A 57,671-nucleotide genomic window follows, 5' to 3' on the forward strand; every position below is an offset into this window, starting at 1 on the left:
GGAGAATTTCCAGTCGGTCGAGACCTTGGAGCGGATGGTCGCGACCCAGCTGCAGCCGGCGACCGCGGCGTAATCTGCGCACCGATCTCTCTCCGGTGTCGTCCCTGCCTAGTGCGCAATTGCGCACGGGGCGCAGGGACCCATAACCCCAGGGAGAAGTTTGGCGAAGATTGGTCGTTCGGGATTGCGACCTGCTCCATCGATAGATTCCGCGGTATGGGTCCCTGCGCCCCGTGCGCAATTGCGCACTAGGCAGGGACGACACTGAGTGTGAGGCCGCGTCACCGCTCCTCACACGACCGCCATCACCCCTCCATCCCCGTTCCAAATCCGTCGCAAAACTGGCATAGCTTAACCAGGTCACATATGTCGGACAGGGTGGAGCAGGCATGACGCAGGCGGTATTGGGTATCATCGGCGGCTCGGGCATCTATGACCTGCCGGGCCTCGAGGGTGCGCGCGAAGAGGTGATCAAGAGCCCCTGGGGCGAGCCCTCTGCGCCCGTGCGGCGTGGCTCCATCGCCGGCCTGCCGATCGTGTTCCTGCCGCGGCATGACAAGGGGCACCGGCTGTCCCCCTCCGACATCAACTATCGCGCCAATATCGACGTGCTGAAGCGCGCCGGCGTCACCGACTTGATCTCGCTCTCGGCCTGCGGCTCCTTCAAAGAGGAACTGCCGCCCGGCACCTTCGTCCTCGTCGACCAGTTCGTCGACCGCACCCACAAGCGCGAGAGCTCGTTCTTCGGCCGCGGCTGCGTCGCGCATGTATCGATGGCGCACCCGGTCTCGCCGCGGCTGCGCATCCATCTTGCCGCGGCGGCTGAGGCCGAGGGCATCGCGATCGCGCGCGGCGGCACCTATGTCTGCATGGAAGGACCGCAATTCTCCACTTACGCGGAAAGCATGACCTACAAGACTCTTGGCTATTCCGTGATTGGCATGACCAACATGCCCGAGGCCAAGCTCGCGCGTGAGGCGGAGATTTGTTATGCTACCGTCGCGATGGTGACGGATTTCGATTGCTGGCATCCCGATCATGACGCCGTCACCGTTCAGGATATCATCCGCGTGCTGAACTCGAACGCCGACAAGGCGAAGGCGCTGGTGGCGCGGCTGGCCAAGGATTTCCCGCGCGAGCACGAGCCGTGCCCGATTGGCTCGGACCGTGCGCTCGACACCGCGCTGATCACGGCGCCCGAGGCCCGCGATCCCGAGCTTCTGAAGAAGCTCGATGCGGTGGCAGGACGCATCCTGCGGGCGTGAGACGAAAGGCAGAATGCCATGAAGGTCGACGGCAAGCATTTCCGTAGCATCTGGCGCGAGCGTGACGGCTGGTCGGTCGGCGCGATCGATCAGCGCCGGCTGCCGCACGAGTTCATCGTTGCGAAGCTGACGTCGTGTGAAGACGCGGCGGTCGCCATCCGTGACATGCTGGTGCGCGGTGCGCCGTTGATCGGCGCCACCGCCGCCTACGGCATGGCGCTCGCGATGCGCGAGGACGCGTCCGATGCCGGTCTGAAGCGCGCCTACGAGACGCTCGTCGTGGCGCGGCCGACCGCCATCAACCTGAAATGGGCCCTGGACGAGATGCGCGCGGCGCTCGCGCCGATCGATCCGCTGGAACGGGCCGAGGCCGCCTATGCGCGCGCCGACGAGATCGTCGAGCAGGACGTCGAGATCAACCGCGGCATTGCCGGCAACGGACTGAAGCTGATCGAGGCGATCGCGGCGAAGAAGCCGGGCGAAGTAGTCAACGTGCTGACCCATTGTAACGCCGGCTGGCTCGCCACCGTCGATTGGGGCACGGCGACCGCGCCGATCTACCTTGCACATGAGCGCGGCATCAAGGTCCATGTCTGGGTCGACGAGACGCGCCCGCGTAATCAGGGCGCCTCGCTCACGGCCTGGGAGCTCGGCCATCACGGTGTGCCGCACACGGTGATTCCCGACAATACCGGCGGACATCTGATGCAGCATGGCATGGTCGATCTCGCCATCGTCGGCACCGATCGCGTCGCCGCCAATGGCGACGTCTGCAACAAGATCGGCACGTATCTCAAGGCGCTCGCCGCGCATGACAACGGCGTACCGTTCTACGTCGCGCTGCCCTCGCCCACGATCGATTTCGCCGTTCATGACGGCATCAGGGATATCCCGATCGAGCAGCGCAGCGGCGTGGAGGTCACCGATATGACCGGCCGCACCGCGGACGGAAGGCTGGAGACGGTGCGGATCGTGCCGGAAGGCTCGCCGGTCGCGAACTATGCCTTCGACGTGACGCCGGCGCGTCTCGTCACCGGACTCATCACCGAACGCGGTGTGCTCAAGCCGGATCGCGCTTCGCTGGCGGGGGCGTTTCCGGAGCGGATTGCCGCTGCGGTGGGATAGGTTTGATTGGTCGATATCTCGCAATGACGGAGAATGACGCGCTAGCTCAGCCTCAGCCCCGTCGCCTTCTCGAGATCCGCGATCGCTTGCGTCCCACTCGTCACCTTGATCGTCGTCATGCCCATCTCGCGCGCTGGCTTCAAATTGACGCCGAGATCGTCGAGATACACGCAACTGTTCGGATCGACCTTCAGCGTCTCGACCATCATCCGGTAGATGCGCGGATCGGGCTTGCGCAGGCCGATCTTGGCGGATTCGATGACGTGATCGAACAGCACCATGACTTCGGCAATGTAAAGCGAGCGGCCGGTCATGCTGCCGATCGCGTTGGCCGGAAGGTTGTTGGTGATGCAGCCGGTCTTCAACTGCGCCTTGATGCGCTTCAGAGCCTCGACCATCTCTGGCCGCAGGTCGCCCTGGAGCAGCGGCAGCACGTCGCGTCCCCGCACCTCCGCGCCAAGCGCGAGCGATTCCGCGGCGAACAATTCGTCGAACGTCTCGATGTCGACCTCGGCCCGCTCGAACTTGGCCCAGGCGTTCTCCAGATGATTGGCGGCGTTGGTGCGCCGGATGATGTCGATGGGCAGGCCGCGCTCGGTCTCGAACCGCGCGAACGCCTCGAATGGTGAACTCGTCAGCACGCCGCCAAAATCAAAGATCACCGCCTCGATCGCCAATGTCCTGCCCTCGTCAATTCCTTTCCAAGAGGGCTAGCATGCGCTATCGGCAAGAGCCAGTCCGAAGCCGTCCCCTCCTTCACCGATGCTGACGCTAAAGCGTGTTCCCATGAAGAAGCTTGCCTCGTTCATCGCAGCAGCGCTGCTGCTCGCCACGCCCGCCCATGCCATCGTCGGTGGCGGCACGCCGCAGGCCGATGGTGTCGCGCGTGCCGTCGTCACCATCGTCGGCTCTCGCGGCAATTTCTGCACCGGCAGCCTGATTGCACCACGCGTGGTCCTGACGGTTGCGCACTGCGTGCAGCCCGGCGCCGACTACAAGATCGTCGATCGCGGTGCCGACGGCCAGCCGCAGTTGCTGAACGTCCGCACCGTCGCGATCCATCCGAATTTCAACATGCAGGCGATGCAGGCGCATCGCGCCACCGCCGACGTGGCGGTGCTGCAGCTGGAAATTCCACCGAAGGGAAAATCCACAGTGACTGTCGGCATGCCGAATATTCCAATTCAGGTCGGCAGCCGCTTCGTCATTGCCGGCATCGGCGTCACCGTTCGCGGCGAGGGCAAGAGCGGCGGCACGACGCGCGTTGCCGGCCTCGTAGCGACGGGACAGCCGGGCACGCTGCAGATCCGGCTGGTCGATCCCGTAACCAACGGTGTTCGTGATGGAATTGGCGCCTGCACCGGCGATTCCGGCGGCCCCGTGTTCGAGGACAAGCCGAATGGTCCCGTGCTCGTCGGTCTCATCAGCTGGTCGACAGGGCCGAGCGGCGCCGCCGGTTGCGGCGGATTGACCGGCGTGACGCCGCTGACGCTCTATCGCGACTGGATTTTGCAGACCGCGCGGAGCTGGGGTGCGGCACTGTGATTTGACCGCGACTTGATCTATGTCATTTTGAAGCGGAGGCGCGGCGGGTGATCATGCCCGTCGCGGAGGAAACGCGCCGTCCGGTCAAGGGCGGCCACAAAAACAAGCAAGGCATAGAAGCAACAATGAATGTCGCTGTTCGCAGTCACGCCACCACCAAGCAGGCCTCGGAACATTTCGACGTGCTGATCGTCGGCGCCGGCATCTCCGGCATCGGTAGCGCCTATCATATCGAAAAGCAGCTGCCGGGCACGAGCTACGTCATTCTCGAAACGCAGGCGACGTTTGGCGGCACCTGGAGCACCCATCGCTATCCCGGCATCCGATCGGACAGCGACCTCCACACCTTCGGCTACAGCTTCAAGCCCTGGGTCGGGCCGCCCATCGCGACCGCCGAGGAGATTCTCTCCTACATGAAAGAGGTGATCGACGACAACGATATCGCTCGCCACATTCGCTACAAGCACAAGATCAATTCCGCGAGCTGGTCGAGCGAACAGAATCTCTGGACCATCGAGGCGACGACCACCGATACGGGCGAGGCAAAGACCTTCACCGCAAATTTCCTCTGGATGTGCCAGGGCTATTACCGCCATTCGGAAGGCTACACGCCGGAATGGAAGGGCACGGACCGCTTCAAGGGCCGCATCGTCCATCCGCAGACCTGGCCGGATGATATCGATCTCACGAACAAGAAGGTCGTCGTGATCGGCTCGGGCGCGACCGCGGCAACGCTGGTGCCGAACATCGCGGACAGTTGCGTGCACGTCACCATGCTGCAGCGCTCGCCGACCTATTTCCGCCTCGGCCGCAACGCCATCGAGATCGCCGAGGAGCTGCGCCGACTCCAGGTCGACGAGGAATGGATCCACGAGATCGTCCGGCGCAAGATCCTGTTCGAGCAGGACGCGTTCACCAAGCTCTGCGTGGCCAAGCCCGAGCAGGTCAAGAAGGAGCTGATCGGCCAGATCAGCGCCGTGCTCGGCCCGGACTACGATGTCGAGAAACACTTCACGCCCAGCTATCGTCCATGGCGGCAGCGCATCGCCTTCGTGCCGGATGCCGACCTGTTCAAGGGCATCGCCAGCGGCAAGGCCTCCGTCGTCACCGACGAGATCGAATGCTTCGTCGAGAACGGAATCCAGCTCAAATCCGGCAAGTTGCTCGAGGCCGATGTCATCGTCACCGCGACCGGCTTCAATCTTGCCGCGCTCGGCGACATCGCCTTCGAGATCGACGGCAAGCCGCTCGCCTTTGGCGACACCGTCACCTATCGCGGCATGATGTTCACGGGCGTGCCGAACATGGTCTGGGTGTTCGGCTACTTCCGCGCCAGCTGGACGCTGCGCGTCGACCTCGTCGCCGATTTCGTCTGCAGGCTTCTCGGACACATGAAGGCCAAGGGCAAAAAGAAGGTCGAGGTGAGCTTGCGCCCCGAGGACCACAACATGCCGATCTTGCCCTGGATCGATCCGGAAAACTTCAACCCCGGCTACATGATGCGCAACATGAACCTGTTGCCCAAGCGCGGCGACAAGCCGGAATGGCAGCACAGCCAGGATTACTGGACCGAGAAGGACGAGATCCCGAAGACGGATCTGGACGACAAGGCGTTCGTGTACGGGTGAAGCGCATAGTAGCGTAAGGGGCGGTCGCGACCGCCACATACTCCGCTGTCGTCCCTGCGAAAGCAGGGACCCATAACCCTAGGGAGGAGTTTGGCCAAGATTCGTGGTTCGGTATTGCGACTGCCCAAGATCGAGAGAGCACGCGGTATGGGTCCCGGATCAGCGCTCCGCTTCGCTGCGCTTGTCCGGGACGACACCGTTTGTTGGCTGGGCGGTGTCCCGACTGACTCGCAATGCGGCTACGAATTCCGCCTCGTCGCATTCGCGGCAATCGCGGCCGCCGCGGTCCGGTTCTCCACACCGAGCTTGGCGTAGATCTGCTCCAGATGCTTGTCGACCGTGCGCGGGCTGAGGCCCAGAATTTGCGCGATGTCGCGGTTGGTCTTGCCCTTGCTGAGCCAGGCTAGCACCTCTCCCTCGCGGGTGGTGAGGCCGAGCTCGCTGGTGAATTCGGGAGGCAGCGCGGTGCCGGACTCCCTGGAGAGCCGCAGCAAAAACTCGTTCGGTGCGGTCTCGCCCATGTAAAAGAGCCGAAGTTGCGGATTGTCGGGCAAGAAAGCGCCTTGAGACTTCGCGCTGCCCTTGGCCCTGGCCTGCTCCAGCCATTGCAACAGTGCTGGCGGCAGGACGAAGTCGTCGGCCTGCGCGCCGTGATGATCGGACAGCAGCTTCTGTGCCTGCGGCGTCGCCCAGAGCAAATGGCCCTGCCGGTTGACCGCGAACAGGAAGCGGCCGGAGACGTCGAGCGCGGCGCGCGCGCTCTGGGTCAGCCGGGCATTGCCGAGATGGACGCGGATACGAGCCAGCATCTCCTCGATCACGATCGGCTTGGTCACGTAGTCGACGCCGCCGGCTTCCAGTCCACGCACGATGTGCTCGGTCTCGGCAAGGCCCGTCATGAAGATCACGGGGACGTTTGCGAGACCCGCATCGCGCTTGAGCCGGCGGCAGGTCTCGAAGCCGTCGATGCCGGGCATCACGGCATCGAGCAGAATGATGTCAGGCGTGAGCTGGTCGATGATGCGCATCGCCGCGGCGCCGTCGAGCGCCACCATGACCGTCATGCCGGCGCCGTCGAGCGCATCGGTGAGCAGCCGCAGCGTCTCCGGGGAATCATCGACAACAAGCGCGACGTCGCGCTTCTTTGGTTCAATGCTCATAAGCATGCAACGTCTTCAATGTGTCCATGTACTGGTCGAGATCGAAGCGATCGACCAGCGACCGCATCTGCGCGACGAAGTCGGCATGTTCAGGGTGCTCGCTGCCGATCTCGTCCAGCTTCAACTGGATGCCCTTGACGTAGCCGATCTGGCCGAGACCGATCAGCGCCTCGATGTGTCGCAGCGGCGGCTTTGATCCGGTCTCGGGGTGCCAGAGCGGGACCGCGACCTCGTCCGAACCGTATTGCCATTCGATCTTCAGGAGCTGGCGGATCGTCTCCAAGAGCCGCGGGATGTCGATCGGCTTCATCAGGTAGCCGTCGTGGAAGGGCTGCGCCAGCGGTGCGCCGTGGGCCTCGATCGCGCTTGCCGACACCATCAGGATGCGCGCTTGATGATGGCCGCTCGCGCGCAAGGCCTCGGCGACCGCCCAGCCGTCCATGGCAGGCATCGAGATATCGAGCAGGAACAGATCGGGCCGGCAATGCTGTGCCAGTGCAAGGCAGCCCGCGCCGTCGGGCGCGCTGAGCAGGATGAAGCCGAGCGGCGTCAGCACCTCGCGCAAGAGGTCGCGATGCACGGGATCATCGTCGGTGACGAGGATGGTCTTGCGCGCGCCGTGATAGCCGGAGACCGGCGCCTCCACCGGCGCGATGCGCTGGGGATTGGTGACCTCCGAGAGCAGGATCTTGACCTTGAACGTTGAGCCGGTGCCGACCATGCTCGTGACCTTGATGTCGCCACCCATGACGCCGGCGAGCAGGCGGCTGATCGTCAGCCCCAGGCCCGTTCCTGTCTGCGGCTGCGCGACACCGAGCGCGCCGCGTTCGAACGGCGCGAAGATGCGCTCGAGATCGTCGCCCTGGATGCCCGGGCCGGTGTCGATCACCTCGAACTCGGCGACGGGGCTGCGATAGTGCACGACGAACTGCACGCTGCCGGTCTGGGTGAATTTGATGGCGTTGGAGAGCAGGTTGATCAGCACCTGGCGCAGCCGCTTCTCGTCGGCATAGACGACGACCGGCAGATGCGCGGGTCGCCTGAACACGAAATCGATGCCCTTGGCCGCGGCCTGGAGGCGGAACATGCCGACGAGCTGGTCGAGGAATTCGCTTAAGCGCCCCTCGTCGCGCGACAGATACAGCCGCCCCGCCTCGATCTTGGAGATGTCCAGGATGCCGTCGATCAGGCCGGAGAGGTGGTCGGCGCTGCGGCGGACGACGCGGACCTGGTCGCGCGGCTTGGTGCTCAGCGTCGTATCCTGCTCGAGCAGCTGGGCATAGCCGCTGATCGCATTCAGCGGCGAGCGCAGCTCGTGGCTCAGGCCCACGACGTAGCGGCTCTTGGCGAGGTTGGCGGATTCGGCGACTTCCTTGGCACGTTGGAGCTCGGCATCGGTGCGCTTATGCGCGTCGATCTCCTGGATCAGCAGCGCCGTCTGACGCCGCGTCTCGGCCTCGGCGGCGCGGCGGCTCTGCTGCGCCAGCACGAACAGCCACGCCACCACGCCGATGATGATGCTGAGCGAGAAGAACACCTTCCAGAGCACGTTCGAGACCAGCATGTTCTCGCCGTGCACGCTGGCGGAGGTCTGGAGATAGATCAGTCCGAGCACCAGCGCGACGAGGCCGGCGGAGACCACGAAGACGCCGACATAATGGCCGAACTGCGAGTTGACCCGCGCGTAGATCGGCTGCGGCAGGATCTTGCCGAGCGCCTCGGCAAACTGCGCCTGCGCCCGCCCATGCGGCTTGCAGAGATCATGGCAGCGGGCGTCGAGCGAGCAGCACAGCGAGCAGATCGGACCGGCATAGGCCGGGCAGGAGGTGATATCCTCCGGCTCGAAGCTGTGCTCGCAGATACAACACTGGATCGCCTCGATATTGGCCCAGCTCCGCTTCGGTTTGCGTGCGATGTAGAATTTTCCGTCCGTCAGCCAGGCGATCACGGGCGCGGTGACGAAGGCGACCGTCAGTGCGACGAAGGCGGCCAGCGCCTTCATGGTCGGGCCGAACAGGCCGTAGAACGCCGCGATCGAGACGATGATCGCGAGCATCATGGCGCCGACACCGACTGGATTGATGTCGTAGAGGTGCGCTCGCTTGAACTCCATCTGCGGGGGACGCAGGCCGAGCGGCTTGTTGATCACGAGGTCGGACACCAGCGCGCCGACCCAGGCGATCGCGACGTTGGAGTAGAGCGCCAGCGTCTGCTCCAGCGCCTTGTAGACGCCGATCTCCATCAGCAGCAGCGCCACCATCACGTTGAACACCAGCCAGACCACGCGACCGGGATGGCTATGGGTCAGACGCGAGAAGAAATTCGACCAGGCGATCGAGCCGGCATAGGCGTTGGTGACGTTGATCTTGATCTGCGACAGGACCACGAAGATGCCGGTCAGGGCCAGCGCGAGGTCCGGCTCGGACAGCACGTATCGAAAGGCCACGAGATACATATGCGCGGGCTCGGCGGCCTCTTCGGGCGGCACGCCATGGCTCAGCGCAAAGAAGGCCAGGAACGAGCCGGCCAGGAGCTTCAGCGCGCCGAGCACGATCCAGCCCGGCCCCGCGCTCATCAGCGCGATCCACCACGATGCCTTGGAGGCGCGGCGGTCGCGCGGCAGAAACCTGAGGAAGTCGACCTGCTCGCCGATCTGCGCCACCAGCGAGAACACCACGGACGACGCCACGCCGAACAGCAGCAGATCGAATTGCCCGTTGAGATCACCGTGCTCACCGGAGAACTTGCGCCATTCCGTGAAGGAGTGCGGGCTGGCCCAGGCGATCGCGACAAAGGGCAGGATGTGCAGAATGATCCAGAGCGGTTGCGTCCAGAGCTGGAAGCGGCTGATCAGCGTGATGCCGTAGGTCACGAGCGGGATGATCGCCACCGCGCTGATGAGGTAGCCGATCGGGCGCGGAATGCCGAGGCACATCTCCAGCGCGGTCGCCAGGATGACCGCCTCGACCGCGAAAAAGATGAAGGTGAAGGAGGCGTAGATCAGCGAGGTGACGGTCGAGCCGATATAGCCGAAGCCGGCGCCGCGGGTGAGGAGGTCGATGTCGATGCCGCATTTGGCGGCATGATAGGCGATCGGCACGCCGCAGCAGAAGATGATGGTGGAGACGACGAGGATCGCGGCCGCGGCGTTGGTGACGCCGTAGTTCAGGGTGATGGTGCCGCCGATCGCCTCGAGCACCAGGAAGGAGATCGCGCCGATCGCGGTGTTGGCGACGCGGGCGGCGGACCACCGCCGCGCGCCCTTGGCGGTGAAGCGCAGCGCGTAGTCTTCCAGCGTCTGGTTGGCGACCCATTGGTTGTACTGGCGCCTGACGCGGTCTATTCGCTGCCGCCCTGCCACTCTTTACCCCACTCCCGATACGGACCCGGAGCCCTCGCAAATTCCGTACCAAAAGCCTACGTCGGCATTTTGCGGTGCAGTATACGCGATCTTGCGTATGCTTGGGCTGCATAAATTCGAGCCATCCTCACGGCACCAATCGCGTGTTCTCGAACAAAAGTGGGGTGCTCATGTCAGACGAAGCAAACAAGGGCCTGTTGTCGCCGCTCCGGCGCAAACTATTGATGGGAATGGCCGCCGTGCCGGCCATCACGATGCTGCCGCGGGCGTCCTTCGCGCAGGCCCCGGCGACCTCGGCGGTCAACACCACGGGCCTTGCGGTCACCGACACCGAGGTCACGGTCGGCATCCTGCATTCGGCGACCGGCACCATGGCGATCTCCGAGACCGGCTCGATCGAGGCCGAAAAGCTCGCCATCGAGCAGATCAACGCCATGGGCGGCGTGCTCGGCCGCAAGATCAAGTTCATCCAGGAGGACGGCGCCAGCGACTGGCCGACCTTCGCCGAGAAGGCCAAGAAGCTGCTGGTCAACGACAAGGTCGCGGCGATCATGGGCTGCTGGACCTCGGCCTCGCGCAAGGCGGTGCTGCCGGTCATGGAGCAGTATAACGGCATGCTCTATTACCCGACCTTCTACGAAGGCCTCGAGCAGTCCAAGAACGTCATCTACACCGGCCAGGAAGCAACCCAGCAGATCCTCGCCGGCCTGAACTGGATCGCCAAGGAGAAGGGCGCCAAGACCTTCTTCTTCATCGGCTCCGACTACATCTGGCCGCGCACCTCGAACAAGATCGCGCGCAAGCACGTCGAGAACGTGCTGAAGGGCAAGGTCGTCGGCGAGGAGTACTATGCGCTCGGCTCGACCCAGTTCAACTCGGTCATCAACAAGATCAAGCTGACCAAGCCCGACGTGATCTTCACCGACGTCGTCGGCGGCTCCAACGTCGCCTTCTACAAGCAGCTCAAGGCCGCCGGCATCGACCTCGCCAAGCAGCCGCTGCTCACCATCTCGGTGACCGAAGACGAGATCGACGGCATCGGCGGCGAGAACATCGCGGGCGCCTATGCCTGCATGAAGTATTTCCAGTCGCTCGACAATCCCAACAACAAGACCTTCGTGCCCGCGTTCAAGAAGATGTGGGGCGAGAAGACCGTGATCGGAGACGTCACCCAGGCTGCCTATCTCGGCCCGTGGCTGTGGAAGCTGACGGTCGAGAAGGCCGGCTCCTTCGACGTCGACAAGATCGCGGCGGCCTCGCCCGGCGTCGAGTTCAAGGGCGCGCCGGAAGGTTATGTGCGCATCCACGAAAACCATCACCTCTGGTCGAAGACCCGGGTGGGCCGCGCCAAGCTCGATGGCCAGTTCGAGCTGATCTACGAGACCGCTGATCTCGTCGAGCCGGATCCGTTCCCGAAAGGCTACCAGTAAGCCGCGGTATCCGTCGCGCTTCCCTCAAGTTCAAGGCTCTCCCTGGCGTGGATCGCAAGTCCATGCCCAAGACCCCCGCGTCGCGAATCTGCATCGCGACGCGGGACCTATTCCCCGACGGAGGACATCGATGTTCGGCGACTATTCGATTGGTGACCTTGGCTCCATCTTCGTCATGCAGGGGTTTGCCGGACTGATCCTGTTCTCCGTCTACGTCCTGATGGCGCTGGGGCTCGCGATCATCTTCGGCCAGATGGGTGTCATCAACATGGCCCATGGCGAGTTCATGATCCTCGGGGCCTACGTCACCTGGATGACGTCTAATCTCTTCCAGAGCTACTTGCCGAGCCTGTTTGGCGGCTACTTCTTCCTGGCGATGATCCTGGCCTTTGTCGCATCCGGCGCACTGGGCATGCTGGTGGAGTGGGTGTTGATACGACACCTCTACAAGCGTCCGCTCGATACGCTGCTTGCGACCTGGGGCCTTAGCCTGATGCTCCAGCAGGCCTATCGCTCCGTGTTCGGCGCGCGCGAGGTTGGCGTCGAGCTGCCGCAGTGGATGCTGGGCTCGCTGCACGTGACCGACAGCATTGAAGTTCCGATCAACGGCGTCTTCGTGATGGGTCTCACCGTTCTGATCACCATCGCCGTAGCTTACGTCATGTTCAAATCGCGCTGGGGCCGCCAGGTCCGCGCGGTCGTGCAGAACCGCATCATGGCCGGCGCCGTCGGCATCAACACCGAGAAGGTCGACCGCTACACGTTCGGCCTCGGCTGCGGCATCGCGGGCGTCGCCGGCAGCGCCTTCACCATGATCGGCTCGACCGGGCCGACGTCGGGACAGCTCTACATCGTCGATACATTCCTGGTCGTCGTGTTCGGCGGCGCCGCGAGCCTGCTCGGCACCATCGCCTCCGCCTTCTCGATCTCGCAGACGCAATCCACCCTCGAGTTCTTCATGTCGGGCTCGATGGCCAAGGTGCTGACGCTGCTCGCCGTCGTCGGAATCCTGATGCTGCGGCCGCAGGGGCTGTTCGCCCTCAAGGTCCGCAAGTGAGAAATGGGGCTGATGTTATGACCGACAATCGGTTCTTCAATCGATCGGAGCTCATCGGAATTCTGGTGCTCGCGGTCTTCCTGGTGGTGGTCCTTCCGCTCACGCTGGATGTGTTCAGGCTCAACCTCGTCGCAAAATACCTGACCTATGCCTTCGTCGCGCTCGGTCTCGTCATCTGCTGGGGCTATGGCGGCATCCTGAGCCTCGGCCAGGGCGTGTTCTTCGGGCTCGGCGGCTACTGCATGGCGATGTTCCTGAAGCTCGAGGCTTCGAGCGTGGAGAACACCAAGATCCAGTCGACACCCGGCATTCCCGACTTCATGGACTGGAATCAGATCACGGCGTTGCCGTTCTTCTGGAAGCCGTTCAACAGCCTCACCTTCACCATCGCCGCCATCATCCTCGTCCCCGGCATCTTCGCGCTGATCATCGGCACCGCGATGTTCAAGCGCCGTGTCGGCGGCACCTACTTCGCCATCATCACCCAGGCGGTTGCGGCGATCATGACGATCCTGATCGTCGGACAGCAGGGCTACACCGGCGGCATCAACGGCATGACCGACCTGCGCACGCTGAAGGGATGGGACATCCGGCCTGATCACGCCAAGATCGTGCTGTACTTCTTCGAGGTCGGCTGCCTGTTCGCGTGCATCATGATCGCGCAGTTCATCCGGCACTCCAAGCTCGGGCGCATCCTGGTCGCGATGCGCGAGAAGGAGGATCGGGTCCGGTTCTCCGGCTACAGCGTCGCGAACTTCAAGATCTTCGCCTTCTGCATCGCCGCCGTGTTCGCCGCGATCGGCGGCGCCATGTTCGCGCTCAATGTCGGCTTCATGTCGCCGTCCTTCGTCGGCATCGTGCCGTCGATCGAGATGGTGATCTACACCGCGGTCGGCGGCCGGCTGTCGATCCTCGGTGCGATCTACGGCACGCTGCTGGTCAACTTCGCCAAGACCAGCCTGTCGGAAACCTTCCCCGAATTGTGGTTGTTCGGCCTCGGCGGCCTGTTCATCGCCGTGGTCCTGGCCTTCCCGAACGGCCTTGCCGGGATCTGGGGCGACTATGTGCAGCCGCGCATCGATCGCCTGATCGCCTCACGCAAATCGAAACCCGACGGCTGGACCGACAGCTCGGTCGCCGACGGCGCCCCGGCGGAGTGAGGAGATCGTCATGCTGATAGGTCACCACGATGCCGATGCCACGCTGGCAGTGAGGAGATAGGTCATGCTCGTCGGTCATCACGATGCCGATGCCACGCTGGCAGTGGGGAGATAGGTCATGCTCGTCGGTCATCAGCCCAAGGAATTCCTGCTCGCCGTGGAGGCGCTGACCGTGTCGTTCGACGGGTTCAAGGCAGTCAACGATCTCTCCTTCTACGTCGACGAGAACGAGATCCGCGTCATCATCGGTCCCAACGGTGCCGGCAAGACCACCGTGCTCGACCTGATCTGCGGCAAGACCAAAGCCACGTCCGGCTCGATCCAGTTCCGCGGCAAGGAGCTGACCCGGATGAGGGAGAACGAGATCGTCAAGACCGGGGTGGGGCGCAAGTTCCAGAATCCGTCGATCTATGACGACCTCACCGTGTTCGAGAATCTGGAGATCTCGTATCCGCGCGGCCGCTCGGTGTTCGGCGCGCTGACCTTCACCCGCGACGCCGCCGTGCGCGACCGGGTGCACGAGGTCGCCGAGATGATCTTCCTGAAGGATCGGCTCAACATGAATGCCGATCTGCTCAGCCACGGCCAGAAGCAGTGGCTCGAGATCGGCATGCTGCTGATCCAGGATCCGGACCTGTTGATGCTGGACGAGCCCGTCGCCGGCATGAGCGTCTCCGAGCGCGCCAAGACCGCCGAGCTGCTCAACCGCATCATCAAGAACCGTTCCGTGCTGGTGATCGAGCACGACATGAAGTTCGTCGAAGACATCGCGCACAAGGTCACCGTGCTGCACCAGGGCCAGATCCTCTCGGAGGGCACCATGGAGAAGGTGAAGAACGATCCCAAGGTCGTCGAAGTGTACCTGGGGCATTGAGATGACGAAGTTGGTCGAACCCGCCGCGGCAATGACGGTCCACCTCTCCCATAGGGAGAGGTCGAATTGCTCCTTGCGATGCGAAGCATCGTCAAGAGCAATTCGGGTGAGGGGCTTGGCTCGCTCGCGGGGCCTGCGCCCCCTCACCCGGCGCTACGCGCCGACCTCTCCCCGGTGGGGAGAGGTGAAGAGACACCGAGTCTAGGAGACGCGACGATGCTGGCAATTTCCGATCTCCACGTCGCCTACGGCCAGAGCGAGGTGCTGCACGGGCTCAACGTCAAGGTCGCGCCCAACGAGATCGTCGCGATCATGGGCCGCAACGGCATGGGCAAGACTACGCTGATGAAATCGCTGATGGGCATCCTGCCGGCGAAGAGCGGCTCGGTCAGCATGAACGGCGCCGAGCTCGGCTCCTTGCCGAGCTACGAGCGCGTCGCCAAGGGCCTCGCCTATGTGCCGCAGGGCCGCATGATCTTCTCGACGATGACCGTGAAGGAGAACATCGAGACCGGCCTCGTCGTCTCCGGCGGATCGGAGGTGCCTGAAGACATCTACGAATTGTTTCCGGTGCTGCTGGAGATGAAGGGCCGCCGCGGCGGCAATCTCTCCGGCGGCCAGCAGCAGCAGCTTGCGATCGCGCGCGCGCTCGCGACCAAGCCGAAGGTGCTGCTGCTGGACGAACCGACCGAAGGCATTCAGCCCTCGATCATCAAGGAGATGGCGCGGACCCTCAAGCGCATTCGCGACGAGAAGGGGCTCTCGATCGTCGTCTCCGAGCAGGTCCTGAGCTTCGCGCTCGACATCGCCGACCGTGTTCTGGTGATCGAGAACGGCGAGATCGTGCGCGACGATCCGCGCGATGCCGTCGATGCCGCGCAGGTCTCGAAATATCTGTCCGTCTAACCAACCGTAGTAAAAGGGGAGCATCTCGATGCCAGAGACACTGATCAAGGTCGATCTCACCAAGTCGGCTTACGAAAATGACATGGTGCACAACCGCTGGCACCCCGACATCCCGATCGTGGCCTGGGTCAATCCCGGCGACGATTTCATCATCGAGACCTATGACTGGACCGGCGGCTTCATCAAGAACAACGATTCCGCCGATGACGTGCGCGACATCGACCTGTCGATCGTGCACTTCCTGTCCGGCCCGATCGGCGTCAAGGGCGCCGAGCCCGGCGACCTCCTCGTGGTCGATTTGCTCGACGTCGGTCCGCTCAAGGAGAGCCTGTGGGGCTTCAACGGCTTCTTCTCCAAGCAGAACGGCGGCGGCTTCCTGACCGACCATTTCCCGCTGGCGCAGAAGTCGATCTGGGACATCAAGGGCCTCTACACCTCGTCGCGCCATGTGCCCGGGGTGAATTTCGCCGGCCTGATCCATCCCGGCCTGATCGGCTGTCTGCCCGATCCGAAGATGCTGGACACCTGGAACAAGCGCGAGGCCGAGCTGATCTCGACCAATCCGACCCGCGTGCCCGGCCTTGCCAATCCGCCATTCGCGCCGACCGCCCATGGCGGCCGCGCCAAGGGCGATGTGAAGGCCAAGATCGGCGCCGAAGGTGCGCGCACCGTGCCGCCGCGCGAGCATGGCGGCAATTGCGACATCAAGGATCTCTCCCGCGGCTCGAAGATCTACTTCCCGGTCTATGTGCCCGGCGCGGGTCTCTCGATGGGCGACCTGCACTTCAGCCAGGGCGACGGCGAGATCACCTTCTGCGGCGCCATCGAGATGGCCGGCTGGCTGCACCTGAAGGTCGAGGTGATCAAGGATGGCATGTCGAAATACGGCATCAAGAACCCGATCTTCAAGCCGTCGCCGATCACGCCGAACTACAAGGACTATCTGATCTTCGAGGGCATCTCGGTCGATGAAGCCGGCAAGCAGCACTATCTCGACGTCCACATCGCCTATCGTCAGGCCTGCCTCAACGCCATCGAGTATCTGAAGAAGTTCGGCTACTCCGGCGCCCAGGCCTATTCGATCCTCGGCACCGCGCCGTGCCAGGGTCACATCTCCGGCGTGGTCGACGTGCCCAACGCCTGTGCCACGCTGTGGCTGCCGACCGAGATCTTCGACTTCGACGTGATGCCGTCGGCGGCCGGACCCATCAAGCACATCACCGGCGACATCCAGATGCCGATCTCACCGGACACGTGATCCCTGCGCGACGGGGTGCGGGACGGCGTGTACTTGCCGCCCCGCATCCGCCGCCAGGTGTGTTGAAGAAGCTATAGCGTGGGGATGATGCAAATGCCGGTCTACGAATATCTCTGTGACGACTGCGGTCCATTCAAGGACCTTCGCCCGATGGCGGAATGCGACGATCCGCAAAGCTGTCCGCACTGCGAGACCATGGCGCCCCGCGTCATCCTGACCGCGCCGAATTTCTTCTGCATGCCGGCGGACAAGCGCAAGGCGCATGCCGTCAACGAGCGCAGCACGCACGCACCGCAGACGCTGGCGCAGTACAAGGCCTCGCACGGCCCCGGCTGCGGCTGCTGCTCGTCAGGCAAGACCGTCAAGGACACGGGCGCGACGGACAGGAAGAAGCCTGCGCGGCTGATGACCAAGACCAGGAGCGGCGCCAAGGGCTTCCCGACGGCGCGGCCCTGGATGATCAGCCATTAACACCACGCGATGACCTCACACGAATAGAAGACAGGAGCGCTCAACATGCTTCACGGCGATATTTCCAGCAGCAACGACACGGTCGGCGTCGCGGTGGTCAACTACAAGATGCCCCGCCTGCACACCAAGGCCGAGGTGCTCGACAACGCCCGCAAGATCGCCGACATGATCGTTGGCATGAAGGTCGGGCTTCCCGGCATGGATCTTGTGATCTTCCCGGAATATTCCACGCAAGGCATCATGTACGACTCCAAGGAGATGTACGAGACGGCGTCCGTGGTGCCGGGCGAGGAGACCGCGATCTTCGCCGAGGCCTGCCGCAAGGCGAAGGTGTGGGGCGTGTTCTCGCTCACCGGCGAGCGCCACGAGGAGCATCCGCATAAGGCGCCCTACAACACCCTGATCCTGATGAACGACAAGGGTGAGATCGTGCAGAAGTACCGCAAGATCATGCCGTGGGTGCCGATCGAGGGCTGGTATCCCGGCAATTGCACCTATGTCTCCGAGGGTCCGAAGGGTCTCAAGGTCAGCCTGATAATCTGCGACGACGGCAATTATCCGGAGATCTGGCGCGACTGCGCCATGAAAGGCGCCGAGCTGATCGTGCGTTGCCAGGGCTACATGTATCCGGCCAAGGAGCAGCAGGTCATGATCTCAAAGGCGATGGCCTGGGCCAACAACGTCTATGTCGCGGTCGCCAATGCCGCCGGCTTCGACGGCGTCTATTCCTATTTCGGCCACTCCGCGATCATCGGCTTCGACGGCCGCACCCTGGGCGAGTGCGGCGAGGAGGATTACGGCATCCAGTACGCCCAGCTGTCGAAACATCTGATCCGCGACGCGCGCCGCAACGGTCAGTCGCAGAACCATCTCTACAAGCTGGTCCATCGCGGTTACACCGGCATGATCAACTCCGGCGACAGCCCGCGCGGCGTGGCGGCGTGCCCGTATGATTTCTACAAGAACTGGATCAAGGATCCCGAAGGCACGCGCGACATGGTCGAGGCGATGACCCGCTCGACGCCGGGCACCGACGAGTGCCCGATCGACGGCATTCCCAATGGGGCAGCGGCGAGCAACTACTGAGTCATCGCGGATGCCGCGGGGCGATACGGGCGCGAACCCTGTATGCGCAGAATGAGAATATTGGCCCGGCAAAACCGTGGCGCGGTTGCAACATAGGAGTCGGATTCTGCCTCGGTTGTGCGCCAAACGGGCGCATTCCGGCGCCGCCGTAGTTCTACGGAGCCTCGTCATAGCCTAAGTTCCCGGCGGAATTGCTGGGAATGGGGGTGTCGCGTGAGTGAGGGGCTGTGGAGGCGGCAGGGTCGACTGCGCCGATCCGTCGCTGCGTCGCTCGCCGGCGTATCGGCGGTCTTCGTCGGCCTCAGCCTTTGCGCGACGCCGGCCAACGCGCTCTGCGCACCCGATCCGACCACCAGCGGCCAGACCGTCACCTGCAGCGGCACGGATGCGGACGGCTTTCAAGCCGGGGGTGGCGTCGACAGCCTCAATGTCAATGTGCTCTCCGGCGCGACCGTGAGCGACAACGGGACGGTCTCGATCGGCGTCAACAATTCGAGCACGGTCACCAACAATGGCAGCCTGTCGGCAGGTTCGGGACTGATCGGCATCGCCGCCGCAAATTCGAACACGGTGACCAACAGCGGCAGCATCACGGTGCTCGACAACGGTAGCGGCATCCTTGTGATCGACAACAACGTCATCGCCAATGCGGGAACGATCACGACCGGTGATAGCGGCGCCGCCATCCGGATCGGCGACAACAACATCGTCACCAACAGCGGCGCGCTGTCGATCGGCGCGTCAGGCGCGGGTGTGTTCTCCGGCCAGAATAACACGATTACCAATGCCGCGATGGGGACGATCACTGGGGCTGACGACTCGATCGGAATTTTCATCATTTCCGGCGCCACCGTGACCAACGCAGGTGCGATCACGGTCGGGGATTCCTCGGGCTTCTCTGGCGGTATCCTGGCGATCAGCAACAACAATACGGTCACCAACACGGCCACCGGCAGGATCACGGTCGGGCAGAACGCCGCCGGCATCTTCATGCAGGGCAACGGTCAAACCGCCAGCAATTTCGGCGCCATCACGGCCGGCGACTCCGGCGTCGGCATTGCCGTGCTGGGGGGTGACGATGCCAAGGTGACCAACGGCGGCACCATCACCGCAGGTGACAGCGCGGCCGCCGGCATCTCGGTGCAGGGCGACCGGGCTACGATCAGCCAGAGCGGCACGATCAATGTCGGTGTTGGCGGCGCCGGCATCGCCTATTCCGGTTCGTCTGGCACGATCACCAACAGCGGGCGGATCACGGGTGCCGATTTTGCCGATGGCCTCGTGGTTTTCGGCGATTCCAACACCATCACCAACACGGGCACGATCGTCGTCGGTGCCGCCGGCCTCGGCATCGACGTGAACACGTCCAGCACCACCAACCAGGTCGTCAACACCGGCACCATCACCGTCGGTGCTGGTGGTGTCGGCATCAGCCTGAATGGTGGGGCGAATGTCTTCAACTCGGGCATCATCAATGCCGCGGCCGGCCTGGCCGCAATCGAGTTCTGCAGCTGCGGCCCGAACACGCTGACGCTCGGCCCGGGGAGCGTCATCAACGGTGCTGTGCTGGGTGCCGGTACCGACACGTTCCAGCTCGGCGGCACCGGCAGGGACACGTTCGACCTCGGCCTGATCGGCAGCGGTCTCCAGTATGACGGCTTCTCGACCTTCAACAAGGTCGACAGCTCGACTTGGACCGTGACCGGCACCGGCAATCAGGACTGGAACGTGCTGGGTGGCACGCTTCTGCTCGCCGGCACCATGAACGGCACCGTGAGTGTTGCCGCTGGCGGCACCTTCGGCGGCATCGGCACGGTCGGCACCACTACCATCAATGGCGGTACGCTGGCGCCGGGCAATCCGACCGGCACGCTCACCGTGTCCGGCGACCTCACCTTCACGTCGGCGTCGAGCTACACGGTGCAGGTCTCGGGTGCCAGCAACGGCCTCGCGGTCGTCACGGGCACGGCGACGCTCGGTGGTGCAACAGTCGTCGTCGTCCCGACCGGCTCGATCGCGAAGCACTACACGATCCTGAATGCGGGGACGCTGCCGGATACGTTCAATCCCGTGGTCGCGGGCCTGTCGCCGAACCTGCACGCGACGCTCAGCTCCGATCTCCACAACGTCTATCTCGACCTCGCGCTGGGCTATAGCGGCGGTCTCAACATCAATCAGCAGAACGTCGCCAACGTGCTGACGAATCATTTCAACAGCACCGGCAGCCTTCCCGTGGCGCTCGCCAATCTCTCGCCGGCCGGTCTGACGCAGGCTTCCGGCGAATCGGGCACGGGATCGCAGCAGGCGACCTTCAACGCGATGAACCTGTTCCTCGGTCTGTTGACCGATGTGTTCGGTTCGGGGCGCAGCGGTGCGCCTGGGGCGACGCCGTATGCGAATGACGCGAGCGCCTATGCTGCGACCGGCAGGAGTGCGCGTGACAGAAGCGGGCGCGACGCCTTCGCCTCGATCTACCGCAAGGCGCCGCCTGCGACCTTCGAGCAGCGCTGGGACGTGTGGGCCGCCGGCTATGGTGGCTCGCAGACCACCGACGGCAACACTGCCCTCGGCTCCAACACCACCAGCAGCAATGTCTACGGTACGGCCGTCGGCCTCGACTATCGCTTCTCGCCGTCGACGATCGCCGGTTTTGCGCTGGCCGGCGGCGGCACCGGCTTCAACGTCAACGGGCTCGGCTGGGGGCGCTCCGACCTGTTCCAGGCCGGCGCTTTCGTGCGGCACACGGCGGGACCGGCCTATATCACCGCCGCGCTTGCCTATGGCTGGCAGGATGTCACGACAAACCGCATCGTCACCGCCGCAGGCGTTGATCAATTGCGGGCGCAGTTCACCGCCAATGCCGTTTCGGGCCGGATCGAGGGCGGCTATCGCCAGGCCACACAGTGGATCGGCCTCACGCCTTATGCCGCGCTCCAGGCCACCATGTTCAGCCTGCCGAACTATTCGGAGTTCGCGGTGGTCGGCAACAACACCTTTGCGCTCAACTATGCCGCCAAGGACGTGACCAGCAGCCGCACCGAGCTCGGCCTGCGCGCCGACAGGTCATTTGCGGCGGCCGGCGGATTGATGACCCTGCGCGGCCGTCTCGCCTGGGCTCACGACTACAATCCGGATCGCACCGTCGGTGCGGTATTCCAGACGCTGCCGGGTTCGGCGTTCGTCGTGAACGGTGCCGCGCAGGCCCGCGATGCCGCGCTGACCACGGCCTCTGTGCAGATGAACTGGATGAACGGCTGGTCGGCGTCGGCAACCTTCGAAGGCGAATTCTCGAACGTCACGCGGTCCTATGCCGGCAAGGGTGTCGTCCGCTACGCGTGGTAGGCGCGCCTACAGGCTCAGGCGGGACTGCCATCCTCCCCTGCCCCTCCAGGGACCCTCCAGGGGAGGGTAAGCATCACCGCTTCTTCTGCTCGGGGTTGCGCGGCGGGCGCGGGGCGGCAGCGGGCGAGGGCGTGCCGGCCATCTTGTTAGCGGCCTCGCTGACGTCGAGCAGCGAGCGGCGGATGTCTTCGAGGTAGGTCGCCGACTTCTTCTTCATGGTGCCGGCAAGCTCGTGCAGTCCCTTGACCTTCTCGAACAGCTCGTCGGCCTTGCCATCGACGAAGCCGGGCACCACCCCCTCGATCTTCGAGACCGCCTTGTCGAAGCCCGCGAAAGCGCTGTCGACCTTGGCCATGACGGAGTCGATTTCGCCGCCCTTGCTCCTGAGATCGGCGGTGTAGGTCTCGAACGTGTGCAGGCCCTCCTTGATCGCGGGGGCGTTGTTCACGATCGTGCGGTCGACACTGTGCAGGGTTTCGACGATGGATTCGGCGTCGCTGAGATCGGCCGTCAGCACGGGGATGCCGTCTGAGTCCAGCGGCACCGGCGGCGCGGAGGGGGCGCCGCCGATCAGTGAGATCGCGGCAATGCCGGTGAGGCCCTGGAACTCGATGCCCGCCACGGTGTCCTTGCGGATCGGCGCGGTGTTGTCGAGCATGACGAGCGCCACGATCCTGCGCGGGCTATCCAGCTTGATCGACAGGATCTGGCCGGCGGGAACGCCGTCGAAATTGACCGGCCCACCTCGGCGCAGTCCGCTGGCGGAGCCGCCCTCGAACACCACACGCAACTGGCTGCGGCTCTGGATCGTACGCCATTTCTGCACGCCGAGCAGGCCGCCGAACGCCACGGCGATCGCCGTTAGCGTCGCCGTTCCGATCACCAGATTGCTCGCGCGTGCCATGCAGAGACGATTCTACGACCAAAGCGGGGAAGTTGGAAGGAGCCCGCAATGGTACATCGGGCGGGTTAACGACTTGTCCGCCGAAGCTCGAAGAGCGAAGGCGGAAGCGTAACTCGCCAACGCGACGTCAATGCCCGGCCGCACGCTTTGCCGCGGCGTTGTTCAACACGATCAGGGCATCGACGGCCACGCCCGTCTTGCTGTTGATCAGGAACGGGTTAACGTCGACCGAGGCGATCCGGTCCCCGGCATCCGCGATCAGGTTGGAGAGCCCGACCAGCGCCTTCACCGCCGAGGTCTCGTGCAAGGCCGGCCTGCCGCGATAGCCGCGCATCTTGATGCCGGCCTTGGTGCGGCCGATCAGGAGCCGGGCTTCGGCCTCGTCCAGCGGTGCGCCGGCGAGGGCGACGTCCTTCATCAGCTCGATGTCGATGCCGCCGGTGCCGAACAGCACGACCGGCCCCATCTCCGCATCGAGCGAGGTACCGACCACGAGCTCGAGATCGGCCTTGACCTGCTGCGCGATCAGGATGCCGTCCAGCTTCGGGTTGCCCTTCAGCTTCTTCACCCGCGCGGTGATATCGGCGAACGCCTTCTTCACCTCGGCCACGCTGTTGAGGTTCAGCACTACGCCGCCGATGTCGGATTTGTGCAGGATGTCGGCGCTGACGACTTTTGCCACGACCGGGAAGCCGATCTGCTTCGCGATCTTCACCGCCTCCGCCGCCGTCTGCGCGATCGCTTCCTTCGAGATCGGGATGCCGTAAGCCTTCAGCAGCGTCTTCGAGGCGACCTCGTCGAGCGCGGCGCCGTTCGCGGATTTCAGCGTCTTTTCCAGCACGGCGCGTGCGGCGGGCTTCGAGCGCGAGACGATGTCGGGCACCTCCTTGCGCAGCTTCGCATAGGCGAGCAGCGACTTGATCGCGGTCACCGCGCGGTCCATGCCCTGCATGACCGCGAGATGCGGCAGCGATTTGCGCAAGCCCTTGGTGAACTCGGTGAAGCCGATCGACATCGCGCTGATATAGATCACGGGCTTGGAAGCCCGGCTCGCCATCTCGTTGACGATGCGCAAATTGCGCTCGCGCAACTCGTGCGGTGCCTTGGGCAGCTCGGCATCGACGATGACGATGTCGATGTCGGGATCGTCGATCATCAGCTTGATCGATTTCATATAGACGGAGGGATCGACCACCGCGGCAAAGCCGGCGTCGAGTGGATTGCCAACGATCGATCCAGGCCCGAGCATTCTTGCCAGTTCCGCGCTGACATGCGGGCTCAGCGGCGCAAAGTTCAGGCCTTCGGCATAGAAGGCGTCGATCAGCATGCCGCGCTTGCCGCCGGAGAGCGTGACGGCGGCGAGCCGGTCGCCTTTGGGAACGGCAGAGTGAACGAAGCATTCGGTGGTCTCGATCAACTCGTCGAGGCCGCCGACCCGGATCACCCCTTCGCGCGTCGCAATCGCGTCGAACGTCTCGATCGAGCCTGCGAGCGCGCCGGTATGCGCCATCGCAGCGGCGCGGCCACCCTCTGACGCCCCCAGCTTGAGCGCGATCACGGGCTTGCTGGCGGCGCGCGCCGCCTTGCAGGCGTCGCGGAAGGCCTTGGTGTTGCGCACGCCTTCGAGATAGACGACGATCACCTTGATGCTCGGATCCTCGGCGAAATAGCGCATGAGGTCGGGCGTCTCGAGCCCGGCCTCGTTGCCTGTCGTCACCATGTAGCCGACACCGACACCCCGATCTTCCAGCGCCTGACGGATCGCCATGACGATGGCGCCGGATTGGCCGGCGATCGCCACCGCGCCCTGTTCCATGGTGACGACGCGATCGTCGATGTTGGTGAAGAGCTTTTCGCCGGCGCTCAAATTACCGAGGCAATTCGGGCCAGTGACCGCAAGTCCCGTCTCGCGCACCGCCGCCTGCAATTCGGCGGCGAGCTTCTGGCTCTCGTCATCCTGCAACTCGCTGAAGCCCGAGGTGACGATGGTGGCCGAACGCGCGCCGGCCGCAGCCGCGTCGCGGATCACCTGCACGGCAAAGCGCGCCGGCACCAGCACCAGAACGTGATCGGGCGTTTCCGGCAGGCTCGCGAAATCCTTGTAGCAGGTGACGCCCCAGATGCTCTCGCGTTTGGCGTTGATCGGATAGAGCCCGCCTTCGAAACCGTATTTGACCAGATTGTTCCAGATGCGCTCGGCATAATTGCCGGGTTTGTCGGTCGCGCCCACCAGCACGATGTTGCGCGGGTGCAACATGGCGTGGATGCCCTTGACGATATCGCTGGCATCGGGCGGCGGAAACCATGGACGGAGCGCGGACGCAGCAGACACATGGGCTTCCATGGCGTGACCTCACCTGTTGTTCTTGTTTGGTGGCGCGTCACTCCCTTCTATGGCGAGTCCTTCTGAGTGGCAACCATGTGGGTGTCATGCCGTGTGGTGGAATGAAGTGCGCATCGGGGCGTGGTAGTTCGATCGGCGATCTATCTGTCGGCTCCAATCAATGTTGCATGCAGGATGTAGCGCTCGGGGCCGGAGGTGACGGCGTCGAACGGCCAGCAGGTCGCGAGAATGAGCTCGAATCCCTGTGCCGCGGGATCGATGCCGGATGCATCGAAACGGACCACGGCCGAAGAATCCGCGCGATAGCGAAAATGTCGACTGTCGCTGCGTGTGACATCGATGACGTCACCCATGGCAACGTTCCGCAGGAAGCGGAAATGCGTGTCGCGATGGGCGGCATAGACGGCAATCCCGCGTTCGCCCGCGTCAGCCGTTTGCTGGACATGGCCGGGTCCGAAAGCGAGCGCCTGTCCGCTCGCACCTTCCAGCACGATGGCGCTGGCGCCGATCCGCTTGACCTCGATCCGCGCGACCGGCCAGGTGTCGGCCCACGACCACGGCTTGACCGCCTGTCCCGTCGCGATGCTTCGGTCAAACGCCCGCTCCAGCAGCACCTGCGCCAGCCATGCCTTGGCCTGGATGTAGGCGCCATCGCCGAACAGGATGAGGCCGATCAGCGCCAATACCAGGGGAGAGATGAGGCGGGGCATCTGTATCTCTTTGTTGGTCATTCCGGGGCGGCTCGTAGGGCCGAACCCGGAATCTCGAGATTCTCAGGTGCGCAACTGCGCACCGTAGCTCGATGCTTTGCATCGCCCCGGAATGACATCCCAAAAAGGCGCGCGCGGCCGTTGGTATGGGACGGGCAGCCGCGCGCGCTGAAGCAGAGGAGTTCGGGGTTGCTCCTCTCTCAAGCGGCGTCAGTGAGCAAGGGCCGACGCCGGTTGAACACGAACAAGATCAGGGCGAGCACGATCAGGATCAGGCCTGCGATCATCTTCAGCTCGGCCGAAGTTGCAGTCTTGGGCAGGCGGATCGCGTCCGGCGCAGCAGGCGTCGGCCGTCGCGTCGTCGGCTGATTGCGTGCATCGGCATGACGTTCGCGCAGCTGCGCAGGTACCTGCGGTCGCTCGCCGAACACCTTCTCGAAGTCCCAACCGGCGGGCAGGTTGATCGGCAGTTCGCTGAGCTTGAGCGGCGCGCCCTCGGGACGGCTCGGCGTCTTGTCCACGGCGACGAGACTGGTCAGCCGCGTGACGATCTGATGGTCGAGCGCCAGCGCGAGAATCGTCTTGTCGGCGTCCTCCGGCGTCATCTCGCGCAGCGTGCGCGCGACTTCAGCGTCGCCGATCTTGCGCTTGGCCCAGAGCTTTGACAGGCCCTTGCCTTCGGCGGCGTCTTGCAGCGGCAGTGTCACCGACCACGGACGGTCGCCGACGCGCCCCTTGATCTCGAGCGAGCCCGCGAGCTTGTCGAGCTTCGCCGCCAGCACCAGCGGTTCGTCGCGATAGACGTCGGGGATGATCGCCGGGGTGACATCGGCCGTCGCCTCTGAGAATTTTGCGGTGAGGCCGGTCACGGCCGGATTTTCCAGCTTGGCGAACAGGCCGCGCATGCGCTCCTCGACCTGTTCGACGGAGCCGATATGGGTGAAGGCACCGCGGCCGAGCTCGGCGGCACGCGTCATCAGATAGGTGTTGGGCGCCGACCCGATGCCGACCATGAACACGCGCGAGCGGCCGCGCATCGTCGTGATCGCTTCGAACAATTCCTGCTCGTTACCGATCGCGCCGTCGGTCAGGAACACGACCTGGCGAACCATGCTGCTGTCAGCGAGCTTGTCGGTGAGCGCCGCACGCATCGCCGGCACCATCTCGGTGCCGCCGCGCGCCTGTAACGCGCGGACGAACGAAGTTGCCTCCCTGACATGCGCGGCGTCCGCCGGCACGGAGGCCGGAAACAGCACGTCCATGGTGTCGTCGAAACGGATCACGTTGAAGCGGTCATCCGGCTGGAGGCGGCCGAGGGCATAAAGCAGGCTCGCCTTGGCCTGAACGATGGAGGTGCCTCCCATCGAACCGGAATTGTCGATCACGAACACGACCTCGCGCGGCAACGGCTTCTGCGTCGCCTGCTCGGCGCTTGGCGGGGTGACGAAGGCGAGCAAATAATCGGCATCGCCGACGCGTTCGCTGAACAAGCCGACCGACGGCGCCTTCGCAGCGGCGGGCTTCCAGCTCAGCTCGAAATCGCGGTCGGCGGGAACTGCGCCGTCGGCGAGGGTGACCACGCGTGTCGTGTTATCAGGGCTTTCGACTTTGACGTTGTGGTGGTGGCTCTTGACCTCGCCGAGCGCAAAGCCGGCCTTCAGGCGCACCGTGATGCTGGTCGGATTGACCGGCGCGTTCTTTGCGGGGTCCAGCACTGGCGGCGAGATGCGGTCGCGATCCGGTACCGGGTCGGACGTTGCTGCGCCCCAGCCCGAGCCGTCCTTGCGGAATTCGACGCTCTGCACGATCGGCGCCGGATTGTAGCGCGGTCCGACCACGAGCGGCAGGCGCAACGAATATTCGTTGCCGGATTGATGCACCGGCTCCTGATATTCGATCTGCACCAGCACGGTCTCGCCGGGACCGATATTGGCGACCGAGTTGGTGAAGATATTCGGCCGTTCCTGCTCGGTGAGCGCGGCCTTCTGGCCGGCGCGGCGCGCCTCCTCGTAGATCACGCGGGCCTGCTGCCGCTCCTTGATGTCGCCGATGATGACGCGGTCGCCGACCACCATCTTCAGCGTATCGACGGCGCCGCCGGTCGCGAGCGGATAGACATAGGTGGCTTCGACCCAATCCTTGCTCGGGTTGCGGAAGACCTGAGTGACCCGGGCGCGCAGCGTTGGGCCGGAGACAGTGATGTCGACGTCGATACCGAGTCGGATCGCCTCGGTGATGGCGCCGTCGTCCTTCAGGAGCAGCGTACCGGACCGTGCATCGCCGGGCTGGAGCAGACCGGCCTGCTCGGTCGTTGCCGACCAACTCGTCCCGAAGCTGACGAGCAGGGCCACGAAGGCCATAAGCATCACCGCGATGCCCTGCGCGAGAAGAAACAATCCGAGCTTGATCAGCCGGCTCAACATGGGATGCTCGTCACTGTCGGCTGTGTCGTAGGTGTTCATTTGGCCAGCTCCCGGAGGGACGTTTGCTGGCTCTGAGCATTCGCCGGGAGGAGCTGATTTCGCGAGCAGAATGATCGGCAATGTTCCGCCGCGGCCGGCCCGGACTTGGCTCCGCCGGGGCGGCCATGTGCGGTTTTGTGCTGGTTTGTCCGGCCTGCTAGAATGTCGCTGCTGGAGCAGGGTTAACGATGCAGACACAGGACAGACTCCCCGACAGGCAGCTCTCGGACGAGCAAAGCCGTGAGATCGCAGAGACCATTCGCGAGGAGCTCGCCAGACGTCGCATCTCTCGGCAGGCGCTCGCCGAGCAGGCCAAGCTCAGCCTGTCGACGCTGGAGAAGGTGCTCGGTGGACGCCGCCCGTTCACGCTAGCGACGACAGTCCGGCTGGAGCAGGCGCTCGGTGTCTCCTTACGTAAAAGCGTCGTCATGGCGACACCTCCGGCCGCAAACGATGTCGCGCCCGACAGCCTCGGCTCCTATGCGCATCGCGCCGTCACCTGGCTCGAGGACGTGTACATCACCTTGCGGCCGTCGTTCGGCGACAAGGATGCGATCTTCGCCTATCGCACCGAGATCGTCTGGGAGCCGAAGGTCTCGTCGCTGGTCTTTCGGGAGGGCGATCGGACTGATGCCGCCTACGAGCATACCGGCGAGGTCGCCGTCCCCCATCAGTCCGGCTTTATCTACCTCGTCATCATCAAGCACGGCCAGCATCGCGTGATCACGGTGTCGCGGCCGACGGTTTCCGGCGAGATGTACGGCATCATCTCGACGCTCCGCGCCGGGCCTGGCTCGCAGCTCACGCCGATCGCTGCGCCGATTGCCTATGTGCCGCTCAGGAATATTCCAAAACCGTCCTTGGGACGGGTTGCGCCGGACGATGCCAACCATGCCTTGTATCGAAAGCATCTGCGGCGCACCGTAGAGGAGCCCTTCGCGCTGTTCCTGCCTGGCTAGGCAGGGAGTCGTTGTCGCGGGGTGGGCAGGCACTTCAAGAGAGGCACCTCAACAAAGCGCCCGCGAGGGGCGCTTCGATCAGGCGTTGGCGGCCTTCTTGTCTACTTCGGAGGCCACCGAGAACTCCTTGCGCAAGGTCGGCTTGTGGATCTTGCCGGTGGCGTTGCGCGGCAGCGCATCGACGAAGCGGATCTGGCGCGGGCATTTGAAGCGCGCCAGATTGGCCGCGCAATGGGCGAGGACCTCGGCCTCGGTCAGCTTCTGGCCGGGCTTCATGGCCACGATGGCAAGGCCGACCTCACCCCATTGCGGATCGGGAATGCCGATCACGGCGGCTTCCGCGATGGCCGCGAGCTGGTGCAGGACGTTCTCGACCTCGGCCGGATAGACGTTCTCGCCGCCGGAAATGTACATGTCCTTCCAGCGATCGACGATGTAGTAAAAACCTTCCTCGTCGACGCGTGTGGCGTCGCCGGTGTGCAGCCAGCCGTCGGTAAAGGACGTCTTATTCGCCTCCGGCCTGTTCCAGTAGCCCGGGGTGATGTTGGGACCCTTGACCCAGAGCTCGCCGAGCTCGCCGACGTCGGCGTCGGTGCCATCGGGGCGAACGATGCGCACCTCGGTGTGCAGCACCGGCTTGCCGGCGGAGCCGGCCTTGCGCGCCGCGTCCTCGCGATCGAGCACCAGCACGGCCGGTGAGGTCTCGGTCATGCCGTAGCCCTGCTGAAGTGCCACACCGCGCGCCTCCCAGACCTTGAGCAGCGGCACCGGCATCGGCGCGCCGCCGACACCGCCGACGATCAGCCGGCTGAGATCGGTGGTCGCAAAGGCCGGGTGCTGTGCCATGAACTGGTAGATCGCAGGCACGCCGAAGAACACGTTGATGCCCTGCGCGGGATCGTTGATCAGGCCGAGCGCCGTGCCGGGATCGAAGGCGCGCATGATCATCACGGTGCCGCCGGCGTGCAGCACCGGATTGGTGTAGCAATTGAGCCCACCGGTGTGGAACAGCGGCAGCACGGTGAGCAGCACCGACGATGGCCCGATGCAGGCGGGGCCGCCGAGATTGACGCAATTCCAGAACGTCATGCCATGGGTGATGGTCGCGCCCTTCGGATGCCCCGTGGTGCCCGACGTGTACATGATGGTCGAGATATCATCGAGCGTGACTTCTTCGGCGCGGTCGAGCGGCTTTGCGGCGGCAATGCCGGCTTCATAGGATCCGCCGGGGCCGAGCAGCAGGCTGGTTGCAATGTTGCAGAGCTTCGCCACGCTAAGCGCTGTCTCCGCCAGGTCCGTATCGTGGATCATCACCTTCGGCGCGCAGTCGGCGGTGATGAACTGGAGCTCGGGGACCGTGAGTCGGGTGTTCAGCGGCACGAAGACGGCGCCTAGCCGGCCACATGCGAACTGCACCTCCAGCGTATCGGTCGTGTTCAGCGCCAGCACCGCGACGCGGTCGCCGCGTGAGACCTTCAGCGTGTGACGCAGGAACGAGGCGAGGCGCGAGACGCGGGCATCGAGCTGCGAGTAGGTGAAGCGGCGTTCGCTCGCGAGGTCGATGAGCGCGACCTTATCAGGTGTACGGCGGCCATGGTGGACGATCCAGTCGTAGTAGCGAACGGCCAAAAATCCCTCCCTCGGCGGTCTTGTGCCGCCTATAGCCCGATTGCCGGGCACCATGCCCGGCGTGGCCGCGAGGGCCAGCCGGAGTTTGTGCACCACGTCTTTTTTGATCCGGAGTTGGCCTGCGACGGGCGAAAATCGTCTTGCGTTGAGTTGCTAGGATATGCGCTGCTCTGGCGTGGTTCCTTCAGTCAGCCACTCTGCGCAAGTGAACGGCAAATGTTCCAGCCATGGTGGACGAGACGAATCCGCCAACAAGGCGAGAGTGCAATGAAGAGCCCGTTCTATACTGCCGAGCACGACGCCTTCCGCGACGTCATGCGCCGTTTCGTCGATAAGGAGATCGCGCCTTTCGCCCATGAATGGGACGAGGCCGGCGAATTCCCTCGCGAGGTCTACCGCAAGGCGGCCGAAATTGGCCTCCTCGGGCTTGGATTCCCCGAGGAATATGGCGGCATTGCCGCCGACCAGTTCATGAAGATCGTCGCCAGCCAGGAACTGGCGCGCGCCGGCGCCGGCGGTGTCAGCGCCAGCCTGATGAGCCACACCATTGGCTCGCCTCCGATCGCCCGCGCGGCGCGATCCGAGGTGAAGGCACGCGTGCTGCCGCAGGTGCTCTCCGGCGAGAAGATCTCCGCACTCGCGATCACCGAGCCGGGCGGCGGCTCCGATGTCGCCAACCTGCGCACCCGGGCGCGGCGCGACGGCGATCACTACGTCGTGAGCGGCGAGAAGACCTTCATCACGTCAGGCATGCGTGCCGATTATCTGACCGTTGCCGTGCGTACCGGCGGCGAGGGCGCCGGTGGCGTCAGCCTGCTCCTGATCGAGGGCGACACGCCCGGCCTGTCACGGACCAAGCTGAAGAAGATGGGCTGGTGGGCCTCCGACACCGCGACCTTGCATTTCGACGAGTGCCGCGTGCCAGCCGAGAATCTGATCGGCGAGGAGGGGCAGGGCTTCAAGATCATCATGCAGAATTTCAACAGCGAGCGCATGGGCATGGCCGCGAGCTGCACCGCCTTTGCACGCGTCTGCCTCGATGAGGCGATCGCCTATGCCAAGGAGCGCAAGACCTTCGGCAAGCCGCTCGCGCAGCACCAGGTCATCAGGCACAAGATCGTCGACATGGCGCAGAAGGTCGCGGCGTCGCAAGCGATGCTGGAGATGCTGGCCTGGCGGCTCGAGCAGGGCGAAAGCCCGGTCGCCGAGATCTGCATGATGAAGAATCAGGCGACGCAGACCATGGCGTTCTGTGCCTCGGAAGCCGTGCAGATCTTCGGCGGCGCCGGTTTCATGCGCGGCATCAAGGCCGAGCGCATCTATCGCGAGGTCAAGGTCAACGCCATCGGCGGCGGCACCGAGGAGATCATGAAGGATCTGGCGTCGCGGCAGATGGGGTTGTGACCATCACCGTCATTCCGGGGCGACGCGAAGCGTCGAACCCGGAATCCATCGGGCGGCAGATACTGTAGAGAAATGGATTCCGGGCTCATCGCTTCGCGATGCCCCGGAATGACGAGAGGACAAAAATGCTGTTCACCGCCGACCACGACGACATCCGCCGCTCCCTGCAAAAGTTCATCGCCAACGAGATCAATCCTCATGTCGATGAATGGGAGAAGGCCGACATCTTCCCGGCGCACGAGCTGTTCAAGAAGATGGGCAGCCTCGGCTTCCTCGGGCTGAACAAGCCGGTCGAGTTCGGCGGCTCCGGCCTCGACTATTCCTACGCGCTGATGATGGCGGAGGAGCTGGGCGCCATCACCTGCGGCGGCGTGCCGATGGCGATCGGGGTGCAGACCGACATGGCGACGCCGGCGCTGGCGCGCTTCGGCTCGGACGAGGTGCGGCGTGAATTCCTGGCGCCGTCGATTTCGGGCGACTACGTCGCCTGCATCGGCGTCTCCGAGCCCGGCGCCGGCTCCGACGTCGCCTCGATCAAGACTCAGGCGCGCTCCGACGGCGACGATTACGTCATCAATGGCGGCAAGATGTGGATCACCAACGGCACGCAGGCCGACTGGATCTGCCTGCTCGCCAACACCGGTGACGGGCCGGTTCACCGCAACAAATCGCTGATCTGCGTGCCCATGAAGAGCAAGGGCGTCACGGTCGCGCGAAAGCTCGACAAGATGGGCATGCGCTCCTCCGACACCGCGCAGATCTTCTTCGATAATGTCCGCGTACCCAAGCGCAACCGGATCGGCGAGGAAGGCAAGGGTTTTACCTACCAGATGATCCAGTTCCAGGAGGAGCGGCTCTGGGGCGCGGCGGCCTGTTTGAAGGCGCACGAATACATCATCGACCAGACCATCGAGTACACTCGCAATCGGAAGGCCTTTGGCCAGAGCATCCTCGACAACCAGGTTGTGCACTTCAAGCTCGCGGAGATGCAGACCGAGGTCGAGCTGCTGCGCGCGCTGATTTATCGCGCCGCCGAGCAGCTGGTTGCCGGCGAGGACGTGACCAGGCTCGCGACCATGGCCAAGCTGAAGGCCGGCCGGCTCGGCCGCGAGCTCACCGACGCCTGCTTGCAATATTGGGGCGGAATGGGCTTTACCAACGAGACGCCGGTCAGCCGCGCCTATCGCGACAGCCGCCTGACCTCGATCGGCGGCGGTGCCGACGAGGTCATGCTGATGGTCCTGTGCAAGATGATGGGTACGCTGCCCGGCAGCAAAGGGAATGCCTGATGATCACGCTCTATCACTGTGACGCCGCGCGCTCGTTCCGCCCGCTTTGGATGCTGGAGGAGATGGGGCTGCCTTATGAATTGAAGATGCTGCCGTTCCCGCCGCGGGTGTTCGCCAAGGATTATCTTGCGCTCAATCCGCTCGGGACCATCCCCTTCCTGATCGACGGCGAGACCAGGATGACCGAGTCCTCCGGCATCTGCCATTATCTCGGTATCACATACGGGCCGACACCGCTGATGGTTGGGCCGGAGGATCCCGCCTATGGCGCGTTCCTGAACTGGATGTATTTCAGCGATGCCACGTTAACCTTCCCGCAAACGCTGGTGCTTAGATACACCCAACTCGAACCGGAGGAGCGCCGCAACCCGCAGGTCGCGACCGATTACGCAAAATGGTTCTTGGGGCGCCTGCGAGCGGTCGAGGCAGCGACGGCCAATGCTGAAACCTTGTGCGCGGACCGCTTCACTGCCGCTGACATTGTCATCGGCTATGCGCTGCGCCTCGCCGACAGTATCGGCCTCGCCAAGGATTTTGGGCCAAATGTCGCGGCCTATTGGGCGCGCCTGCAGCAGCGCGACGGCTTCAAGCGAGCCGTTGCTGCTGAGCAAAAGGCCGGCGTCGAGCAGAACGTTGCGCCGAGGGTGAGGGCGTAAGTCGCTTTGCCGTCGTTCCGGGGCACGCGAAGCGCGAACCCGGAACCTCGCGCCACAAACTCGGGATTCCGGGGTCGCCCTTCGGGCGCCCCGGAATGACGAACTGTGGCCGATGACAGCGCTATCCCATCGTGACAGCGCCCAAATTTCCGTTAAGGTGACCTTCGTCCGCAGCGGCCAGAGAGCCGCGCGAGGAGGACCCCCAATGGAAGATAAAGGTCGCGAATCCGACCATCTGATGCTGATCACGCCGGAGCGGGTGTTCTATGCCGGCCTGCTGGGCCGCCCCCGCAAGCGGACCCCCGGTTGCTGTCACGTTTATGTGGCGGTGAAGGGCAATCTGCACCTGACCATCGACGACGTCCTCGCCACCGGCGAGTTGTTCGTCACCCTGCCGAACCAGCGGCACTCCATCGCCAGCGACTATCGCACCGCGATCAGCGTGACTCTGGAGCCGGAAAGCATGCCGGATGGCGTGATCGAGGCCTTGGCCGCGCGGCTGACCGGGCTCGACCGGGCCGTCTACGCCCGCAAGATCCTTGCCGCCTACGCGCTGCTGCGCCAGCGCCGCTATGGTGACATCACCACCGCCGAGTTCGACGAGATGTGTTTTGGCGAGGCACTGCCGCGCCGCGTGCTCGACCCCCGCGTGATGCGCGCGGTCGCCCGCATCGAGCGCTTCTCCGGCGAGCCGGTGACGGCGGACACCTGCGCTGCGGAAGCGGGTCTCTCCGCCTCGCGCTTCCTGCATCTGTTCAAGGAGGAGACCGGCATCTCATTCCGCTCCTTCCGGGCCTGGAAGCGCGCGCGGCATCTGCTGCACTTTGCCAACCAGGACCTCAACCTCGCCCATCTCGCGCAGGACATCGGCTATCCCGACAGCACCCACTTCAGCCACTCGATCCGCCGCTTCTACGGCTTGAAGCCGCGCGCGATCTTCGTCGGCTCGCGCGACCTTGCGATCTATCGCAGCACCGAGACGGTGCGGCTCGCGGAGGCGAGTTAGCGCCGCTCTCGTAGCTTCGTAGGGTGGGTTAGCCCCGCAGATGCGCGAAGCGCATCTGCTCGGCGTAACCCACCTCTTCTGCATCCACGGAGATTGACAGTGGTGGGTTACGCCTTCGGCTAACCCACCCTACGAAGTCGTCGTTTTTCTCAGCTTCTCCGCGCAAGAAGCCGCATGTCGCGCGTCACATGATCGCAAGCGTTGAATTCTCAACGTGCGAGACATGAGTTGCATGAGCGACAAAGCCGTCATCACCTGCGCGCTGAATGGCGTGCTCACCGACCCGAAGCAGCACAACGTGCCTGTGACGCCCGAACAGATGGCGCGCGAGGCCAAGGCTGCGTTCGATGCCGGCGCGTCCATCATGCACATCCATCTGCGCCAGCAGGCGCCGAACAAGGGGCATCTGCCGTCCTGGGAGGTCGCGGTCAGCAAGGAGATCCAGCAGGCGATCCGCGAGGCTTGCCCCGGCGTCGTCATCAACCACACTTCAGGCGTCTCAGGGCCGAACTACTCTGGCGCTCTCGAGTGCATCCGCGAAACCAGGCCGGAGATCGCAGCCTGCAATGCCGGCTCGCTGAACTATCTGAAAGTGAAGGCCGACAACACCTGGGCCTGGCCGCCGATGATGTTCGACAATGCGGTCGAGAAGGTGAAGGACTATCTCGACGTCATGAACGCGGTCGGCACGATCCCCGAGTTCGAGTGCTTCGACGTCGGCATCGTTCGCTGCGTCGGCATGTACCGCCAGGTCGGCATGTACAAGGGCCCGCTCGAGTATAATTTCGTGATGGGTGTCGCCTCGGGCATGCCTGCTGATCCCGAGCTGCTGCCGATCCTGATCAAGCTGAAGCGCCCCGAGGCGCATTGGCAAGTCACAGCGATTGGCCGCGAAGAGATCTGGCCGTTGCACCAGCGCTGCGCCGAGCTCGGCGGCCACTTGCGCACCGGTCTCGAAGACACCTTCTATCTCGCCGACGGCAAGAAGGTGACGTCGAACGGCCAGCTGATCGAGGCGGTCGCCGCCTGCGCGAGGCGTGCGGGCCGCGAGATCGCATCGCCGGCAGAGGCGCGGAAGATCTTTGGGACGAATCGCTGAAACATCCCCGTCGTTCCGGGGCGATGCGTAGCATCGAACCCGGAACCTCGAGATTCTCGGGTGCGCAATTGCGCACCAGAGTTCACGCTTCGCGTGCCCCAGAATGACGATCAAGGTCTGTCATGTCCATTCTCGAAAACACCATTTCCCCCGGCAGCGCCGCCTACCACGCCAACCGTGATGGCATGCTCGCGCTGATCGATCGCATGCGCGCGCTGGAGGAGCGCACGCGTGCAGCCTCGGCCGCAGCCAAGGACCGCTTCCACAAGCGCGGGCAATTGCTGCCGCGCGAGCGCGTCGCCCTGGTGCTCGATCCCGGCGCGCCCTTCATCGAGCTGTCGACCCTCGCCGGCTACATGTTCGCCGTGCCTGATCCGGGCAAGAGCGTGCCCGGCGGCGGCGTCATCGCCGGCATCGGCTTCGTCTCGGGCATCCGCTGCATGGTCAGCGCCAGTGATTCCGGCATCGATGCCGGCGCGCTGCAGCCTTACGGCCTCGGCAAGACGCTGCGGGTGCAGGAGCTCGCGCTGGAGAATAAGCTGCCTTACGTCCAGCTGGTCGAAAGTGCCGTCGCCAATTTGCTGCGCTACCGCGTCGAGGATTTTGTCCGTGGCGGCAACATCTTTCGCAACCTCGCCCGGCTCTCGGCCGCGGGCCTTCCCGTCGTGACCGTCACGCACGGCTCCTCCACTGCGGGCGGCGCGTATCAGACAGGCCTGTCCGACTACATCGTCATGGTGCGCGGCCGCACCCGAGCGTTCCTCGCGGGACCGCCGCTGCTGAAGGCCGCGACCGGCGAGATCGCGACCGAGGAGGAGCTCGGCGGCGCCGAGATGCATACGCAAATCTCCGGCCTCGGAGATTATCTCGCCGAGGACGATCGCGACGCGTTGCGCATCGCGCGCGAGATCATGGCGGCCATGGAATGGGAGCGGCCGGGCAGGACGGCTTCGCCATTCAAGCCGCCGCGCTACGACCAGGACGAGCTGCTCGGCATCATGCCGATGGATCACAAGCGCCCGGTCGACATGAAGCAGGTGATCGCGCGCATCGTCGACGATTCCGATTTCACCGAGATGGCGCCGAATTACGGCCCGGCCACCGTTTGCGGCCATGCCCGCATCGAAGGGCAGGCCATCGGCATCATCACCAACAACGGTCCGCTCGATCCGGCCGGCGCCAACAAGGCGACGCACTTCATCCAGGCCTGCTGCCAGACCCGTACGCCGCTGCTTTATCTGAACAACACCACCGGCTACATGGTCGGAAAATCCTACGAAGAAGCCGGCATGATCAAGCACGGCTCGAAGATGATCCAGGCGGTGACCTCGGCGACGGTGCCGCAGATCACCATCTATTGCGGCGCCTCGTTCGGTGCCGGCAATTACGGCATGTGCGGCCGCGGCTTCCATCCGCGCTTCTGCTTCTCCTGGCCCAATGCCAAGACGGCGGTGATGGGCGGCGAGCAGGCGGCCGAGACCATGGCGATCGTGACCGAGGCCGCTGCCGCCCGCCGCGGCAAGCCGATCGAGAAGGACAAGCTCGACGCGATGAAGGCGCAGATCATCGGCGTGTTCGATGGCCAGATGGACGTGTTCTCGACCAGCGCGCGCGTGCTCGACGACGGCGTGATCGATCCGCGCGACACCCGCGCGGTCTTGTCCGAAGTGCTCGCGATCTGCCGCGAGGGCGATGCGCGCACGCCTCAGCGCATGCAGTTCTCGGTGGCCCGCCCATGAGGAACGGATCAGTGCATCACCGGCCGTTCTTCAAGGTCCTGATCGCCAATCGGGGCGAGATCGCGCTACGCGTGATGCGCAGCGCACGGCAGCTCGGCCTTGGCGTCGTCGCGGTCTATTCCGATGCGGATCGCGATGCGCTCCACGTCAAGCAGGCCGACCAGGCCGTGCACATCGGCGAGGCGTTGCCCGCGCAATCCTATCTCAACATTCCCGCGATCATTGCGGCAGCCAAGGCCAGCGGCGCGGATGCCGCGCACCCCGGCTACGGCTTCCTGGCGGAGAACGAGGAGTTTGCGCAAGCTTGCAAGGAGGCGGGCCTCGTCTTCATCGGCCCGTCGCCGCAGGCGATCGAGGCCATGGGCAACAAGGCCGGGGCCAAGGAGATCATGAGGAAGGCCGGCGTGCCAATCGTCCCCGGCTATCAGGGTCTCGATCAGGGTGACGAGGTCATGCTCGCGGAGGCCAAGAAGATCGGCTTCCCCGTGATGATCAAGGCGGTCGCCGGCGGCGGCGGCCGCGGCATGCGGCTCGTCACTGAGGCGGCATCCTTCCCCGATGCACTGCGCAGTGCGCGTTCCGAGGCGAAGGCGGCGTTCGGCGACCCCACCGTCATCCTCGAACGCGCCATCCAGAATCCGCGCCACATCGAGATCCAGGTGTTCGGCGACAGCCACGGCAATGCCATCCATCTCGGCGAGCGCGACTGCTCGGTGCAGCGGCGGCACCAGAAGTTGATCGAGGAGGCGCCATCACCCGCGGTGACGCCGGAGCTGCGCGCCAGGATGGGCGAGGTCGCGGTCGCCGCCGTCAAGGCGCTGCGTTACGAGGGTGCCGGCACGCTGGAGTTCCTGCTCGACGCGCGCGGCGAGTTCTACTTCATGGAGATGAACACCCGCCTCCAGGTCGAGCATCCCGTGACCGAGGCGATCACGGGGCTCGATCTCGTCGAGCTGCAGCTGCGTGTCGCGCGCGGCGAGCCGCTGCCGATCAAGCAGCAGGACATCAAGTTCTCCGGCCACGCCATCGAGGTGCGGCTTTGCTCGGAAGATGCCGCGCAGGATTTCATGCCGCAGTCCGGCCGCATGGCGCGCTGGCAGGTGCCCGACAGCATCCGCGTCGAGCACGCGCTGCAGTCGGGCTCGGAAATCCCGCCATTCTACGATTCCATGATCGCCAAGATCATCAGCCATGGCGCGAATCGCGAGGAGGCGAGGGGGCGGCTGATCGTCGGCCTGGAGCAGCTCACGGCGTTTGGCGTGACCACGAACCAGGCGTTCCTGATGTCCTGCCTGCGTCATCCCGGCTTCGCCAAGGGTGATGCGACGACGGCGTTCACCGGCACACATCGCGACGAACTGCTGGCATCGCGTGCGGACGTGGCATTCGACACGGCGCTGGCGGGTCTGCTGCTGTACGTCACCAACCCGCGCGCGCCGCTTTGGCAGGGCGGGCGGAGCCTCGCCGCCACCTTTCCGCTGCCGGCGAAAGTCGAAATCGCCGGCCACGTGCACGAGCTCGACATCATGCGCGAACGCGACGGCAGCTACACCGTCGCCACTGGCGGCCGTCGGGACAGGTTCGCGATCGAGCAGCTCGATGCCGATGCGATCCGCTTCCGGCATGACGACGTGATGGACAGCGCCAAATTCCTGCGCGATGTTGATCGGCTCTACCTCCAGCATCGCGGCATCCCGCTTGTGGTGAATGATCTCACGCTGGCCGCGCCGAAGGCTGCGGCGAGCAATGGCGGTGACGGAAAGGTCCGCGCCGCCATGAACGGCCGCGTCGTCGCCGTGCTGGTCAAGCCGGGCGACAGCGTCACCGCCGGCCAGCCGGTGCTGACGCTGGAAGCGATGAAGATGGAGCATGTCCACAAGGCGGGCATCGATGGTGTCGTCGCCGCGATCGACGTTGCCGAGGGCGAGCAGGTGACCACGGGACGGATCGTGGTGGAGATCGGGGCGAATTAGCGCGGCGAGCGCAGTCTCGTAGGGTGGGCAAAGACGCGAAGCGCCGTGCCCACCATCGTGGCGGGCGTTGCGCTTGGGATGGTGGGCACGCTTCCGCCTTCGCTCTTCGAGCTACGGCGGACACGTCGCTTTGCCTACCCTACGGGATCGCGTTTGGCCGCCCCGTCCCTTCATTCAACAAGCACGCCACCCGGTGTCCGTCGTTCGCCTCCACCAGCGCCGGCCGCTCGGTCTTGCATCGCTCCATCGCAAACCGGCAGCGGGTGTGAAAGGCGCAGCCGGACGGCGGATTGACCGGGCTCGGCACGTCGCCGTCAACCAGCGGCGCGAGCTTCTTCGCCAGCGGATTGGCAATCGGCACCGAGGCAAGCAGCGCCTGCGTATAGGGATGCCGGGGATTGCGGAACAGCTCGTCCTTGTCGGCGATCTCGACGATCCGGCCGAGATACATCACAGCGACGCGATGGCTGATATGGGCGACCACGGCCAGATCGTGGGCGATGAACAGGTAGGAAAAGCCGTGCTGGCGTTGCAGGTCGATCAGGAGGTTGATCACTTGCGCCTGGATCGAGACGTCGAGCGCGGAGACCGGCTCGTCGCAGACGATCAGGCGCGGCTCCAGCGCCAGCGCGCGGGCGATGCAGATGCGCTGGCGCTGGCCGCCGGAGAATTGATGCGGGAAATTGCGCATCTGGTCGGGCCGCAACCCCACCTGCTCGAACAGTCTTGCGACCCGCGTCTCCAGCTCCTTGCCGCTTGCGAGCCCATGCACGGCCAGCGGCTCGCCGACGATGTCGCCCGCGGTCATGCGCGGGTTGAGCGAGGCGAACGGGTCCTGGAACACGATCTGCATCGAGCGGCGGTGCGGCCGCAGTGCCGTTTTCGAAAGATGCGTGATGTCCTCGCCGTCGAGACGGATCTGGCCCGAGGTCGGCTCGACCAGCCGCAGCACGCTGCGCGCCACCGTGGACTTTCCGCAGCCGGATTCGCCGACGAGGCCGAGCGTCTCACCGATTCCAAGCGCGAACGAAACGCCGTCGACCGCATGCACAGTGCCGACCTGCCGGCGCAGCACGCCGGCGCGTACCGGATAGTGCTTCTTGAGGTCGGTGACTTCGAGCAGCGCCGCGGTCATGCCACCTCCGCGACTTCTTCCGCGCGCCAGCAGGCCGCGAGATGGCCGCCGCCCCAATCCGCCAGCGGTGGATATTCGGCCTCGCAACGCTTGATGGCGAGCTTGCAGCGCGGCGCGAAAGCGCAGCCCTTCGGCAGCCGCACCAGTGAGGGCACCGTGCCGGGGATTTCGTTCAGCCGCGCCTGCGCGGGGACACCGGATGCGGGGACGGCCGGGATCGAGGCCATCAGCCCGCGCGTATAGGGGTGCTTTGGCGAAGCGAACAGCGCTTCGACACTGGCCTCCTCGACCTTTCGCCCCGCATACATCACGATCACGCGCTGCGCGGTCTGCGCGACGACGCCGAGATCGTGCGTGATCAGCACGAGGCCGGTGCCGAGCTCCTTCTGCAGATCGAGGATCAGCGCCAGGATCTGCGCCTGGATGGTGACGTCGAGCGCCGTGGTCGGCTCGTCGGCGATCAGCAGCGCCGGCCGGCAGGCCAGTGCCATTGCGATCATCGCCCGCTGCCGCATGCCGCCGGACAGCTGGTGTGGATATTCGCGCGCGCGCCGCGCCGGTTCGGGGATGCGCACCAGCCGCAGCATCTCGACCGCGATGTCCCGCGCTTCCTTCGCCGGGATGTTCCGGTGCAACCGCACGGCCTCGACGATCTGGTCGCCGATCCGCATCACCGGATTGAGCGAGGTCATCGGCTCCTGGAAGATCATGGAGATGCGGTTGCCCCTGACCGCGCGCATCTGCGCTTCATCCAGCGCCAGCAGGTCGGTGCCTTCGAGCGAGACGGAGCCGCCGACGATGCGGCCGGGCGGATCGGGCACGAGCCGCATCAAGGACAGCGCGGTCACGCTCTTGCCGCAGCCGGATTCGCCGACAATCGCCAGCGTCTCGCCACGCTTCACGCTGAACGAGAGGTCGTCGACGGCCTTGAACAGGCCGGAATTGGTGAAGAACACCGTCTTCAGGTTCTTCACATCGAGCACGAGATCGGATTTGTCCGCCATCAGCCGCGCTGCCTCGGATCCAGGATGTCGCGCAGGGCGTCACCGAACAAATTGGCGCCGAATACGGCGAGGCTGATCGCGATGCCCGGGAAGATCACGAGCCACGGCGCGGTGCGGACATATTCGGCGGCGGATTCGGATAGCATGCGCCCCCATGACGGATAGGGCTCGGGAATGCCGAGGCCGAGGAAGGACAGCGAGGCTTCGGTGAGGATGGTCGAGCCGAGCTGTGCGGTGGCGAGCACGATCAGCGGCGCCAGCGTGTTCGGCAGCACGTGGCGCAGCGCGATCCGCATCTCGCTCATCCCGATCGACTTGGCGGCCTCGACGAAGGGCTGCTCGCGCAGCGCCAGCGTATTGGCGCGGATGACGCGCGCGACCGTCGGGATCAGCGGAATGGCGATGGCGAGGATCACGTTGGGCAGCGACGGCCCCAGCGCAGCGGTCATCACCAAGGCCAGCACCAATAATGGCAGCGCCTGGAGAACGTCGGAGACGCGCTGGAATACGAGATCGACCCAGCCCGAGAGATAGCCGGAGGTGAGGCCGACGACCACACCGATGGTGCCGCCGAGCGCGGTCGAGCCAAGCCCGACCGCGAGCGAGATCCGCGCACCGTGGATGATGCGGCTGAACACGTCGCGGCCGAAGGAATCGGTTCCCATCCAGTGCGCCAGGCTCGGGCGCGCCAGCGCGCGAGCGGAATCGACCGTGAGCGGATCATAGCGCGCGATGACGTCGGCGAAGATCGCCGTCAGCACGAACAGTGTCATGATGACGAGCCCGGCCGCGCCAAGCACGTGCCGCTGCGCCATGAACAGCACGCGCCGCCAGCCCCCGGTCGCATGCGCGCCGGCCCGCCTCAGTTCAACGTCGAAGTCGATCGCGGCCATGTGAGGCTCCGCAGGGAGATGAACCTCTCCCCATCGGGGAGGGGTCGGCGCATAGCGCCGGGTGAGGGGGCTCAGGTCTCAGGACGGAGTGTAACCCCTCACCCCGATTGCATCTTCCGATGCAATCCGACCTCTCCCTACGGGAGAGGTGAGTCACCATCGTCGCTCGGCTTGGTTTCATTGAATCAATCCGTGTACCTGATCCGTGGGTCGAACACCGCGTAGAGCATGTCGACGGTGAAATTGGCGAACACGACCACGACGGCAATGAACATCACGAGGTTCTGCACGATCGGATAGTCCCGCCAGCGGATCGCCTCCACCAGGAAGCGCGCGACGCCGGGGATGTTGAACACCGTCTCGGTGACGATCAGGCCGCCGATCAGGAACGCCGCCTCGATGCCGATCACGGTGATCACGGGCAGGATCGCGTTCTTCAGCGCGTGGTGATAGTTCACGGCCGCATCGGAGGCGCCCTTGGCGCGGGCGGTGCGGATATAGTCCTGCCGCAGCACCTCCAGCATCGAGGAGCGGGTGATGCGCATGGTCAGCGCCGCGCTGCGGAAGCCGACGGCGGCGGCCGGCACGGCGTAGGTCGCGAACGCCTCGAGCCAGGTCTGCGGATTGGGATTGAAGATCGGCATCTGGCCGAACATCGCCACCGACGCGGTGAGGATCAGAAGGCCGAGCCAGAACGAGGGCAGCGACAGGCCGCTGAGGCTGACGACGCGAAGCGCGTAGTCGAGCTTTGTGCCCTGCTTCACCGCGCTGATGACGCCTAAGGGAATGCCGATCGAAGCCGAGAACAATAGCGCGAGACCGGCGAGTCTCGCCGTGATCGGGATCCGCGGCAGGATCTCCTGGAGCGCCGGCTTCTCCGAGACGTAGGAATAGCCAAAATCGCCGCGCAGCAAGCCGCCGATCCAGTGCAGATATTGCGCAACCAATGGCTGGTCGATGCCGAGCTGCTTCTCGAGATCAGCCTTGTCGGCGGGATCGACGTAGCCGGCGGCAGCGAACAGGATATCGACGATATTGCCGGGCACGATGCGCAGCAGGAAGAAGATGACGACCGAGATCCCGAACAGGGTCACGAGCATCAGGAACAGGCGCCGCACCAGATAGGCAAACATGCATCGCCCTCCGCGCTAGTCGTCAGCCTCGCGAGCTACTTGTCGAGCCACACATCCTCGTAGCGGAAGCCGTTGTAGGAGCTGTTCGACATGATCGTGACGCCCTTGACATAGGGCTGCCAGCAGGTACCTGCCCGTGCATGGAAGATGATCGGGCGGGCGACGTCCTCCTGCAGCTTCTTGTCGATATCCCACACCAGCGGCTTGCGCTTGCTGGCGTCGGTCTCCTGCGACTGCACATCGAACAGCTTCTCGATCTCCTTGTTGCAGTAGTTGGTGTAGTTCCGCTCCGAGCCGCAGGAATAGTTCTCGTAGAAGGACTGGTCGGGATCGTCGACGGAATTGCCGGTCAGATTGAGGCCGAGCATGTAGTCCTTGCGCGCGACTTTCGGAAACCAGTTCGCGGTTTCCACCACGTCGAGCTCGCCGTCGATATAGATGCTCTTGAGCTGGTCGATCAGGATCACCGCGGGGTCGCGATATTCGGCGAGATTGCGCGTCGAGACCTTCACCGCGAGATGCTTGTCGGGGCCGTAACCCGCCTTCTGCATCAGCTTCCTGGCTTGCTCCCGGTTTGCGTTCACGTCCCGGCCATAGCCTGGAATGGTCTCCAGCTTGTCCCTGGGCATGCCCCAGATGCCTTGAGGCGGCGGCAGCATGGTGCCGCCGATATCGGCCTGGCCTTCGAACAGGATGTCGACGAAGGCCTTGCGGTCGAGTGCGAGCGACATGGCCCGGCGAATATCGATGTTGTCGAACGGCGCGGAGGTCGAATTGACGATGATGTTGGTCGAAACGTTGGTCGGTTCGACGACGCAAACCGCGTTCGGCGCCTGCGACTTGACGTCCTTCAGGAGCGGGATCGTGATGTGCGTCGGGAAGGTCATGTCGAACTTGCCGGCGACGAAAGCGAGAATCGCGGTCGAGCGGTTCGTGATGATCGTGTACTCGACGCCGTCGAGATGGGGCAGGCCCTTCTTCCAATAGTCCGGATTTCGCGTCAGCTTGATCGATTCATTGGCCTTGAACTCGACGAACTTGAACGGCCCGGTTCCGATCGGATGGGTGCGCATGTCCGCCGGCGAGACATGACAGGGATAGATCGGCGTGTAACCGGACGCGAGCATCGCCAGCAGCGAGGGCTGCGGGCGCTTCAGGTCGAAGGAAACCTCGACGTCGCCGCTCGTCGTGACGTCGTTGACTTCGCTGTACCAGGTCTTGCGCGGATTTTGCCGCAGCTTCTGCTGCGATTTGCCCATCAAGAGATCGAAGGTGCATTTGACGTCGGCCGATGTGAACGGCTTGCCGTCGTGCCATTTGACGCCCTGACGAAGCTTGAATGTCAGCTTCTTGTTGTCGCTGCTCCAGGACCAGCTTTCGGCGAGCTCAGGCCTCAGCGTATCAGGACTGTTCTGCGCGATGTGCTGGTCGTAGATGACGAGATTGTTGAACACCCCCATGAACGGCACGTTGATCGAGTAGGTCGCGCCCTCGAGGATGGAGGCGTTGGCCGGACTGTCGCGGTGATACATCCGCAGGATACCGCCCTGCTTAGGCTCGCCGGCGAGCGTGGCGGTTGAGGCCGTCAGCACAGATAGCGCCGCCATTGCGGCGAGCGCCCACACGCTCCGCATGCTCATCCTCCCTGGACCTCGGCCTTTTGCGGCCTGTTTGTCGTAACGATAGCGAGGCGCGAGCAGCGAGGCAACGGGCTAACGCTCTTTATGGCCTTGGTAATTTGGATGACGTAACGCCGCAGGAGTTTCAAACTTTCACGATGTGCGAGTGCAGGTGCGAACAGGCAGTTCCCGCGTCGACTTTGTGGGTAGCGATGTCACAAGCTCCGCCGTCGTCCCGGACAAGCGCAGCTCTTGGCAACGCGTAGCGTTGTCCAGGGCGGAGCGCCAGATCCAGAACCCATAACCACAGGGAGCAGTTGCAGCACGAAGCTGGCAACCACGAGTCTTCATCAAACCACTTCCTGTGGCTGGGTCCCGGATCGGCGCGTGCTTGAGGTGCGCTTGTCCGGGACGACAGCGGTGTGTGCGGCACAGCCCCCTCACACGATTCGCGACGCCTTGTTCCCCCAATACCGGTCCCTGAGCAGCCGCTTGTACAGCTTCCCTGTTGGCAGCCGCGGCAATTCCTTGTCGAAATCGACCGAGCGCGGCACCTTCTGCCGTGACAGCGATTTTGCGCAGAACGCGATCAGCTCTTCGGCGAGAGCCGGCCCCGGCACCACGCCCGGCATCGGCTGCACCACCGCCTTCACCTCTTCCCCGAGATCGGCATTGGGCACGCCGAACACCGCGGCGTCGGCGACCTTCCGGTGGGTGATCAGCAGATTCTCGCATTCCTGCGGATAGATGTTCACCCCGCCGGAGATGATCATGAAGGTCGCGCGATCGGTGAGGTACAGGAAGCGGTCCTTATCGACATAACCGACGTCGCCGACCGTGCTCATGCTGCTGTCGGCCGAGCGCGCTTCCCGGGTCTTCTCGGGGTCGTTGAAATATTCGAACGGCGAGGCGGTCTTGAACCAGACCTGGCCGGGCGTGCCGGTCGGGCACTCCCGCATGTTCTCGTCGAGAATGTGGAGGTCGCCGAGCAGCACCTTGCCGACGGTGCCGCGGTGGCCGAGCCATTCCTCGCTGTTGCAGGCGGTGAAGCCGAGGCCTTCGGTCGCGCCGTAATATTCGTGGATGATCGGGCCCCACCATTTGATCATGTCGTCCTTGACCAGGGCCGGGCAGGGCGCGGCGGCATGGATCGCGATCTCCAGCGACGACAGATCGTAGCGATTGCGCACCTCCTCCGGCAACTTCAGCATGCGCGAGAACATCGTCGGCACCAACTGCGTGTGGGTGATGCCCCATTGCTCGACGAGCTGGAGGTAACGCTCGGGATCGAAGCTCTCCATGATGATCACGGTGCCGCCCATGCGGATCGTGAGGTTCACGGCGGCCTGCGGAGCGGAATGATAGAGCGGGGCCGGCGAGAGGTAGACCATGCCCTCGCGGTAGTGCCAGAGCTTGGTCAGAAAATCGAACAGCGGCAGATTGTGCTTCGGCGGCTCCTCCGGCAGGGGCCGCAGGATGCCCTTCGGCCGTCCGGTCGTGCCGGACGAATAGAGCATGGCGGTGCCGAGCCATTCATCCGCGATCGGTGTTGCCGGCATGTCCGCGGTCATGTCCGCGAGCCCGACGATACGTTCGCTCTCACCCGGACCGTCGGCGACGATGCAGAGCCTGACGTCGGGGCAAGCCTGGATCGCCTCGCGCGCGATGTCGAGCTTTGCGACCGACGTGATCAGGATCTTCGACTGGCTGTTGACGAGGAGATAGGCGAGCTCGTTCGGCGTCAGGAAGGAGTTGATGCAGGTGTAGTACAGCCCGGAACGCTCGCCCGCGCCGCAGGCCTCCAGATAGCGCGAATTGTTCTCCATGAAGATCGAATAATGGTCGAGCCGCTTCAAGCCGTGCTTGCGGAACAGATGCGCCAGGCGATTGCTGCGCGCCTCCAGCTCGCGATAGGTGACGGCCTCGCCGGTCGCCGCCATGATGAACGCGGGCTGCAGCGGGCGCAGGCGGGCATGGTGACCAGTATACATCTATCCTCCGGCTGGGATCATGCGGCGAGAAGCAGGATTTCTTTGATGTCGGCGGGACCGGCGATCTTGCGCGGGTTGCGCGGGATCCAGTTCGTGCGCATCGCGGCTTCCGCGATGCCATCGAAATGCTCCGGCAAGACGCGCACGTCCGCAAGGCTGCGCGGCATGCCGAGCGAGCGGATGAAGGCATCGAGCACGTCGGCGGCGTCACGGCCGGGATAGCCCATCGCGGCGGCGACGATCACCTGGCGCTCGGCATTGTCGTGCGCATTCCAGCGCATCACCGCCGGCAGCATGACGCAGGAGGTGTAGCCGTGCGGCACGTCGAAGGCGGCGCCCAGCACGTAGCCGATGCCGTGGCTCGCGCCCATCGGCACGCCGGCCGCGAGCGCGCCCATCGACAGCCAGGTCCCGATCTGCGCATCCATGCGAGCGTCGAGATCGGCGGGGTCCGCCTTCACCCGCGGCAACGCGTCGGCGAGCATGGCGAGGCCCTTCACCGATTGCGCATCGGCATAGGGGTGCGTCTCGCGCGAGCAGATCGCCTCGACGCAATGGTCGACCGCGCGGATCCCGGTCGAGAGGAACAGCCATTCCGGCGTGTGCACGGTGATGCCTGGATCGAGGATGGTCGCGCGCGGCACCGTGAGCGGATGCCGCAGCATCTGCTTCACGTTGGTGCTGCGGTCGGTCACGCCCGCGATCGAACTGAACTCGCCGCCGGCGATCGTGGTCGGCACGCTGACCTGCCGCACGGTCGGCGCGTTCATCTCGGGCGCGACACCCTTGTGCACGCGGATGCGCTCGATGCCTTCGATATCGTCAATGCCGTTGGCGAGGCAGAGCTGCACCGCCTTGGCGCCGTCAGTGATCGAGCCGCCGCCGACGGTGACGATCAGGTCGGCACCCGTCTCGCGTGCCGCATTGGTTGCCGCGATCACCGCCTCGCGCGGCGTATGCGCCGGCATGGCGTCGAACAGGCCGGCGCAGCGCTCACCGAGCGCGTCCTTGATTTTCGTGATCTCGTCGGTTTGACGGTTCAGCGTGCCCGATACCATCAGGAAAGCGCGGCGGGTTCCCAGCCGGTCCATCTGCGCGACGACGGCGCCGGCCGCAGGATGGCCGAACACGACCTCCTCGATCGCGCCGAAAACGACACGTCCCTGGTGCACGCCTCTCCTCCCCGGACAATTCGTCTTTATTTTTGTGAGGAGAAGTCTAGCCGAGCCCGCCGCGCCCGTCATGCGCGAAGACGCTGGCCGTTTCTTACCCTCCCCTGGAGGGGGAGGGTCGGCTGACATTGAGCGTAGCGAAATGTGAGCCGGGGTGGGGTGACGGTCTTTCCACATCGAATACTGCCCGTGGGGAGAGATCACCCCACCCCGCTCGCGCTGCGCGCGATCGACCCTCCCCCTTCAGGGGAGGGTGGCGAGCATCGCCTGTCGTCACCCATCTCGCACTCCCCGTGTGCGGTTGGCTCCCTGTCAACCCGCCATCCGGTCAGGATCTCTTCCCAGCATTGCGCGCGACCTGGTCTTGAAGTGTTCATCTTTGCTACCCATCTTGTGGCGCCCGCAGGTAGAGGCGTACCCTGCTTTTCTGCGGCTTTGATGCGAGGACCTGGGATGAGCGGACCGGACGGAAGCGAGCAGTTTGTCAAAAAGCACGATTTCGTTCAGCTCAGCGCCATCGCCGGGTTTCTCGCCGCGGCGTTCGCCCTGTCCGGCTGCGACAAGCCGGCATCACAGGCTGCTGCCCCGCCGCCGGCGCCGGTGACGGTCGCCCAGCCGGTCAAGCGCATCGTCACTGATTGGGACGAGTTCACCGGCCGCTTCGAGGCGGTCGAGGAGGTGCAGGTGCGGCCGCGCGTCGGCGGTTTCGTCAATTCGGTCGAATTCCAGGACGGCGCCATCGTGCGTCAGGGCGATCTGCTCTACGTGATCGACCCGCGCCCGTTCGAGGCAGTGGCCACGCAGGCGGAGGGCCAGCTGTCGGATGCACGGGCCAAGGTGGAGCTCGCCAAGCGCGAGCTCGATCGCGGCTTGAACCTGGTGCAGACCAGCGCCGTCTCCGAGCAGGTCGTCGATCAGCGTCGCCAGGCGCTGCAGGCTGCGCACGCCGCCGAGACGCAGGCCGAAGGCGCGCTCAAGGCGGCCAAGCTCAACATCGAGTTCACGCATGTGACGGCGCCACTGACCGGCCGCGTCAGCCGCCACCTCGTCAGCCCCGGCAATCTCGTGCAGGGCAGCGATACCGGCACTTCGACGCTGCTGACCTCGATCGTCGCGCTGGATCCGATCTACGTCTATTTCGACATGGATGAAGCGACCTTCATCAAATACAGCAAGCTGTGGTTCGAGGGACGACGCCCCAGCTCGCGTGACACCGCGAACCCGGTGCAGGTGACGCTCGCCGGCGAAACCAAGCCGTCCCACGAGGGCACCATCAACTTCCTCGACAACCGCCTCGACGTCTCCACGGGAACGCTGCGCAGCCGCGCCGTGGTCAAGAACACCGATCTGTCGATTCTGCCGGGCCAGTTCGGCCGCGTCCGCCTGATCGGCAGCGCGCCTTACGAGGCATTGCTGATTCCGGACGTCGCGATCGCGACCGACCAGTCCCGCAAGATCGTGTTCGTGGTCAAGCCTGACGACACGGTCGAGGCGCGTCCCGTGGTGCTCGGGCCGCTGGATGACGGCCTGCGCGTGATCCGCGAAGGGCTGAAGGCCGAGGATCGCGTCATCGTCAACGGCATCCAGCGCGCCCGCGTCGGCGCCAAGGTCGCCCCGCAGACCGCGCAAGCCCCAGTCGGTGGCAAGTCATGAACCTCGGCCGTCTCTCCATCAACCAGCCCATCCTGGCGATGGTGCTGTCGATCGTGCTCTTGATCGTCGGCGCGCTGGCCTACACGACGCTGCCGGTCTCCGAATATCCGCAAGTGGTGCCGCCGACCGTCGTCGTCACCACGCAATATCCCGGCGCCTCCGCGCAGACCGTGTCGGACACGGTGGCCGCTCCGATCGAGCAGGAGATCAACGGCGTCGAGGACATGCTGTATCTCTACAGCCAGGCGACCTCGAACGGCCAGCTTACCATCACCGTCACCTTCAAGCTCGGCACCGATCTCGACAAGGCCCAGGTGCTGGTGCAGAACCGTGTCGCGATCGCGCAGCCGCGCCTCCCGGAGGAGGTCCAGCGCAACGGCGTCACCACGCGCAAGAACTCGCCCGACATCCTGATGGTCGTGTTCATGCTGTCGCCGGACGACACGTTCGACCAGCTCTACATCTCGAACTACGCGCTGCTCCAGGTCCGTGATCAGCTCTTGCGCCTCGATGGCGTCGGCGACATCCAGATCTTTGGCGCGCGCGACTATTCGATGCGGCTGTGGCTCGATCCTGACCGCATTGCCAATCTCGGCCTGACCTCGGCCGAGGTGTTGGCGGCGATCCGCGCCCAGAACGTGCAGATTGCCGGCGGCCAGATTGCCGAGCCGCCGATCGCCGACCGCGCCTTCCAGCCGAACCTCACCTTCACCGGGCGTTTGAAGGACCAGAAGCAGTTCGAGGACATCCTGATCAAGGCCGGCTCCGACGGCCGGGTCGTTCGTTTGCGCGACGTTGCCCGCATCGAGCTCGGGGCGCTGGCCTATTCCACCAACAGTTTCCTGCTACGCAAGTCGGCGGTCGCCATGCTGGTGACGCAGCGGCCCGGATCGAACGCGCTTGCGACGGCAAAGAACATCTCCGACACCATGACGAGGCTCAAGGAGAGCTTTCCGAAAGGCCTCGACTACAACATCGGCTACAATCCGACCGAGTTCATCGCCCAGTCCGTCCACGAGCTGATCAAGACCATCTACGAGGCCATGCTGCTCGTGGTCGTCGTCGTGCTGGTGTTCCTGCAGGGATGGCGGCCCGCGATCATTCCGATCATCGCGATCCCGGTCTCGCTGGTCGGCACTTTCGCGGTCATGGCGGCGCTTGGATTCTCCATCAACAATCTCACCCTGTTCGGGCTCGTCCTCGCCGTCGGCATCGTGGTCGATGATGCCATTGTCGTGGTCGAGAATGTCGAGCGCCATCTCGAGCACGGCCTCAGTCGTCGCGATGCCGCGCTGAAGACGATGGAGGAGGTCGGCGGCGCGCTGGTCTCGATCGCCCTGGTGCTATGCGCGGTGTTCGTCCCGACCGCGTTCCTCGGCGGCATCTCCGGGCAGTTCTTCCAGCAATTCGCCGTCACCATTGCCGTTGCGACCGCGATCTCCTGCTTCTGCTCGCTGACGCTGTCGCCGGCGCTGGCCTCGCAGATCCTCACCCCGCACGAAGAGAAGCGGCCGCCGGCCGCCTGGAATGTCATCGCGCGGGCGTGGGGTGCCTTCACCGGCGTGTTCAACCGCGTTTTCGACCGGCTCTCGCACGGCTACGCGGGTCTCGCCAATTTCGTCATCCGCCATTCGGTGGTGATGCTCCTGATCTATGTCGTGCTGATCGGCAGCGCCGGCTGGCTGATCGTGACCACGCCGCAGGGCTTCATCCCGGCGCAGGATCGTGGCTACGTCATCATATCCGTGCAATTGCCAGGCGCGGCCTCGCTGGCGCGCACCACGGAGGTCGTGCGCGAGATCGAGCGGATCTCGCTGGATACGCCGGGCATCGTCCGCGTCGCCGCCTTCGCCGGCTTCTCCGGCGCCACGCGCACGCAGGCCGGCAACGCAGCCGCGCTGTTCCCGGTGTTCGACGAGCCGGAGGCGCGGCTGAAGAAGGGCCTGTCCGCGAACGCCATCACGGCCGAGCTGCGCAAGCGCCTGTCCGCGATCCAGGGCGCGTTCATCATCGTGATTCCGCCGCCGGCCGTGCCCGGCATCGGCACTGGCGGCGGCTTCACCATCCGCGTCCAGGACCGTCAGGGTCGCGGACCCGAAATGCTCGCGGCCGCGACCGACGAGCTGGTTGCTGCTGCGCGCAAGGCGCCGACGCTGACGTCGGTGTTCTCGCCGTTCACCGCCAACACGCCGCAGCTCTTCGTCGACATCGACCGCACCAAGGCGCAGAAGCTGGGCGTGCCCATCTCCAACATCAACGACACGATCCAGACCTATTTCGGGTCGACCTATGTCAACGACTTCAATCTGTTCGGCCGCACCTACCACGTCACCGCGCAGGGTGATTTCCCGTACCGCAAGGAGCCCAGCGACCTGGCGCGCCTGCGCACGCGCAACGCCTCCGGCGACATGGTGATGCTCGGCAGCGTGGTCGAGTTCAGGGACGTCTCGGGTCCCGACCGCGTCGCGCGCTACAATCTCTATGCGGCGTCCGAATTGCAGGGCGAGCCGGCGCCTGGCACCAGCTCGACCACTGCGCTCAACACCATCAAGCAGCTTGCGAACGACACCTTGCCGAGCGGCTTCACCTTCGAGTGGACGGACCTGTCCTATCAGCAGGTCACCGGCGGCAATGCCGGTCTCTACGTGTTCCCGATCTGCGTGCTGTTCGTCTATCTCGTGCTCGCCGCGCAATATGGTAGCTGGACACTGCCGTTCGCGGTGATCCTGATCGTGCCGATGTGCCTGTTAGCGGCCACCATCGGCGTGCGCATCATGGGTCAGGACGTCAACATCCTCACCCAGATCGGCTTCGTCGTGCTGGTGGGATTGGCGGCGAAGAACGCGATCCTGATCGTCGAGTTCGCGCGCGACATCGAGCTCGAAGGCAAGCCGCGGCTGGAGGCCGTGATCGACGCCTGCCGGCTGCGCTTGCGGCCGATCCTGATGACTTCGTTCGCCTTCATTCTCGGCGTCTTGCCGCTGGTGATCTCGAGCGGCTCCGGCTCGGAGATGCGGCAGGCCGTGGGTGTCGCCGTGTTCTTCGGCATGCTCGGCGTCACCCTGTTCGGGCTTCTGTTCACGCCGATCTTCTACGTGGTGGTGCGGAACCTGGCAGAGGGGCGCAGGGGCAAGAAGCCGGAGCTGGCTGCGTAATCAGTGTGGCCAGCGGCGCATCCACGTCCTCCGCTGTCGTCCCGGACAAGCGCAAGCGCAGATCCGGGACCCATACTCCCAGCGAGCGGTTTGGCGAAGGCTGGTAACCACGAGTCTTCGCCAAACTTCGTTCCGGGGGTATGGGTCCCGGATCTACGCGCGCTTGAGGCGCGCTTGTCCGGGACGACAGCGGAGAATTTGGCGCACACATACTAACGACCAACATCGAAATGGATGGGCACACGCGGGGTTCTTCACTAGTATCCGCGCGATTTCACAACAGAAGACTGCTGGGAGATAACATATGAAATCAGCCCTTTGGGCCGCTGTCGCAACCTCCGCCCTCTTGCTCGCTGCGCCGGCTTCCGCGCAAGGCGTCAAGATCGGCATCCTCAACGATCAGTCCGGCGTCTATGCCGACTACGGCGGCAAATGGTCGGTTGAAGCGGCCAGGATGGCTATCGAGGATTTCGGCGGCGAGGTGCTCGGCCAGAAGATCGAGCTCGTCACCGCGGACCACCAGAACAAGCCGGATCTCGCCAGCTCGATTGCACGGCGCTGGTACGACGTCGAGAACGTCGACATGATCACGGAGCTGACGACCTCTTCGGTCGCGCTCGCGATCCACGAACTGTCCAAGGAAAAGAAGAAGATCGACATCGTGGTCGGTGCCGCGACCTCGCGTCTCACCGGCGATGCCTGCCAGCCCTACGGCTTCCACTGGGCCTATGACACCCGCGCGCTCGGCGTCGGCACCGGCGGCGCGCTGACCAAGGCCGGCGGTGACACCTGGTTCTTCCTCACCGCGGACTACGCCTTCGGCTACGCGCTGGAGAAGGACACCAGCGAGATCGTCACCGCCAACGGCGGCAAGGTGCTCGGCTCGGTGCGCGTGCCGCTCAATTCGTCGGACTTCTCCTCCTTCCTGCTGCAGGCGCAGAGCTCGAAGGCGAAGATCGTGGGCCTTGCCAACGCCGGCCTCGACACCACCAACTCGATCAAGCAGGCGTCCGAGTTCGGCATCGTCGCCAGTGGTCAGAAGCTCGCGGGCCTCTTGATGACGCTCGCCGAGGTCAACGGCCTCGGCCTTCAGGCCGCGCAAGGTCTGGTGCTGACCGAAGGCTATTATTGGGATCTCAACGACAAGACCCGCAATCTCGGCGAACGCTTCTTCAAGCGCACCGGGCGGATGCCGAGCATGATCCACGCCGGCACCTATTCGGCGACGCTGAGCTATCTCAAGGCGGTGAAGGCCGCCGGTACCAAGGATCCGGATGCGGTCGCCAAGAAGCTGAAGGAGCTGCCGGTCGACGACGATTTCGCGAAAGGCAAGGTGCTCGAGAACGGCCGCATGGTCCACGACATGTATCTGTTCGAGGTCAAGAAGCCCTCGGAGTCGAAGAAGCCCTGGGACTATTACAAGCTGCTCGCCACCGTCCCCGGCGACAAGGCCTTCTTCACCGCCAAGGAAAGCGGCTGTCCATTGACGAAGTAGGGAAGAGGCACAGCGAGCGCCACACACTCGCTGTCGTCCCGGACAAGCGCGCCTCAAGCGCGCGCCGATCCGGGATCCATATCCACAGGCAGACGTGGCTACGGGGACTCGGAGTTATCTGCTCGCGCTACAACTTCTCCCTGTGGGTATCGGTCCCGGATCTGCGCTGCGCTTGTCCGGGACGACACCGAGTATGTTGCGGCCTCCCGCCTCTCACACCAGCCGCAACGTCACCGCCCCCAGCGCCCCGACCCACAGCGCGATGGCGGCGAGGCTCTGGATCGCGAAGCCCGTGCCGCGCTTGGCCGCAGCCTTCGAATAGCCGACGAAATAGACGATACGGCCGATGATCCAGACCACGCCGATGCCGGCTGCGATGGCGTCGCTGATATAGACCGCGAACAGCCACAGCGCCGGGAGGAAGATCGGCATCCATTCCAGCGTGTTCATCTGGATGCGGAAGGCCCGTTCGAAATCCGGATGGCCCGACATCGCAGGCACCTTGACGCCGGTCTTGGTGCGCGAGCGCGAGACGTTGACGGCGGTGAAGAAATAAAATGCGATCGCCAGCAGCGTGACGAGGGCGGTGAGATGATACATCGTTAGTTCCTTCGAAGAGATCGCGTCTCAATAGCCGGTCAGCTCGAGATAGCCAACGCCGTCATGCGTCCCGGAAAAGCTGATCGGCCCTTCCCAATAGGAAAAGCCGGTCCCCATCCAGGCCCTGGGATTGAGCGGCTTGCACAGGATCGAGAATGATCGCGAGGGGATCGCGATCTGCCATTCCACCGGCAAACTGCGTCCAGCGACATCCGCGGTGGCCTTCGGCATCATCCGGATGTCGCCACTCGCGATCATCTGCGTGCCGCCGCCGGCGCTGATCCAGTTGCCGAACGGATAATCCTTACCGTCCTTCTGCCGCAGCCGGTACAGCATCAGCTTGTCGCCGGATGAAAGATGCAGCGAGAGCCAGTCCCAGCCGGTCTGGTCGGCATCGAGCGGCTGGCTGCTCCATTCCCTGTCCATCCAGGCCTGGCCCGAGACGTCGACGGGCCTGTCGTCGATGGTGAGCGTACCGCGCGCGCGATAGAACGGCTGGCTGTAATAGTAGGACGCCTGGCCGCGCTCCGACTTGCGGCTGTAGCCGCCATCGCCTTGCAACACCACCGGCCGATCGGCCTCCAGCGTCAGCGCATAGCTGAAATCGGTGCCGGACGCCTTCAGCGTCAGCGGCGCCAACGTGCGATCGTCGGTGCGATCGAGACCCTTCATCTCCCAATCGTCGATCCAGGCATCGAACGGCTTGGCCGTCACGCCGGCTTGCCCCACGCCACCGCGTGAAAACGTTTCGGTGAAGCGGTGAGTGTCGGCCCGTGTCACCGCGGCATGCGCCATCCACACCTGCTGGTTGGCCCAGCCTTCGCCCTGCGGGCCCGGCTGCGCGGCCTGACGGAACAGCGTCCATTGCAGGCCGCAAGCCGCGCCGCTCGCGTCGACGAGGTTTGCCGTGAGATACCACCACTCGATACGAAACACCGGATGCGGCCCGTGATCGGTGGGGAAGCTGAACGCCTTTCCCGGCATCACCTTCGCAAATCCGTCGGCGGTCTCGCCGAGCCCGGCATAACCCTGCGCGCTGGCGCGGTGCGCGAGAGCAAGGGCGGCAATGCCGCCGGCGAAACTGCGCCGCGAGATTGCTTCAGCGCTCATTGGCAAACACCTTGATCAGGTTCGCCGGCTGCATCCGCGCCAGCCTCGCCACCGGCAGCAGCGCCGCAAGCAGCGAGGCGAGCAGCGCGACCGCGACCAGCTCGATCAATTGCAACGGAAATACATGGAACGGCAGCCGCCAGCCAAACGCCTTCACGTTCACGATTGCAATCAGGCACCACGCCACCAACAGTCCGAGCGGCACGGCCAGCAGCGCCGTGAACAGCGCGACCGAGAGCGTCTTGGTCAGCTCGATCGCGGCAAGGCGCGGCCGCGTGATGCCGATCGCCCACAGCGGCGCAAGCTGCGGCAGGCGGGAGTTGGCCAGCGTGAGCAGGCTGGTGAGAAGCGCAATGCCCGCGACGCCGAGCGTGAAGGCATTCAGCGCCGACGTCACCGCAAAGGTGCGGTTGAAGACGCGGATCGATTCCGCCCTCACCGTCGCCTGGTCGGCCACGCTGCGGTCGTCGAGCCCGAACTGCTTCTGCAGGGCAGCGATCAGGCCGGAGATGTTCTCTCTCGCGACGATCAGGCCGATCCGGGTCTGCGGCGTCTGTGGAAACTGCCGGATCAGCGCGGCGACGTTCACCGTGAGCTGCCCCTTGGGGTTGCCGTAATCGGCATAGATGCCGACGATGTCGAGCTCCCAGGTCCCGCCTGGCGCCGGCACCTCGACGACGTCACCGAGGCGCACATTCAGTCGGCGGCTCAGCTGCTCGCTGATGAAGGCGGCATTGCCCGGCACCAGCCGGGTCCAGGCGCGCGGCGCGGCTTCCAGCAGGGGCCAGCGCTCGCGATACAGCGCGTGATCGGGCAGGCCGAGCAATTCGACCGATTGGCCCTGGATTTGCGCCTCGGCGCGTCCGCCC

General features: G+C 64.6%; 42 protein-coding genes and 1 pseudogene (1 of these 43 running past the window's edge). 25 read left to right on the top strand and 18 right to left on the bottom strand.

Features of this window, described 5'->3' with window-relative positions; genetic code table 11:
* The 3 genes and pseudogenes from CVM73_RS41690 to mtnA form a co-directional block, all read left to right on the top strand.
* Positions 1 to 73 (top strand): annotated as a pseudogene (locus CVM73_RS41690) (phosphopantetheine-binding protein); the annotation flags it as partial.
* 316 nt (positions 74 to 389) lie between these two features.
* A complete protein-coding gene (locus tag CVM73_RS32640) occupies positions 390 to 1,265 on the top strand; it encodes an S-methyl-5'-thioadenosine phosphorylase (RefSeq protein ID WP_100235882.1) in 876 nt (291 codons plus the stop codon).
* A gap of 18 nt (positions 1,266 to 1,283) precedes the next feature.
* Positions 1,284 to 2,390: an S-methyl-5-thioribose-1-phosphate isomerase gene (mtnA, locus tag CVM73_RS32645; protein WP_100235883.1), complete on the top strand. Its 1,107-nt coding sequence runs from the start codon at positions 1,284 to 1,286 to the stop codon at positions 2,388 to 2,390.
* A gap of 41 nt (positions 2,391 to 2,431) precedes the next feature.
* Here the strand turns inward: mtnA and CVM73_RS32650 are convergent, their stop codons facing one another.
* The gene (locus CVM73_RS32650) at positions 2,432 to 3,067 is read right to left on the bottom strand and encodes an HAD-IA family hydrolase (protein WP_167407183.1); all 636 of its coding nucleotides are present in this window, start codon (positions 3,065 to 3,067) and stop codon (positions 2,432 to 2,434) included.
* A gap of 109 nt (positions 3,068 to 3,176) precedes the next feature.
* On the opposite strand from CVM73_RS32650, the gene CVM73_RS32655 reads away from it, so the two are divergent.
* Complete coding sequence (locus tag CVM73_RS32655) at positions 3,177 to 3,935, top strand: S1 family peptidase (RefSeq protein ID WP_100235884.1); 759 nt, start codon at positions 3,177 to 3,179, stop codon at positions 3,933 to 3,935.
* 125 nt (positions 3,936 to 4,060) lie between these two features.
* Entirely contained in the window at positions 4,061 to 5,563 is a 1,503-nt protein-coding gene (locus tag CVM73_RS32660; protein WP_167407184.1) for a flavin-containing monooxygenase, read from the top strand.
* A gap of 239 nt (positions 5,564 to 5,802) precedes the next feature.
* Here the strand turns inward: CVM73_RS32660 and CVM73_RS32665 are convergent, their stop codons facing one another.
* Positions 5,803 to 6,729 (bottom strand): response regulator, encoded by a 927-nt coding sequence (locus tag CVM73_RS32665; protein WP_167407185.1) that lies wholly within the window; start codon positions 6,727 to 6,729, stop codon positions 5,803 to 5,805.
* Entirely contained in the window at positions 6,713 to 10,084 is a 3,372-nt protein-coding gene (locus tag CVM73_RS32670; protein WP_100235886.1) for a hybrid sensor histidine kinase/response regulator, read from the bottom strand. The genes CVM73_RS32665 and CVM73_RS32670 overlap by 17 nt, the downstream gene beginning before the upstream one ends.
* Positions 10,085 to 10,254: 170 nt before the next feature.
* Here CVM73_RS32670 and urtA point away from each other — a divergent pair, with 170 nt between their 5' ends.
* The 9 genes from urtA (at position 10,255) to CVM73_RS32715 (ending at position 21,668) form a co-directional block, all read left to right on the top strand.
* Positions 10,255 to 11,514, top strand: coding sequence for an urea ABC transporter substrate-binding protein (gene urtA / locus CVM73_RS32675; RefSeq protein ID WP_100235887.1), 1,260 nt, complete (start codon positions 10,255 to 10,257; stop codon positions 11,512 to 11,514).
* 130 nt (positions 11,515 to 11,644) lie between these two features.
* Positions 11,645 to 12,571, top strand: coding sequence for an urea ABC transporter permease subunit UrtB (urtB, locus tag CVM73_RS32680; protein ID WP_100235888.1), 927 nt, complete (start codon positions 11,645 to 11,647; stop codon positions 12,569 to 12,571).
* 17 nt (positions 12,572 to 12,588) lie between these two features.
* Positions 12,589 to 13,731, top strand: coding sequence for an urea ABC transporter permease subunit UrtC (urtC, locus tag CVM73_RS32685; RefSeq protein WP_100235889.1), 1,143 nt, complete (start codon positions 12,589 to 12,591; stop codon positions 13,729 to 13,731).
* A gap of 118 nt (positions 13,732 to 13,849) precedes the next feature.
* Entirely contained in the window at positions 13,850 to 14,605 is a 756-nt protein-coding gene (gene urtD / locus CVM73_RS32690; RefSeq protein WP_100235890.1) for an urea ABC transporter ATP-binding protein UrtD, read from the top strand.
* A gap of 216 nt (positions 14,606 to 14,821) precedes the next feature.
* A complete protein-coding gene (gene urtE / locus CVM73_RS32695; RefSeq protein WP_100235891.1) occupies positions 14,822 to 15,511 on the top strand; it encodes an urea ABC transporter ATP-binding subunit UrtE in 690 nt (229 codons plus the stop codon).
* 28 nt (positions 15,512 to 15,539) lie between these two features.
* The gene (gene fmdA, locus CVM73_RS32700; RefSeq protein ID WP_100235892.1) at positions 15,540 to 16,769 is read left to right on the top strand and encodes a formamidase; all 1,230 of its coding nucleotides are present in this window, start codon (positions 15,540 to 15,542) and stop codon (positions 16,767 to 16,769) included.
* Between the two features lie 93 nt (positions 16,770 to 16,862).
* Positions 16,863 to 17,240: an FmdB family zinc ribbon protein gene (locus tag CVM73_RS32705; protein ID WP_100235925.1), complete on the top strand. Its 378-nt coding sequence runs from the start codon at positions 16,863 to 16,865 to the stop codon at positions 17,238 to 17,240.
* 45 nt (positions 17,241 to 17,285) lie between these two features.
* Entirely contained in the window at positions 17,286 to 18,326 is a 1,041-nt protein-coding gene (locus CVM73_RS32710; RefSeq protein ID WP_100235893.1) for an aliphatic amidase, read from the top strand.
* Positions 18,327 to 18,539: 213 nt separating this feature from the next.
* Entirely contained in the window at positions 18,540 to 21,668 is a 3,129-nt protein-coding gene (locus CVM73_RS32715) for an autotransporter outer membrane beta-barrel domain-containing protein (RefSeq protein ID WP_100235894.1), read from the top strand.
* A 73-nt stretch (positions 21,669 to 21,741) separates the two neighbouring features.
* Here the strand turns inward: CVM73_RS32715 and CVM73_RS32720 are convergent, their stop codons facing one another.
* The 4 genes from CVM73_RS32720 to CVM73_RS32740 form a co-directional block, all read right to left on the bottom strand.
* A complete protein-coding gene (locus CVM73_RS32720; protein ID WP_100235895.1) occupies positions 21,742 to 22,572 on the bottom strand; it encodes an MlaD family protein in 831 nt (276 codons plus the stop codon).
* A 127-nt stretch (positions 22,573 to 22,699) separates the two neighbouring features.
* Complete coding sequence (locus tag CVM73_RS32725; protein ID WP_100235896.1) at positions 22,700 to 24,916, bottom strand: acetate--CoA ligase family protein; 2,217 nt, start codon at positions 24,914 to 24,916, stop codon at positions 22,700 to 22,702.
* Between the two features lie 140 nt (positions 24,917 to 25,056).
* Positions 25,057 to 25,626 carry a class GN sortase gene (locus CVM73_RS32730; protein WP_100235897.1) on the bottom strand — a complete coding sequence of 190 codons (570 nt, stop codon included), beginning with the start codon at positions 25,624 to 25,626 and terminating at the stop codon, positions 25,057 to 25,059.
* A gap of 200 nt (positions 25,627 to 25,826) precedes the next feature.
* A complete protein-coding gene (locus CVM73_RS32740; protein ID WP_100235898.1) occupies positions 25,827 to 28,088 on the bottom strand; it encodes a marine proteobacterial sortase target protein in 2,262 nt (753 codons plus the stop codon).
* Positions 28,089 to 28,276: 188 nt separating this feature from the next.
* On the opposite strand from CVM73_RS32740, the gene CVM73_RS32745 reads away from it, so the two are divergent.
* Positions 28,277 to 29,047 carry a helix-turn-helix transcriptional regulator gene (locus tag CVM73_RS32745; RefSeq protein WP_100235899.1) on the top strand — a complete coding sequence of 257 codons (771 nt, stop codon included), beginning with the start codon at positions 28,277 to 28,279 and terminating at the stop codon, positions 29,045 to 29,047.
* 78 nt (positions 29,048 to 29,125) lie between these two features.
* On the opposite strand, the gene CVM73_RS32750 is transcribed toward CVM73_RS32745, so the two are convergent.
* On the bottom strand, positions 29,126 to 30,676 hold the full coding sequence (locus tag CVM73_RS32750) for an acyl-CoA synthetase (protein ID WP_167407186.1): 1,551 nt from the start codon (positions 30,674 to 30,676) through the stop codon (positions 29,126 to 29,128).
* A 267-nt stretch (positions 30,677 to 30,943) separates the two neighbouring features.
* Here CVM73_RS32750 and CVM73_RS32755 point away from each other — a divergent pair, with 267 nt between their 5' ends.
* The 7 genes from CVM73_RS32755 to CVM73_RS32785 all read left to right on the top strand — a co-directional run bounded on the left by CVM73_RS32755 (position 30,944) and on the right by CVM73_RS32785 (position 39,842).
* Entirely contained in the window at positions 30,944 to 32,080 is a 1,137-nt protein-coding gene (locus tag CVM73_RS32755) for an acyl-CoA dehydrogenase family protein (RefSeq protein ID WP_167407187.1), read from the top strand.
* 125 nt (positions 32,081 to 32,205) lie between these two features.
* On the top strand, positions 32,206 to 33,369 hold the full coding sequence (locus tag CVM73_RS32760; protein ID WP_100235901.1) for an acyl-CoA dehydrogenase family protein: 1,164 nt from the start codon (positions 32,206 to 32,208) through the stop codon (positions 33,367 to 33,369).
* Positions 33,369 to 34,025, top strand: a complete 657-nt coding sequence (locus tag CVM73_RS32765; protein WP_100235902.1) for a glutathione S-transferase family protein — start codon at positions 33,369 to 33,371, stop codon at positions 34,023 to 34,025. Before CVM73_RS32760 ends, CVM73_RS32765 begins: the two co-directional genes overlap by 1 nt.
* Positions 34,026 to 34,230: 205 nt before the next feature.
* On the top strand, positions 34,231 to 35,031 hold the full coding sequence (locus CVM73_RS32770) for an AraC family transcriptional regulator (RefSeq protein ID WP_100235903.1): 801 nt from the start codon (positions 34,231 to 34,233) through the stop codon (positions 35,029 to 35,031).
* Positions 35,032 to 35,263: 232 nt separating this feature from the next.
* Positions 35,264 to 36,130, top strand: a complete 867-nt coding sequence (locus CVM73_RS32775) for a beta-keto acid cleavage family enzyme (RefSeq protein ID WP_100235904.1) — start codon at positions 35,264 to 35,266, stop codon at positions 36,128 to 36,130.
* A 122-nt stretch (positions 36,131 to 36,252) separates the two neighbouring features.
* Positions 36,253 to 37,869 carry an acyl-CoA carboxylase subunit beta gene (locus CVM73_RS32780; protein WP_100235905.1) on the top strand — a complete coding sequence of 539 codons (1,617 nt, stop codon included), beginning with the start codon at positions 36,253 to 36,255 and terminating at the stop codon, positions 37,867 to 37,869.
* Complete coding sequence (locus CVM73_RS32785) at positions 37,866 to 39,842, top strand: acetyl/propionyl/methylcrotonyl-CoA carboxylase subunit alpha (RefSeq protein ID WP_100235906.1); 1,977 nt, start codon at positions 37,866 to 37,868, stop codon at positions 39,840 to 39,842. The genes CVM73_RS32780 and CVM73_RS32785 overlap by 4 nt, the downstream gene beginning before the upstream one ends.
* Positions 39,843 to 39,981: 139 nt before the next feature.
* Here CVM73_RS32785 and CVM73_RS32790 read toward each other — a convergent pair whose 3' ends face one another.
* The 7 genes from CVM73_RS32790 to CVM73_RS32820 all read right to left on the bottom strand — a co-directional run bounded on the left by CVM73_RS32790 (position 39,982) and on the right by CVM73_RS32820 (position 48,789).
* Positions 39,982 to 40,977 (bottom strand): ABC transporter ATP-binding protein, encoded by a 996-nt coding sequence (locus tag CVM73_RS32790; protein ID WP_100235907.1) that lies wholly within the window; start codon positions 40,975 to 40,977, stop codon positions 39,982 to 39,984.
* On the bottom strand, positions 40,974 to 41,981 hold the full coding sequence (locus CVM73_RS32795; protein WP_100235908.1) for an ABC transporter ATP-binding protein: 1,008 nt from the start codon (positions 41,979 to 41,981) through the stop codon (positions 40,974 to 40,976). Before CVM73_RS32795 ends, CVM73_RS32790 begins: the two co-directional genes overlap by 4 nt.
* Positions 41,981 to 42,874 (bottom strand): ABC transporter permease, encoded by an 894-nt coding sequence (locus tag CVM73_RS32800; protein WP_100235909.1) that lies wholly within the window; start codon positions 42,872 to 42,874, stop codon positions 41,981 to 41,983. Before CVM73_RS32800 ends, CVM73_RS32795 begins: the two co-directional genes overlap by 1 nt.
* A 185-nt stretch (positions 42,875 to 43,059) precedes the next feature.
* Positions 43,060 to 44,007, bottom strand: coding sequence for an ABC transporter permease (locus CVM73_RS32805; RefSeq protein ID WP_100235910.1), 948 nt, complete (start codon positions 44,005 to 44,007; stop codon positions 43,060 to 43,062).
* 35 nt (positions 44,008 to 44,042) lie between these two features.
* Positions 44,043 to 45,641 (bottom strand): ABC transporter substrate-binding protein, encoded by a 1,599-nt coding sequence (locus CVM73_RS32810; RefSeq protein WP_100235911.1) that lies wholly within the window; start codon positions 45,639 to 45,641, stop codon positions 44,043 to 44,045.
* A gap of 425 nt (positions 45,642 to 46,066) precedes the next feature.
* Complete coding sequence (locus CVM73_RS32815; protein ID WP_100235912.1) at positions 46,067 to 47,617, bottom strand: AMP-binding protein; 1,551 nt, start codon at positions 47,615 to 47,617, stop codon at positions 46,067 to 46,069.
* A gap of 17 nt (positions 47,618 to 47,634) precedes the next feature.
* The gene (locus CVM73_RS32820; protein ID WP_167407188.1) at positions 47,635 to 48,789 is read right to left on the bottom strand and encodes an iron-containing alcohol dehydrogenase; all 1,155 of its coding nucleotides are present in this window, start codon (positions 48,787 to 48,789) and stop codon (positions 47,635 to 47,637) included.
* Between the two features lie 453 nt (positions 48,790 to 49,242).
* Between CVM73_RS32820 and CVM73_RS32830 the strand changes: the two genes are divergently transcribed.
* The 3 genes from CVM73_RS32830 to CVM73_RS32840 all read left to right on the top strand — a co-directional run bounded on the left by CVM73_RS32830 (position 49,243) and on the right by CVM73_RS32840 (position 55,092).
* Positions 49,243 to 50,442: an efflux RND transporter periplasmic adaptor subunit gene (locus CVM73_RS32830; RefSeq protein ID WP_167407189.1), complete on the top strand. Its 1,200-nt coding sequence runs from the start codon at positions 49,243 to 49,245 to the stop codon at positions 50,440 to 50,442.
* The gene (locus CVM73_RS32835; protein WP_100235916.1) at positions 50,439 to 53,597 is read left to right on the top strand and encodes an efflux RND transporter permease subunit; all 3,159 of its coding nucleotides are present in this window, start codon (positions 50,439 to 50,441) and stop codon (positions 53,595 to 53,597) included. Before CVM73_RS32830 ends, CVM73_RS32835 begins: the two co-directional genes overlap by 4 nt.
* 304 nt (positions 53,598 to 53,901) lie before the next feature.
* Entirely contained in the window at positions 53,902 to 55,092 is a 1,191-nt protein-coding gene (locus CVM73_RS32840) for an ABC transporter substrate-binding protein (protein WP_100235917.1), read from the top strand.
* Between the two features lie 213 nt (positions 55,093 to 55,305).
* Here CVM73_RS32840 and CVM73_RS32845 read toward each other — a convergent pair whose 3' ends face one another.
* The 3 genes in view from CVM73_RS32845 to CVM73_RS32855 are tightly spaced (at most 27 nt apart) and all read right to left on the bottom strand, a layout consistent with a single transcriptional unit that may run on beyond the window.
* Positions 55,306 to 55,692, bottom strand: a complete 387-nt coding sequence (locus tag CVM73_RS32845) for an MAPEG family protein (RefSeq protein WP_100235918.1) — start codon at positions 55,690 to 55,692, stop codon at positions 55,306 to 55,308.
* A gap of 27 nt (positions 55,693 to 55,719) precedes the next feature.
* Positions 55,720 to 56,802 (bottom strand): lipocalin-like domain-containing protein, encoded by a 1,083-nt coding sequence (locus CVM73_RS32850; RefSeq protein ID WP_100235919.1) that lies wholly within the window; start codon positions 56,800 to 56,802, stop codon positions 55,720 to 55,722.
* Positions 56,792 to 57,671, bottom strand: partial view of an ABC transporter permease gene (locus CVM73_RS32855; RefSeq protein ID WP_100235920.1) — the 3' end only. Its footprint extends 1,583 nt past the window's final position; the window shows 880 of its 2,463 coding nt (coding positions 1,584-2,463); the start codon falls outside the window, past its right edge — the gene reads right to left on this strand; its stop codon occupies positions 56,792 to 56,794. Before CVM73_RS32855 ends, CVM73_RS32850 begins: the two co-directional genes overlap by 11 nt.

Origin of the sequence: Bradyrhizobium forestalis, assembly GCF_002795245.1 — a bacterium.
GTDB lineage: Bacteria > Pseudomonadota > Alphaproteobacteria > Rhizobiales > Xanthobacteraceae > Bradyrhizobium > Bradyrhizobium forestalis.

Coding starts and splice junctions, on each gene's coding strand:
- CVM73_RS32835 (WP_100235916.1), top strand. CDS start 50,439: ATGAACCTCGGCCGTCTCTCCATCAACCAGCCCATCCTGGCGATGGTG.
- CVM73_RS32725 (WP_100235896.1), bottom strand. CDS start 24,916: ATGGAAGCCCATGTGTCTGCTGCGTCCGCGCTCCGTCCATGGTTTCCG.
- CVM73_RS32755 (WP_167407187.1), top strand. CDS start 30,944: ATGAAGAGCCCGTTCTATACTGCCGAGCACGACGCCTTCCGCGACGTC.
- CVM73_RS32840 (WP_100235917.1), top strand. CDS start 53,902: ATGAAATCAGCCCTTTGGGCCGCTGTCGCAACCTCCGCCCTCTTGCTC.
- CVM73_RS32770 (WP_100235903.1), top strand. CDS start 34,231: ATGGAAGATAAAGGTCGCGAATCCGACCATCTGATGCTGATCACGCCG.
- CVM73_RS32765 (WP_100235902.1), top strand. CDS start 33,369: ATGATCACGCTCTATCACTGTGACGCCGCGCGCTCGTTCCGCCCGCTT.
- fmdA (WP_100235892.1), top strand. CDS start 15,540: ATGCCAGAGACACTGATCAAGGTCGATCTCACCAAGTCGGCTTACGAA.
- CVM73_RS32775 (WP_100235904.1), top strand. CDS start 35,264: ATGAGCGACAAAGCCGTCATCACCTGCGCGCTGAATGGCGTGCTCACC.
- CVM73_RS32830 (WP_167407189.1), top strand. CDS start 49,243: ATGAGCGGACCGGACGGAAGCGAGCAGTTTGTCAAAAAGCACGATTTC.
- CVM73_RS32660 (WP_167407184.1), top strand. CDS start 4,061: ATGAATGTCGCTGTTCGCAGTCACGCCACCACCAAGCAGGCCTCGGAA.
- CVM73_RS32850 (WP_100235919.1), bottom strand. CDS start 56,802: ATGAGCGCTGAAGCAATCTCGCGGCGCAGTTTCGCCGGCGGCATTGCC.
- CVM73_RS32710 (WP_100235893.1), top strand. CDS start 17,286: ATGCTTCACGGCGATATTTCCAGCAGCAACGACACGGTCGGCGTCGCG.
- CVM73_RS32760 (WP_100235901.1), top strand. CDS start 32,206: ATGCTGTTCACCGCCGACCACGACGACATCCGCCGCTCCCTGCAAAAG.
- CVM73_RS32785 (WP_100235906.1), top strand. CDS start 37,866: ATGAGGAACGGATCAGTGCATCACCGGCCGTTCTTCAAGGTCCTGATC.
- CVM73_RS32640 (WP_100235882.1), top strand. CDS start 390: ATGACGCAGGCGGTATTGGGTATCATCGGCGGCTCGGGCATCTATGAC.
- CVM73_RS32810 (WP_100235911.1), bottom strand. CDS start 45,641: ATGCGGAGCGTGTGGGCGCTCGCCGCAATGGCGGCGCTATCTGTGCTG.
- mtnA (WP_100235883.1), top strand. CDS start 1,284: ATGAAGGTCGACGGCAAGCATTTCCGTAGCATCTGGCGCGAGCGTGAC.
- CVM73_RS32845 (WP_100235918.1), bottom strand. CDS start 55,692: ATGTATCATCTCACCGCCCTCGTCACGCTGCTGGCGATCGCATTTTAT.
- CVM73_RS32805 (WP_100235910.1), bottom strand. CDS start 44,007: ATGTTTGCCTATCTGGTGCGGCGCCTGTTCCTGATGCTCGTGACCCTG.
- CVM73_RS32790 (WP_100235907.1), bottom strand. CDS start 40,977: ATGACCGCGGCGCTGCTCGAAGTCACCGACCTCAAGAAGCACTATCCG.
- CVM73_RS32780 (WP_100235905.1), top strand. CDS start 36,253: ATGTCCATTCTCGAAAACACCATTTCCCCCGGCAGCGCCGCCTACCAC.
- CVM73_RS32665 (WP_167407185.1), bottom strand. CDS start 6,729: ATGCTTATGAGCATTGAACCAAAGAAGCGCGACGTCGCGCTTGTTGTC.
- urtE (WP_100235891.1), top strand. CDS start 14,822: ATGCTGGCAATTTCCGATCTCCACGTCGCCTACGGCCAGAGCGAGGTG.
- urtD (WP_100235890.1), top strand. CDS start 13,850: ATGCTCGTCGGTCATCAGCCCAAGGAATTCCTGCTCGCCGTGGAGGCG.
- CVM73_RS32655 (WP_100235884.1), top strand. CDS start 3,177: ATGAAGAAGCTTGCCTCGTTCATCGCAGCAGCGCTGCTGCTCGCCACG.
- CVM73_RS32705 (WP_100235925.1), top strand. CDS start 16,863: ATGCCGGTCTACGAATATCTCTGTGACGACTGCGGTCCATTCAAGGAC.
- CVM73_RS32740 (WP_100235898.1), bottom strand. CDS start 28,088: ATGAACACCTACGACACAGCCGACAGTGACGAGCATCCCATGTTGAGC.
- CVM73_RS32745 (WP_100235899.1), top strand. CDS start 28,277: ATGCAGACACAGGACAGACTCCCCGACAGGCAGCTCTCGGACGAGCAA.
- CVM73_RS32720 (WP_100235895.1), bottom strand. CDS start 22,572: ATGGCACGCGCGAGCAATCTGGTGATCGGAACGGCGACGCTAACGGCG.
- urtA (WP_100235887.1), top strand. CDS start 10,255: ATGTCAGACGAAGCAAACAAGGGCCTGTTGTCGCCGCTCCGGCGCAAA.
- CVM73_RS32730 (WP_100235897.1), bottom strand. CDS start 25,626: ATGCCCCGCCTCATCTCTCCCCTGGTATTGGCGCTGATCGGCCTCATC.
- CVM73_RS32815 (WP_100235912.1), bottom strand. CDS start 47,617: ATGTATACTGGTCACCATGCCCGCCTGCGCCCGCTGCAGCCCGCGTTC.
- urtB (WP_100235888.1), top strand. CDS start 11,645: ATGTTCGGCGACTATTCGATTGGTGACCTTGGCTCCATCTTCGTCATG.
- urtC (WP_100235889.1), top strand. CDS start 12,589: ATGACCGACAATCGGTTCTTCAATCGATCGGAGCTCATCGGAATTCTG.
- CVM73_RS32800 (WP_100235909.1), bottom strand. CDS start 42,874: ATGGCCGCGATCGACTTCGACGTTGAACTGAGGCGGGCCGGCGCGCAT.
- CVM73_RS32795 (WP_100235908.1), bottom strand. CDS start 41,981: ATGGCGGACAAATCCGATCTCGTGCTCGATGTGAAGAACCTGAAGACG.